This window comes from [Flexibacter] sp. ATCC 35208 (assembly GCF_001975825.1).
In the GTDB taxonomy this organism is placed as follows: Bacteria; Bacteroidota; Bacteroidia; order Chitinophagales; family Chitinophagaceae; genus Chitinophaga.
The window spans coordinates 1-44,908 of sequence record NZ_MTKN01000068.1; the positions used below are offsets into that span (position 1 = coordinate 1).

The 44,908-nt window shown below is 42.2% G+C and carries 49 protein-coding genes, 1 tRNA gene and 1 pseudogene; 21 read left to right on the top strand and 30 right to left on the bottom strand.

Translation table 11 applies throughout. The annotated features are described in order from the left end of the window. Positions 1 to 262 precede the first annotated feature (262 nt). Positions 263 to 1,225, bottom strand: a complete 963-nt coding sequence (locus tag BW716_RS29215; RefSeq protein ID WP_083729610.1) for an aldo/keto reductase — start codon at positions 1,223 to 1,225, stop codon at positions 263 to 265. A 198-nt stretch (positions 1,226 to 1,423) separates the two neighbouring features. Between BW716_RS29215 and BW716_RS29220 the strand changes: the two genes are divergently transcribed. From BW716_RS29220 to BW716_RS29230, 3 genes are all read left to right on the top strand, one after another. After that, positions 1,424 to 1,747, top strand: coding sequence for a hypothetical protein (locus BW716_RS29220; protein WP_143709101.1), 324 nt, complete (start codon positions 1,424 to 1,426; stop codon positions 1,745 to 1,747). Between the two features lie 192 nt (positions 1,748 to 1,939). Then, positions 1,940 to 2,755 carry a hypothetical protein gene (locus BW716_RS29225; protein ID WP_083729612.1) on the top strand — a complete coding sequence of 272 codons (816 nt, stop codon included), beginning with the start codon at positions 1,940 to 1,942 and terminating at the stop codon, positions 2,753 to 2,755. Between the two features lie 132 nt (positions 2,756 to 2,887). Beyond that, the gene (locus BW716_RS29230; RefSeq protein WP_083729613.1) at positions 2,888 to 4,822 is read left to right on the top strand and encodes a TonB-dependent siderophore receptor; all 1,935 of its coding nucleotides are present in this window, start codon (positions 2,888 to 2,890) and stop codon (positions 4,820 to 4,822) included. Positions 4,823 to 5,077: 255 nt separating this feature from the next. Here the strand turns inward: BW716_RS29230 and BW716_RS37120 are convergent, their stop codons facing one another. The 4 genes from BW716_RS37120 to BW716_RS29235 are packed head-to-tail and all read right to left on the bottom strand — an operon-like array spanning position 5,078 to position 6,089. Continuing rightward, complete coding sequence (locus tag BW716_RS37120) at positions 5,078 to 5,239, bottom strand: hypothetical protein (protein WP_179091323.1); 162 nt, start codon at positions 5,237 to 5,239, stop codon at positions 5,078 to 5,080. Between the two features lie 35 nt (positions 5,240 to 5,274). Continuing rightward, entirely contained in the window at positions 5,275 to 5,436 is a 162-nt protein-coding gene (locus BW716_RS37125; protein ID WP_179091324.1) for a hypothetical protein, read from the bottom strand. Between the two features lie 35 nt (positions 5,437 to 5,471). Then, positions 5,472 to 5,633: a hypothetical protein gene (locus BW716_RS37130; protein ID WP_179091323.1), complete on the bottom strand. Its 162-nt coding sequence runs from the start codon at positions 5,631 to 5,633 to the stop codon at positions 5,472 to 5,474. 3 nt (positions 5,634 to 5,636) lie between these two features. After that, positions 5,637 to 6,089 (bottom strand): PIN domain-containing protein, encoded by a 453-nt coding sequence (locus tag BW716_RS29235; RefSeq protein ID WP_083729614.1) that lies wholly within the window; start codon positions 6,087 to 6,089, stop codon positions 5,637 to 5,639. Positions 6,090 to 6,894: 805 nt separating this feature from the next. Between BW716_RS29235 and fabV the strand changes: the two genes are divergently transcribed. Further along, a complete protein-coding gene (gene fabV, locus BW716_RS29245; RefSeq protein WP_083729616.1) occupies positions 6,895 to 8,076 on the top strand; it encodes an enoyl-ACP reductase FabV in 1,182 nt (393 codons plus the stop codon). Positions 8,077 to 8,288: 212 nt separating this feature from the next. Here the strand turns inward: fabV and BW716_RS29250 are convergent, their stop codons facing one another. From BW716_RS29250 to BW716_RS29265, 4 genes are all read right to left on the bottom strand, one after another. Next, complete coding sequence (locus BW716_RS29250) at positions 8,289 to 9,176, bottom strand: NADP-dependent oxidoreductase (protein ID WP_083729617.1); 888 nt, start codon at positions 9,174 to 9,176, stop codon at positions 8,289 to 8,291. Then, positions 9,173 to 10,237, bottom strand: coding sequence for an alkene reductase (locus tag BW716_RS29255; RefSeq protein WP_083729618.1), 1,065 nt, complete (start codon positions 10,235 to 10,237; stop codon positions 9,173 to 9,175). The genes BW716_RS29250 and BW716_RS29255 overlap by 4 nt, the downstream gene beginning before the upstream one ends. A gap of 79 nt (positions 10,238 to 10,316) precedes the next feature. Next, on the bottom strand, positions 10,317 to 11,297 hold the full coding sequence (locus tag BW716_RS29260) for an AraC family transcriptional regulator (protein WP_083729619.1): 981 nt from the start codon (positions 11,295 to 11,297) through the stop codon (positions 10,317 to 10,319). A gap of 4 nt (positions 11,298 to 11,301) precedes the next feature. Continuing rightward, the gene (locus BW716_RS29265; RefSeq protein ID WP_083729620.1) at positions 11,302 to 11,772 is read right to left on the bottom strand and encodes a GNAT family N-acetyltransferase; all 471 of its coding nucleotides are present in this window, start codon (positions 11,770 to 11,772) and stop codon (positions 11,302 to 11,304) included. A gap of 63 nt (positions 11,773 to 11,835) precedes the next feature. Here BW716_RS29265 and BW716_RS29270 point away from each other — a divergent pair, with 63 nt between their 5' ends. The 4 genes from BW716_RS29270 to BW716_RS29280 all read left to right on the top strand — a co-directional run bounded on the left by BW716_RS29270 (position 11,836) and on the right by BW716_RS29280 (position 14,439). Continuing rightward, positions 11,836 to 12,351, top strand: coding sequence for a hypothetical protein (locus BW716_RS29270; protein WP_083729621.1), 516 nt, complete (start codon positions 11,836 to 11,838; stop codon positions 12,349 to 12,351). Between the two features lie 74 nt (positions 12,352 to 12,425). Then, positions 12,426 to 12,629: a hypothetical protein gene (locus BW716_RS36435; protein ID WP_143709102.1), complete on the top strand. Its 204-nt coding sequence runs from the start codon at positions 12,426 to 12,428 to the stop codon at positions 12,627 to 12,629. Between the two features lie 28 nt (positions 12,630 to 12,657). Further along, entirely contained in the window at positions 12,658 to 12,981 is a 324-nt protein-coding gene (locus BW716_RS29275; RefSeq protein WP_083729622.1) for a hypothetical protein, read from the top strand. A 249-nt stretch (positions 12,982 to 13,230) separates the two neighbouring features. Next, positions 13,231 to 14,439 carry an IS256 family transposase gene (locus BW716_RS29280; RefSeq protein ID WP_083729623.1) on the top strand — a complete coding sequence of 403 codons (1,209 nt, stop codon included), beginning with the start codon at positions 13,231 to 13,233 and terminating at the stop codon, positions 14,437 to 14,439. A 44-nt stretch (positions 14,440 to 14,483) separates the two neighbouring features. Here the strand turns inward: BW716_RS29280 and BW716_RS29285 are convergent, their stop codons facing one another. After that, complete coding sequence (locus BW716_RS29285) at positions 14,484 to 15,164, bottom strand: hypothetical protein (protein ID WP_083729624.1); 681 nt, start codon at positions 15,162 to 15,164, stop codon at positions 14,484 to 14,486. 567 nt (positions 15,165 to 15,731) lie between these two features. Between BW716_RS29285 and BW716_RS29290 the strand changes: the two genes are divergently transcribed. Continuing rightward, the gene (locus BW716_RS29290; protein ID WP_083729625.1) at positions 15,732 to 16,352 is read left to right on the top strand and encodes an NAD(P)H-dependent oxidoreductase; all 621 of its coding nucleotides are present in this window, start codon (positions 15,732 to 15,734) and stop codon (positions 16,350 to 16,352) included. Positions 16,353 to 16,492: 140 nt separating this feature from the next. Here the strand turns inward: BW716_RS29290 and BW716_RS29295 are convergent, their stop codons facing one another. After that, positions 16,493 to 16,957, bottom strand: a complete 465-nt coding sequence (locus BW716_RS29295) for an Lrp/AsnC family transcriptional regulator (protein WP_083729650.1) — start codon at positions 16,955 to 16,957, stop codon at positions 16,493 to 16,495. Positions 16,958 to 17,114: 157 nt separating this feature from the next. On the opposite strand from BW716_RS29295, the gene BW716_RS29300 reads away from it, so the two are divergent. After that, on the top strand, positions 17,115 to 18,164 hold the full coding sequence (locus BW716_RS29300; RefSeq protein ID WP_083729626.1) for a PLP-dependent cysteine synthase family protein: 1,050 nt from the start codon (positions 17,115 to 17,117) through the stop codon (positions 18,162 to 18,164). Between the two features lie 119 nt (positions 18,165 to 18,283). Here the strand turns inward: BW716_RS29300 and BW716_RS29305 are convergent, their stop codons facing one another. Continuing rightward, positions 18,284 to 19,144 carry a bestrophin family protein gene (locus BW716_RS29305; RefSeq protein ID WP_083729627.1) on the bottom strand — a complete coding sequence of 287 codons (861 nt, stop codon included), beginning with the start codon at positions 19,142 to 19,144 and terminating at the stop codon, positions 18,284 to 18,286. A gap of 266 nt (positions 19,145 to 19,410) precedes the next feature. Next, complete coding sequence (locus BW716_RS29310; RefSeq protein ID WP_083729628.1) at positions 19,411 to 20,259, bottom strand: universal stress protein; 849 nt, start codon at positions 20,257 to 20,259, stop codon at positions 19,411 to 19,413. Positions 20,260 to 20,940: 681 nt separating this feature from the next. Between BW716_RS29310 and BW716_RS29315 the strand changes: the two genes are divergently transcribed. Next, complete coding sequence (locus BW716_RS29315) at positions 20,941 to 21,480, top strand: hypothetical protein (RefSeq protein WP_083729629.1); 540 nt, start codon at positions 20,941 to 20,943, stop codon at positions 21,478 to 21,480. A 6-nt stretch (positions 21,481 to 21,486) separates the two neighbouring features. Here BW716_RS29315 and BW716_RS29320 read toward each other — a convergent pair whose 3' ends face one another. After that, positions 21,487 to 22,377, bottom strand: coding sequence for a LysR substrate-binding domain-containing protein (locus BW716_RS29320; RefSeq protein ID WP_083729630.1), 891 nt, complete (start codon positions 22,375 to 22,377; stop codon positions 21,487 to 21,489). A gap of 90 nt (positions 22,378 to 22,467) precedes the next feature. Between BW716_RS29320 and BW716_RS29325 the strand changes: the two genes are divergently transcribed. Continuing rightward, entirely contained in the window at positions 22,468 to 23,025 is a 558-nt protein-coding gene (locus tag BW716_RS29325; RefSeq protein WP_083729651.1) for a hypothetical protein, read from the top strand. Between the two features lie 166 nt (positions 23,026 to 23,191). On the opposite strand, the gene BW716_RS29330 is transcribed toward BW716_RS29325, so the two are convergent. The 7 genes from BW716_RS29330 to BW716_RS29360 all read right to left on the bottom strand — a co-directional run bounded on the left by BW716_RS29330 (position 23,192) and on the right by BW716_RS29360 (position 28,506). Then, positions 23,192 to 24,385 (bottom strand): DUF3570 domain-containing protein, encoded by a 1,194-nt coding sequence (locus tag BW716_RS29330; RefSeq protein ID WP_083729631.1) that lies wholly within the window; start codon positions 24,383 to 24,385, stop codon positions 23,192 to 23,194. 9 nt (positions 24,386 to 24,394) lie between these two features. Further along, positions 24,395 to 24,619 (bottom strand): DUF4266 domain-containing protein, encoded by a 225-nt coding sequence (locus BW716_RS29335; RefSeq protein ID WP_083729632.1) that lies wholly within the window; start codon positions 24,617 to 24,619, stop codon positions 24,395 to 24,397. Beyond that, positions 24,616 to 25,572: an FAD:protein FMN transferase gene (locus tag BW716_RS29340; protein WP_083729633.1), complete on the bottom strand. Its 957-nt coding sequence runs from the start codon at positions 25,570 to 25,572 to the stop codon at positions 24,616 to 24,618. The genes BW716_RS29335 and BW716_RS29340 overlap by 4 nt, the downstream gene beginning before the upstream one ends. After that, positions 25,556 to 25,999 carry a thioredoxin family protein gene (locus BW716_RS29345; RefSeq protein WP_083729634.1) on the bottom strand — a complete coding sequence of 148 codons (444 nt, stop codon included), beginning with the start codon at positions 25,997 to 25,999 and terminating at the stop codon, positions 25,556 to 25,558. Before BW716_RS29345 ends, BW716_RS29340 begins: the two co-directional genes overlap by 17 nt. A gap of 256 nt (positions 26,000 to 26,255) precedes the next feature. Then, complete coding sequence (locus BW716_RS29350; RefSeq protein WP_235643973.1) at positions 26,256 to 27,110, bottom strand: AraC family transcriptional regulator; 855 nt, start codon at positions 27,108 to 27,110, stop codon at positions 26,256 to 26,258. Positions 27,111 to 27,274: 164 nt separating this feature from the next. Next, complete coding sequence (locus BW716_RS29355; RefSeq protein ID WP_083729635.1) at positions 27,275 to 27,685, bottom strand: ester cyclase; 411 nt, start codon at positions 27,683 to 27,685, stop codon at positions 27,275 to 27,277. 146 nt (positions 27,686 to 27,831) lie between these two features. Beyond that, positions 27,832 to 28,506, bottom strand: a complete 675-nt coding sequence (locus tag BW716_RS29360) for a porin family protein (protein WP_083729636.1) — start codon at positions 28,504 to 28,506, stop codon at positions 27,832 to 27,834. Between the two features lie 180 nt (positions 28,507 to 28,686). Between BW716_RS29360 and BW716_RS37135 the strand changes: the two genes are divergently transcribed. Then, on the top strand, positions 28,687 to 28,863 hold the full coding sequence (locus tag BW716_RS37135) for a hypothetical protein (RefSeq protein WP_179091325.1): 177 nt from the start codon (positions 28,687 to 28,689) through the stop codon (positions 28,861 to 28,863). 132 nt (positions 28,864 to 28,995) lie between these two features. Here BW716_RS37135 and BW716_RS29365 read toward each other — a convergent pair whose 3' ends face one another. After that, positions 28,996 to 31,293, bottom strand: a complete 2,298-nt coding sequence (locus BW716_RS29365) for an outer membrane beta-barrel family protein (protein ID WP_083729637.1) — start codon at positions 31,291 to 31,293, stop codon at positions 28,996 to 28,998. Positions 31,294 to 31,428: 135 nt separating this feature from the next. Further along, complete coding sequence (locus BW716_RS29370; RefSeq protein WP_083729638.1) at positions 31,429 to 31,878, bottom strand: cupin domain-containing protein; 450 nt, start codon at positions 31,876 to 31,878, stop codon at positions 31,429 to 31,431. Positions 31,879 to 32,011: 133 nt separating this feature from the next. Here BW716_RS29370 and BW716_RS36440 point away from each other — a divergent pair, with 133 nt between their 5' ends. Next, positions 32,012 to 32,284, top strand: a complete 273-nt coding sequence (locus BW716_RS36440) for an NAD(P)/FAD-dependent oxidoreductase (protein ID WP_255373913.1) — start codon at positions 32,012 to 32,014, stop codon at positions 32,282 to 32,284. A 1-nt stretch (position 32,285) separates the two neighbouring features. On the opposite strand, the pseudogene BW716_RS38775 reads toward BW716_RS36440, so the two are convergent. From BW716_RS38775 to BW716_RS29390, 3 genes and pseudogenes are all read right to left on the bottom strand, one after another. Continuing rightward, a pseudogene (locus BW716_RS38775) lies at positions 32,286 to 32,716 on the bottom strand (sigma 54-interacting transcriptional regulator); the annotation flags it as partial. Between the two features lie 32 nt (positions 32,717 to 32,748). After that, positions 32,749 to 33,501 (bottom strand): hypothetical protein, encoded by a 753-nt coding sequence (locus tag BW716_RS29385; protein ID WP_083729640.1) that lies wholly within the window; start codon positions 33,499 to 33,501, stop codon positions 32,749 to 32,751. 240 nt (positions 33,502 to 33,741) lie between these two features. Next, positions 33,742 to 35,190 (bottom strand): hypothetical protein, encoded by a 1,449-nt coding sequence (locus tag BW716_RS29390; protein ID WP_083729641.1) that lies wholly within the window; start codon positions 35,188 to 35,190, stop codon positions 33,742 to 33,744. 234 nt (positions 35,191 to 35,424) lie between these two features. Here BW716_RS29390 and BW716_RS29395 point away from each other — a divergent pair, with 234 nt between their 5' ends. The 3 genes from BW716_RS29395 to BW716_RS29405 all read left to right on the top strand — a co-directional run bounded on the left by BW716_RS29395 (position 35,425) and on the right by BW716_RS29405 (position 38,809). Further along, positions 35,425 to 37,812: an ABC transporter permease gene (locus BW716_RS29395; RefSeq protein WP_083729642.1), complete on the top strand. Its 2,388-nt coding sequence runs from the start codon at positions 35,425 to 35,427 to the stop codon at positions 37,810 to 37,812. Between the two features lie 179 nt (positions 37,813 to 37,991). Next, positions 37,992 to 38,171: a hypothetical protein gene (locus tag BW716_RS29400; RefSeq protein ID WP_143709105.1), complete on the top strand. Its 180-nt coding sequence runs from the start codon at positions 37,992 to 37,994 to the stop codon at positions 38,169 to 38,171. Beyond that, on the top strand, positions 38,165 to 38,809 hold the full coding sequence (locus tag BW716_RS29405) for a 4'-phosphopantetheinyl transferase superfamily protein (RefSeq protein ID WP_083729644.1): 645 nt from the start codon (positions 38,165 to 38,167) through the stop codon (positions 38,807 to 38,809). The genes BW716_RS29400 and BW716_RS29405 overlap by 7 nt, the downstream gene beginning before the upstream one ends. A gap of 159 nt (positions 38,810 to 38,968) precedes the next feature. On the opposite strand, the gene BW716_RS29410 is transcribed toward BW716_RS29405, so the two are convergent. Then, positions 38,969 to 39,850, bottom strand: a complete 882-nt coding sequence (locus BW716_RS29410) for a nucleoside phosphorylase (protein ID WP_083729645.1) — start codon at positions 39,848 to 39,850, stop codon at positions 38,969 to 38,971. A 90-nt stretch (positions 39,851 to 39,940) separates the two neighbouring features. Here BW716_RS29410 and BW716_RS29415 point away from each other — a divergent pair. Continuing rightward, positions 39,941 to 40,011, top strand: a tRNA-Cys gene (locus BW716_RS29415). Positions 40,012 to 40,181: 170 nt separating this feature from the next. Here the strand turns inward: BW716_RS29415 and BW716_RS29420 are convergent. Continuing rightward, positions 40,182 to 40,670, bottom strand: coding sequence for a hypothetical protein (locus BW716_RS29420; RefSeq protein ID WP_083729646.1), 489 nt, complete (start codon positions 40,668 to 40,670; stop codon positions 40,182 to 40,184). 10 nt (positions 40,671 to 40,680) lie between these two features. After that, the gene (locus BW716_RS29425; protein ID WP_083729647.1) at positions 40,681 to 41,232 is read right to left on the bottom strand and encodes an RNA polymerase sigma factor; all 552 of its coding nucleotides are present in this window, start codon (positions 41,230 to 41,232) and stop codon (positions 40,681 to 40,683) included. Between the two features lie 223 nt (positions 41,233 to 41,455). On the opposite strand from BW716_RS29425, the gene BW716_RS29430 reads away from it, so the two are divergent. The 3 genes from BW716_RS29430 (at position 41,456) to BW716_RS39225 (ending at position 44,593) form a co-directional block, all read left to right on the top strand. Further along, positions 41,456 to 41,776: a DUF6249 domain-containing protein gene (locus BW716_RS29430; protein WP_083729648.1), complete on the top strand. Its 321-nt coding sequence runs from the start codon at positions 41,456 to 41,458 to the stop codon at positions 41,774 to 41,776. Positions 41,777 to 41,989: 213 nt separating this feature from the next. Next, positions 41,990 to 44,380 (top strand): outer membrane beta-barrel family protein, encoded by a 2,391-nt coding sequence (locus BW716_RS29435; protein WP_179091326.1) that lies wholly within the window; start codon positions 41,990 to 41,992, stop codon positions 44,378 to 44,380. 12 nt (positions 44,381 to 44,392) lie between these two features. Continuing rightward, on the top strand, positions 44,393 to 44,593 hold the full coding sequence (locus tag BW716_RS39225) for an NAD-dependent epimerase/dehydratase family protein (protein WP_143709106.1): 201 nt from the start codon (positions 44,393 to 44,395) through the stop codon (positions 44,591 to 44,593). Positions 44,594 to 44,696: 103 nt separating this feature from the next. Here BW716_RS39225 and BW716_RS37875 read toward each other — a convergent pair. Further along, a partial coding sequence (locus BW716_RS37875; protein WP_220388861.1) for a hypothetical protein occupies positions 44,697 to 44,908 on the bottom strand: 212 nt, incomplete at its 5' end.

Below are 44,908 nucleotides of genomic sequence, written 5' to 3' on the forward strand. Positions count from 1 at the left end.
TACTTCATTTACAATACGTACAAGATGTTGTTTGTCAATGAGTTCATCCAGATTAGGCGGCAATAACAAATTTTGCTGTGGAGCGTATTGTTTGAATACTTGTTTAGTCTTAGCTTTGGCCATGGTAATTTTTGAGTCGTATCTAAAATTACTAATCGGCCCTTTATCTACAAAGAGAAGGGCCGACCTTTTTGGTCAGCCCCTACGTTAAGCGATGTACCGGAATGTTATTTTCACTGATGGGCTACAAAAGTCCGGAGTATTAGCGCTGTAAATACGTACCACCCAATATTGCGCCCGGTGCAAAAGTGCTATTCAGTGTCTCCATTTCCTCCGGCGTAAATACGATTTCCATAGCAGCAAGGTTTTCCGGCAGACGGGATCTTCTGCTCATACTCACCAGTGGCATGATATGATCACCCTGAGCATTCACCCAGGCTATTGCCAGTTGTGTAGGCGTGTACCCTTTTTCTTTTGCTAGTTTTTTTAAGGCTTCTACCTTGTTTAGGTTTTTTACCAGGTTTTCTCCCTGAAAGCGTGGAAAGTGAGTCTGATAACTACCTGCTGGCAATGGGGCCTTCATATCTCCGGTCAGCAGCCCTTCTGCTGTGTTTGCAAAAGCAACCACGCCGATACCTAATTCTTTTGCTGCGGGCAACAGGTTACTTTCTATCTGACGGTCTGCCAGTGAATATCCGATTTCAAGTGCAGTGACAGGATGTATACTATGCGCTTTGCGTAATTGTGCAGTGGTAATTTCTGACACACCAAGATAACGCACCTTTCCTTCTTTGATCAGTTCGGCCACTGTACCAATCACGTCTTCCATAGGTACACTATTGTCAAGTCTGCATGGCTGGTACAGATCAATGGTATCTATACCTAACCGCACCAGGGAATAATTGATGAAATTCCGGATGGCGATAGGGCGTAAGTCCAGCCCTAGCATATGGCCGTTGTCAAAGATAGCGCCGAACTTCACACTGATAAAGGCATCGTCTCTTCTGCCTTTGATCGCTTTGCCCACCAACAGTTCATTGTGGCCTGCACCGTAAAAGTCACCGGTGTTCAGGAAATTAATACCACTGTCCAGTGCCTGTTGGATGGTAGCTACACTTTCCTGTTCGTCATTGGTGGGGCCGCCCCATACAGATGACATACGCATACAGCCTAAGCCGATTTTAGAAACAAGTGGGCCGTTGTTACCCAATGGTATTGTTTTCATGAAGATTGTTTAATTAATAACAAGGGTCAGGTATGAATTGTTATAACCGGATCTGACCACAATCAGTAAAATAATACAATTCACGCATTCTTCCCCCGCATATAATTTGATAATTTTGCAGCAACTATCATCCTCCATTTGAGAAAAGCGGCCGTCATATTAAGTCCTCTCCTGTTTATTATCGTCTTCCTGGGAAGTATGAAGAACTCGATATTATATGCGGTGTATGACTATGATACAAAGCTATTTGTCGAAGCTTTTTGCGAAAATAAAAATAAGCCGGAGTTACATTGTAATGGTAAATGTCAGCTTGCAAAGATGCAGAAAGAACAGAGAGAAAATGAAACAGAACGCTTATTAAAAGAACTGCAATCAGAGGCATTAGCCTGCCCGATCCCATCCGGTGTTGACTTTGTAAGACAGGAAGTTGTTGAACCCACAGTAAAGGCTTATCCTGTCTTTACACATCCTATATATTCCTGTCTCTTTAGCGATCCGCGTAAGAAACCCCCGCAAGCATAAGCTATTTTACTTTCACGACCGTATTTTCCTGCAATGAAATTCATTGACAGGAACTTCATCGTCATGAATTCTTCACTATGAATTTCTTTTCCAAAAACTGAGTGCCTTGTGCATTCTGCATGAATGTGCGGGCTTTTGCAAAAAAGACCGTAGATAAGGGCCTATCTATGTATACTATCAAAAACGACAATCATGAACTTACTTAAATCTGCATTCATAGTATTCGCATTTTCCACCTTTGTATCCTGTACTAAAAAAGACGACCCTGTCGTTTCAAACGACCTCGATGGCTTAACACTTGCAACTACGTTAACGAATAATACCCACAAGATAGCACTGTATACTGCAAGTGGAAAATTCCAAACCGGTTACAATGCTATTTATGTTCAGGTAAAAACCACAGCAGGCACCGTTGTAAACAATGCAACCATATCATGGACACCTACCATGCACATGATGGGCATGACCCATTCCTGTCCGGCTTCTGCCATCTCCAAGAACAAAGGCTATCTCGTATTCCAAATGGCTGGTACTGACGATGAATACTGGACACTTACAATAAATTACACCATCGATAATATTGCCTATACCGTCACAGATACCATCGCAGTCTCTGAGTCCTCCAAACGCGTAGTAGAAACCTTCACCGGTAGTGACAATAATACCTACATATTAGCATTGGTCAATCCAACTACCCCCGCTGTGGCTGTCAATGACATCTCTATGGTTTTGTACAAAATGGAATCTATGACCAGTTTCGTCATAGTAGATGGCTACACCATTAAAATAGATCCAAGAATGACCAGCATGGGCAACCACACTTCTCCCAATAATGTGAACCTGACCCAGGGAACAGATAAGATGTATTATGGCAAACTTAGTCTGACGATGACAGGCTACTGGAAAATCAATTTACAACTGCAGGACGCCAGCGAAACGATCGTAAAAGGTGAAGCTGTAACCGATACCAACGAAGGCAGCAGTATCTATTTTGAATTGGAATTCTAAACCATCATAAGAGGTTGTCAAAATGGACCTGATGGCAGGGGGAATTTCATTTACGAAATTCTCCCTGCCATCAGCTAACCGGATTAAGTCAGGTTATAGTTGATACAGCCTCTTATCATACAAACTGATTGTATGCGTAAATTATTTATACTTTGTGTTGCATTATTATACACTAGCACCGCGTATTCACAAACCGACAGCATAAAAACCGATCTGCTCAAAGAAGTCGTGATTATTCACAAACGTTCCTTATCCGATAAAACAGATAAACCACTTTCCTCCTTAGATAAATACCTTGAAAACTCCGACATCGTTAACATGGTCAGACGTGGCGCATACGCATGGGAACCTTACCTGAATGGTATGAGTTCCGAACGTAGCGTAGTCACCATCGATGGCATGCGGATCTACGCAGCCTGTACAGACAAGATGGACCCGGTTACTTCCTATGTAGAAACAACCAACCTCTCTGCAATAAACGTACATAGTGCCGGCGGCCCTGCCATTTCAGGGACTATGGACCTCGTAAGAAAAAAGGGAACCTTTGGGGAAAAAGAACTTTCCGGTATGGCATTTGCCGGTTTTGAAACCAACGGTAGTCAGCGGGTGATTGGAGGCGCGGAGTCCTTCACACAACCTAAGTTATTCACTAATGTTGATTTCACTTACCGTCATGCCGACAATTACAAAGCCGGTGGCGGAGAAGAGGTGTTATACGCTCAATATACCAAATACAATGTATCCGCCATTGCAGGATACAAGCTCAACGAACATGCTCAACTGGAAGCTTCCCTTATCTACGACCGTGCAGTAAACGTAGGTTATCCTGCACTTACCATGGATGTAAGTCTGGCCAGAGGGATCATTGCATCCGTCGCTTATATTCGTCATGGATGGCAAACTAAAATATACTACAACACCATCAACCATATCATGGATGATAGCAAACGTCCCGTCGTTGCTATCCGCATGGATATGCCCGGTTGGAGTAAGACTGCAGGCTTCTACTCCACATTACAGGGAATAACAAAAAATCATCACTGGAAAGCAAACATAAACGGTCATTTCAATAAATCGCTGGCCGATATGACCATGTATTCCAACACAGCAGGCGAGAAAGATATGTACATGCTTACCTGGCCCGGCGTACTTACTTATTATGGAGAGATCTCAGGCGAAGATAATTACACGCTCTCTTCAAAATGGCATGCAACATTGAATGGGGGAGTGGGTATTCAGAACAATGTAGTCGATAACCAACAGGGTTATGAAAGCCTGACAATCTTTTATCCAAACATGGATCGCAGCCGTACGCGTCTTCTCAAAAGACTTTCCACTGGTTTAAATTACGATCACAAGAAATGGCAATACACCATTGCGGCTACCTATGGAGAACGCGCGCCCAGTGTGTCTGAAGGCTATGGATATTATTTATACAATAGTTTTGATCAGTATGATTACATCGGTAACCCCGGGATGAAGAATGAGAAATCTATTAGCTTGAACACCGCTTTGTTATTCCGCACCTCCCGCTTTTCTGTAAAAGTATCCGGCTCTTATTTTCACCTGATGGATTATATTATAGGGAGGCCTGATTCAGGCTTAAGTGCAATGACCATTGGCGCTGCTGGTGTGAATGTATACGAACAATTGACCTATGCCAATATTTTCAATTGCGCCCTCGATGCGGAATATAAATTTGGTGCACACCTTACCTGGACCAATAAAGTAAGTTATCGCAGGGGAGCAGGTGAGCATATTGAGCACCTCCCATTAATACAGCCATTCACCTATAGCTCCGGACTCACCTTCCACCACAGATCCTTCTCAGCAGGTATCATTGCCAATGGTGCTGCTGCGCTCGATACATACAATCCTGAATTCGGAGAACAGGCTTTGCCCGGGTATACTATTTTTAACCTGTCCGCTTCTTACAAATTTAAATCCCTGCTATTAAAAGCAGGCGCCGAGAATATACTTGATAAAAATTACACCACCTTCGCGGATTGGAATCGTATTCCACGAATGGGGCGTAATATTTTTGTAAATGTAATTTGGAGTTTTTAGAGCTTAATGGCCTTTTACTAAGTACTTTTGAATATACTGCATTGGCAGCATGGATGATTGGTGGTCTGATGGTTTGCAGAGCGGCATAGAAGTATGGTGGATAGTGGTTTTATGAGAATGGGAGGGGTGAAATTTGTTGAGGATTCCGGTTATTTAGGAAATGAGGAGTGTGTTTTACAACAGAAATTGTAAGATAGATTTCTATAAAAGGGAATAGTGAGCAAACCAATTAGTGTGCTCACTATTTTGATAGATTCATTTTGTATCGCTTATATACAGACTATTTAAAAATCTTAAAGGCGCCGTTTCAAGCCTTGCAAAAATCTTATCCCAGTCATAATCGCATTCGGCGGCAATTTCTTCCCGAATTCTTCTTACTTCTGCTACACAATCGTAGCCGGGTATTATTTTACTCATAAACTATGGATTTATCTATTTATTCAATTTAATTTTCATTTTGTATCGCTTATATACAGACTATTTAAAAATCTTAAAGGCGCTGTTTCAAGCCTTGCAAAAATCTTATCCCAGTCATAATCACATTCGGCGGCAATTTCTTCCCGAATTCTTCTTACTTCTGCTACACAATCGTAGCCGGATATTATTTTACTCATAAACTATGGATTTATCTATTTATTCAATTTAATTTTCATTTTGTATCGCTTATATACAGACTATTTAAAAATCTTAAAGGCGCTGTTTCAAGCCTTGCAAAAATCTTATCCCAGTCATAATCACATTCGGCGGCAATTTCTTCCCGAATTCTTCTTACTTCTGCTACACAGTCATAGCCCGGAATTATTTTACTCATAAACTATGGATTTAAAATTTCACGGGGTGTCCTTATAATAATAGGTCTATACCCCATGTCTTTGTTAATGGCGTTATAATGTTTGATTTTCCCCAAATTTACCATGTGCTTAAAATTCCAACTGGCAAGAATATCTGCTCCCTGTAAAGTTGCCGTAGCTATATGTATAGCATCAAAATGGCTATTATAATTCAGAGCCCCTTCTGCTATATACCTTACGGCAAGTATCCTCGCCTTAAGGGACGTTGCTGCTGTGGTTCTGAAAATAAGCGGAACTTTAAATAGCGTATCTCTTACCTCTTCTCTTGCTTTTGATAGTTCATCAAATACAACCTGGGAAACCATCATTTTCTTTTCCCCCTTCCTAAATGCTTCCAGCAATTTATTACTGTACTCCGAAAATTGTTTCACATAACACCCCCCAAACACAGAGGTGTCTACGTAGATAGTCTGCATACAAATTTATTGTTTTTTGGTATATGGTTAACACTTAAAAAATGCCTGAAAACCCCCGACGATAATGGTAGTCACAAAAATGTGGGTAACAGTTACAAAGTTGTAATTTTAATTCTCCTAAATGATTTTCGTATAATTAATTTACTAAAAAAAGTTCGGGAAAAATTATTTCCCTATCAAAAAGTTTGAAACAAAAATATTTCAATAGCTTCATGGCCTGGTATCGTAATGTGAAAGAGTAGCACGACATCACCCAATCACACCCCACCAGCCGCTACAGTTTTAATCCTAATATTATCATTATTCCTTAGCCTGAAATAAGATAGCCGTTGCCGCGTGACGCGCATTATTCAGTCCTCCCAATAAAGCAACCTATCAATAAAGCTGTCTTCCCAATAAAGCTGTCTTCCCAATAAAGCAGTCCTCCCAATAAAGCAACCTATCAGTAAAGCAGTCTTCACAATAAAGCAGTCCTCCCAATAAAGCAACCTATCAGTAAAGCAGTCCTCCCAATAAAGCAACCTATCAGTAAAGCAGTCTTCACAATAAAGCAGTCCTCCCAATAAAGCAACCTATCAGTAAAGCAGTCTTCACAATAAAGCAAAGCTCCCAATAAAGCAACCTATCAATAAAACAGTCTTCCCAATAAAACAAAACTCCCGATAATACCCCCCAAATTCTACCCCCCACCTCCAATCCCCCGAAGAAATTCCCCCCTTTCCCCTTCCAAATCCCCCTCACCCCTTGTAACTTCTCCCCGAAGAGCCTACATTTGCACCAGGAACTGAACCTGATATCAAATTTTATGATCATTGAACCTAAAATGCGTGGCTTTATTTGCCTGACAGCCCACCCTGCTGGTTGTGCTGAAAATGTAAGGAGACAAATAAGCTATGTTAAATCTGAAAAACTCCCCGAGGGCCCCAAAAAGGTACTGGTAATAGGCGCCTCTACCGGTTTCGGGCTTTCGTCCAGAATTACTGCTGCTTTCGGCTGCGGGGCCTCCACAATCGGTGTTTTCTTTGAAAAAGAACCCCAGGAAGGTAAAACTGCAACTGCCGGATATTATAATTCAGTGGCTTTTCATGAGGAAGCCAACCGTGCTGGCATATATGCCCAAAGTATCAATGGTGATGCTTTCTCAAATGAAATTAAGCAACAGACCATTGACTTGATTAAAAAAGATCTGGGAACAGTCGACCTGATTATTTATAGCCTGGCTTCCCCCGTGCGCAAGCATCCGGAAACAGAAGTATTACATCGTTCCGTATTAAAACCTATAAATCAGAGTTACCAGAACAAAACCGTTGATTTCCACACCGGTATTGTAACTAACGTGTCTATTGAACCTGCAACTGGCGACGATATTACCAATACCATCGCCGTAATGGGTGGTGAAGACTGGCAGATGTGGTTAGAAGCTTTGCAGGCTGCAGGTGCGTTGGCGCCTGATGTTAAGACCGTTGCCTACTCCTATATCGGCCCTGAACTCACTAACCCGGTGTACCGTCACGGTACCATCGGAAGAGCAAAGGACCACCTGGAAGCAACAGCCGTAAAAATTACAGAACTGTTGAAACCCCTCAATGGTAGCGCAGTTGTATCTGTAAACAAAGCCCTGGTGACCCAGTCCAGTTCTGCAATTCCTGTAGTACCACTGTATATTTCCCTCCTGTATAAACTCATGAAGGAAAAAGGTATTCACGAAGGTACCATCGAACAAATGGCCCGTCTGTTCAAAGATCACCTGTACGCAGGGAACCCGGTTGCCCTCGACAATCAGGGTCGTATCCGTATCGATGACTGGGAACTCCGTCCTGATGTACAGGCCGAAGTAGCTGAGCTGTGGAAAGAAGTATCTACGGAGACCATCTCCCAGATCGGTGACCTGGCTGGTTACAAAGAAGACTTCCTGAACCTGTTTGGATTCAATGTGCCTGGGGTAGATTATACCGCTGAGGTAGATGAGATGGCATTGATCAAATAAGGGCACTATAAAATAATGAAGGCTTGGTAATCAATGGTTACCAAGCCTTTTGTATATGAATATTTTTTAGCCTCCCATAAATCAGGTTATTTTATTTATAGGTCTCCATGAGTGAAATTTGTTCATTATGGAAATCTTATTACAGCTGGGTGGGGTGATACCAGGAGGGAGGGGCGTATTGGCAGATATTGCATCCTGTACCAGGTATAAGCTTAGCTGACAACCAAAACCGCTTTCCCCGGTATGCCTCCTTTTTTCACTTCATCATAAGCCTTTTTGTAATCATGCCAGTCATAGGTTTTGCTGATGTGCACCTGTAAACCACTATCTGCCAACAATGCTGGATTAGGTTTCAAAAGCAACAATTTATACCGTCCTCCTGAAAAAAGAGATCCGATCATTTCCTTTGGACCGGGAGATGTATTGACATAAACACCTTTTTTCTTCAGTATCTTTTTCGCTGCCTTGTAATTGATCTTCCCGGAAAAATCGATGACTGCGTCAAACGTTTTGGCGCCTATATTTTGATGCTGGTAGTTAATAACGACATCACTTCCCAACCTGGTTACCAGCTCAACACCAGAAGGCCCCACCACCGAAGTCACGATGGCTCCTGCCTTCTTAGCTAATTGAATCGCTAATGGCCCAATACCGCCTCCGGCGCCGTTAATGAGCACCTCCATACCTGGCTGTAATTTTAGTAATTGATGAAAGATTTGCAAAGCGGCACCACCTGCTACCGGAAGAGCCGCTGCTTCTTCAAAAGAGAGCCCTGATGGCTTAGGTGCAATGTCCTTCGCCTTTACAGCTACGTATTGCGCCAATGCACCTCCTTTAAATATACTGGCGATGCCGAATACTTCATCTCCTTTTTTATAGGTGCCATTACCCTGTTCCACTATCCCTGAAAAGTCGATTCCTACTGATTTTGGAAACTTACTTCCGCTCATTAGTTTCATCTCACCCTGCCATATTTTCCAGTCAAGCGGGTTGATAGAGACCGCTTTTACCTTCACGATGATCTCTCCCTCAGGCATCGGTACCTCTGTCATTTGGAGTACTTCTGTTCCTCCAAAGTGATTGTATGTTATCTTTTTCATAAGCTCAAATAATCCGTGTAACCCACAGGACCGGGGGTATAAAGTGTATTATAATCGGGTTGATGTAAAGGTGCGTTTGCAGCAATTCGTTTTTCTAAATCAGGATTAGCCAGAAAGGCGCGTCCAAAGGCGACGAGGTCGGCAAAGCCTGCATGCAAGGCCTGCTCCGCAGTTTCAGGGGTAAGACCGTTACAAAGAATAATAGTACCTTTAAAACCTCCCCTGATAGCATCAAAAGTTTTTTGCGGAATAATAGCTGACATGCCTATATGCAGATAAGCAATATTAGCATTGTTCATCTCTTTTGCCAGCAGTGCATAGGTATCATGTACTTCCTGCTCATCATAAGCAGGCAGATCGCCCAGCGTAGAGTAGGGGGAGAAGCGCACACCAACCTTGTCCGCACCAATAGCTGCAGCTATTTCCTGCACAATCCGGATGGCGAGGCGGGTTCTGTTGGTAATATTTCCTCCCCATTCGTCCGTGCGGTTATTGACATGTGGATTCAGGAACTGTTCTACCAGATATCCATTGGCTCCATGTAGTTCAACCCCATCAAAACCGGCTTCCATCGCATTGCGCGCGGCATGCACAAACTCTTCAATGACTGTTGCTATAGCATCGCTGGTGAGCATTTCAGGTTCAGGGTAAGTTTGTTTCCCTAAAGTATCCGTCCAGATATCGCCCGCTGCTTTAATGGTTGAAGGCCCTACCAAACGGGCGCCAGCAGGCAGATTGGCCGGGTGACCAATACGACCGGTATGCATGAGTTGTACAAATATTTTACTACCTGCTGTATGTACGGCAGTTGTAATCGCCTTCCAGGCTTCCGTTTGTTCATTTGAAAAAATTCCCGGAATCCTTGAATAGCCCAGTGCATCCGGTGAGGGCGCCGTTCCTTCGGTAATGATCAAACCGGCACCGCTTCTTTGTGTATAATAATCCGCCATCAATTGGTTGGGCAAATTATCGATAGCCCGGCTACGTGTCATGGGAGCCATGACCAGGTGATTCTTCAATTGTAAAGCGCCTTTATGATAAGGCATCAGCAATTTGTTCATGTTGTTATCGTGTTTTTGATAACACAAAGTTGCGTCCTCCTGAAAGGTTATAATAGTTGCTTTTGACAGAAAAATAGTCCTATCCGCCGGTCGCATATTTTTTAGGCTTTAAGCCATGGTGCTTTTCAAAAATGCGTCCAAAGTGACTAAGATTGGCAAAACCAAGCTGGTAGCCGGCTTCTGAAACGGACATCCCGCTATGTTTGAGTAGGAATGCGGCTTCTTCCATACGCGCCTGCTGGTAATAGTTATATATCGTATCTCCAAATACCTGTTTGAAGATGTCTTTCATCTTTGTTTCTCCAAACCCTGCCATTTTTGCCAGTTCCGGTAGACTGGGTGGAACGGAAAGGTCCGCAAGAATAGCTGTCCTGATCAATAGGAGCTTTTCTACGTCGTCTTTGTGAACAAGGTGATAGTTAACTACCTCCCGCTTTTGCAGCTTCTCAAATACAAGATATAGTAGCTCCTGTACTTTCAACCGGTAATAAAAATTCCCCAGTTCATTATCTTCCCTGGCTTCCGTCACCTGTCTGACGAGCTTATTAATTTCAACAGTCATGCTTTCATAATACAAAAAGCCAGGGGCAGCATTCACTATCGTTTCCACCACATTGTTTGGGTTATTAATACCGAGCAATTCCTTCAAAGCATCTTTCATAATCCCTACAACGATAAAGTGAATATCTGTATTAGCAGGAAAACGGATTTGAGAATGCAGGTCTGTCGAAGCAATTTGTATAGCATAAGCACTGCTTCGTGAAAGCGGATTCGGAGTACCGTCCGTATTCACACTGGCAGTGGCTTCATTACTATGAAATATAATGCTAACCAGGTCGTTCGGCTCGTCGCTGGCTACTCTGCTCAGAATAATATCCTGGTTGAGTTTATATCTGTGAACGATGAGTTTGAGTCCGGTGGATAAGGAAATTCTTCTGATACTACCAGTACCCATAACAGGAGGGAGGATCAACCGGTCGCCTTCTAAAGGAACGTTGAACTTTTTAGCGAAGTGAGTAAGGAAGTCGAACTGTGGGTTGGGTACAAATTCAAAAAACATAGGACTATATCAATTTGTAAATAAACTCTTCAATTTCCGCCTGCCGTGCATTTGCAAATCCTTTATCGGTGCCGGTTTTAACAAACCCACATTTTTCCAATACGCGCTGTGAACCAATATTGTCAAATGCCGTGCGTCCGTATATCGGTCTGGTATTTATAATGGTTAAAAGCTGCGTTAGTGCTTTTGTCGCTATTCCTTGTGCCCAGTACTTTTTATCCAGCCAATAAGTAATTTCCGCATTTCCTGCCACTTCAAACTGTGCGATACTGCCTGCAATGACACCATCTACGATGATGGTATACATATTGATTGTCGGGTCATTCACGCATTTCCCGTATTTCTGCAGGTAGGCGGTTTTATCTGTCGGATCTTTTGAAGTAAACGCGGCTAAGTAGTTAGCTTCCTGATCCAACTGAAAGAGAAAGAAATGTTCTAAATCGGTAATTACTGTTTTTTGTAAGGTGATTACCATAGCACGGATTTATACGAAGATATTGCAATTTTTGGCAGCGTCTTTGTTATTATAAGTATCACCATGAAAAACCTAATCATCTATATCATATTTTTATTACCCTTGTTCTCCTGCAATAAGAACGGTGCTATCTCATTTCGGGACACGATCACTCAAAAGGAACATGATATATCTGACATGCTGATCAGTAAGAATGGTCTTGAATCCCGTAAACTGGAATACCTGATAGCGGAGGATTTCGATCACGCATTGGCGATTACAGATAGTCAGCAGGTAGTTTTTGATAAGACTATTCAGGAACTACAAATGGTAAATACGGATCAGTTTTCCGGTGGTGATCATCTGAAACAGGCAGCTGTTCAGTATCATATGGCATTGAAGGAATTATATCTTTATCCAAAGAAAGAAATAACCTGGCAGAAGAAGCTGTCTACTGCTACTAAGCAGGATAAAGATTCGCTGCAGCATGAATTGCTGGAAATATATAAGGATAAGCAGAAGTATTATCAAAATGTATATAAAGCGAATGAAGCGTATGTGCTGGCTGTGCAAAGGTTTAATAAGGGACATGGGTTGTGAGGTCGTAACATATTGGCTGCTCCCCGGCTTGTGTTAAACAAAGATGGCATGACAATTATAACTGGAATGAAGGAATGAGTGCATGGATCCCAGGTTTTGGAGATATTTCCGACGAGGATGGATTAAATTTAAGAGAAAATGGTGGTGCCCGTGATTTTAAGCTTCGTGCACTTTGGCATACAACCATTTCAGGAATAATAACAATTCTTCCACTATCTTTATATTATAATAATTTTCATTTCACCCATAGGATGTTGGAAGGTAGATTGTTAATTTAAAGATCCTTATTCATCTAATAAAAAAAGCATGAAAAAACGTATAGGCCCTGTTATTGGCATTCTTATCATACTAATATTATTTATTGCTTATTGGTTTTACAATAATTCATATGTCCTGCTGAAACCAGTACTGACCAAGCCTACTGGAGAACCTATAATTGTTGGATATACTGATGAAATGATCAAAAACTTTCCAGACGTATTAAAACATTATAATGTAGAGTATAAGATAAATGACTCAGGGCATTTCCTTATCAAAGCCAAATACATGAGGGACAGAGACTATATCCTATCTATTACCGAATGTGCTTTGGATAGCAACATGATGCACGAAATTAGAAAACTGAATTAACTTGATTTTGTCAAATTCGAATAAATAATAATTTCTTAAGTTTTTTTATTGTCTGGTGGCTGTTTAGCAAGAATAGGGTAGGATTTAATCCTTTTTGTAAATAGAATAATACGCAACTGTATACGAATTAATACCACCCAGCAGGTGGAATGAAGTGAGGCGGAGCGTAGCGGAGCCGAACGAAACGACACCTGCTGGGTACGGCGGCTGGATTTGCCCCGGATAATTTTTAACTTTGAATACAGTACTTTGGACAATCAACAATCACAATTCCCCAAGGACTTCTTTAAACAGTTCAAGAGTAAAGAAGAGTTCCACACCTTCTTTAATGGCCTTTTCAAGCAAGGGATAGAGGAAATGTTAAAAGCAGAATTGGATGACCACCTTGGTTACGAGAAGCATAGCCCTGAAGGTCGCAACTCCGGTAATAGTCGTAATGGCTCCTACAAAAAGAAAGTAAAAACCGAATCTCTCGGTGACCTGGTCCTTAATGTTCCCCCAGACCGCAATAGTGACTTTGAGCCTGCACTGATTCCCAAAGGACAGCGTATGAGTGATAAGCTGGAGGAAGCCATTATTGGTATGTATGGTCGGAGTATGACCACTTCCGACATTAGTGAGCATGTCAAAGAAGTATACGGTGTAGAGGTGAGCGAGGGTACTATTTCCAATGTTACCCGTCGTATTACCGAACACGTTAAGAGCTGGCAGAGCCGTCCCCTGGACCCGGTTTATTTTACGGTCTGGATGGATGGAATTATTCTCAAAGTAAAGCAGAACGGTAAATACATCAACAAATGTATTTACCTCGTGATTGGCCTCAAAAAGGATGGCTTAAAGGAAGTACTGGGTATGTGGATGGCAGAAACGGAGTCCGCATCCTTCTGGATGAGTGTTTTAACTGATTTAGAGGCCCGTGGAGTAGAAGATATACTAATCGCCTGTACTGATAACCTCAAGGGCTTTACCGATGCTATTAAGGGCGTATTCCCTCAAACGGTTACTCAGTTATGCATTGTTCACCAGATCCGCAATAGCTGTAAGTTTGTAGTCTGGAAAGACAGAAAGGAGTTTTGTGCCGACCTTAAAGAGGTATATGGTGCTACTAACAGGGACACCGCGGAACAAGCCCTAGTCACATTTGCGAGTAAATGGGGCGCTAAATATCGCCACGCCATTCAGTCCTGGGAGAACAACTGGGATAATCTCACCAGTTATTTTGACTTCACATTGGAGATCCGCAAGATCATGTATACCACCAACACTATTGAAAACCTTAACAGGGGGATCGGGAAGTACACGAAGACCAAAGTTCAGTTTACTGACGATACTGCTGCTCAAAAGGCGGTATACCTGGCTATAATGAACATTGAAAAGAAATGGTGTATGACACTCCATAACTGGGGATTCATACTCCATCAATTTTTAACGATCTTTGAAAACAGATGTCGGCTCTAAACAGTTGCCTTATCGTTACACAATATATTTTATAGTCTTGTTTATTATATTCCTTCTTTGGGAATCATGATTTCAATTGTTTTAGAATCATCATCTGTATGTATATGATACCTTGCTGGCTCAGGTTCCGGGCTTTGTACGCCTACATAATTAAGCGATGTTTTATAACCGTTAGATTGGAGGAAATCAATGATTTGGGTTCCATATTTTTGGCTCTCATTACCCATAATTACGGTAACAGAAATTAGATATTCTTTATTTAGAGATTTTAGTACCCTTTGATCATCATCATTAAGTTCTCTGGGTAAAGGTTTATTAACATATACAGTATGAGCAGTAATTCCCCCCGTTTGATTTTGTGAAATTGTAACGTCTCCCGTTACGGTACCGATATTAATCGGGGTTTCTTTTTTATGACTTTCATTCATTGTTTTTGGTTGTTTGCTTATATTAGGCTTTTCTTGCTCTATTTTTGGTGTGACTTTCGTAACGGTATCTGGAAGTGGTTGTTTGCCTTGTGTTTTAGAAAATGGATAGATATTGAAATAGGCAAGAATTGTTACAATGGAAGCTAAAACGGTAACTATAACAACAAACCAAGTCCAGAATGTCTTTGGGGGAACTGGAGGTGCAGAATTAGAGGTATGTGCCGTAACGCCCCCCGATTGATCGGTGCTTACTACAACATCTCCTTTCACACTTCCGATTTTTATACCTTTCGCCATTGTTGAATTTTGCTCCAAAAATAATGAAATTCTTTCATCAGTTAGTCAGGACATAGATTATAGATTGCTGTCTTTGACAAGCAATTAACTGTTAGCATTCGTATTTTCTTTTACTTGGACCACGCTATCCCCAAAGCTGGCGATTTACCCATAACATCGTATTGAAGCCCGAAAACTCTAATTTGCCTGGTCCTAAAACGGGGAAGCCTTCAAAAGCCCGTTCGGTTTCTACTGTTTGGGCTTTTCTTTTGGGATGATGCAAATGTATGCAAAACCCGCTTCCGTGCATAGTTTCGACTATAATATGTAAAAAAACTATAATTTGATTAAATGGATTTAATTAAAGTAACATATTGACATGAACCATGGCAAACGGCCTCATATCTCTATGAGGCCGTTTGCCAAATTAATATCGCCAAAGCCTAAAGTCGATCATTCGTTCCAAAGGTTGTAAGAACAAATCCAATACCATTCACTTCGGGATCCCCTCTCAAAACAATGGTATAACGCACCAGGATCTCCCAATACCTTACATTCCTTTTGTGTACATTCGCCCCAAAAAAGCAAATGAAAATATTGATCATAAACGGCTCTCTCCGTGGCCAAAACGGCAACTCCGCAGCCATCGCGAAGCATGCAGAAAATATGCTGGGTCAACAATCAGTCACACTAACACTATCGGATAAACTCCCCACCATCCGCGAAGTATATAACCTATTGGAAAGCTGCGACGGCTTTCTCGTTATCTCCGGCGTTTACTGGAACAACTGGAGCTCACCGCTACAGCGTTTTATAGAAGTAACGACTGCTTTTGAAAATACCCCTGCCTTTTTTGGCAAGCCAATGGCCTGTGCTGTCACCATGGATTCAGTTGGAGGGATAGAAGTAGCTGCAAGATTACAAGCCGTATTTGGAGGCCTTGGATGCTGGACCCCTCCCTGTTCTACTGTCGTATTGTCCCGTATAGGGCAGGAAGCAATCGCTGCGACTTCCGGTATGGAAGATGATCCAAATGAAGATGTATGGAGAATAGACGATCTATCAGTCGTGCTACACAACCTGGTGGCTGCTGCCGGTATGCCACGTAATAGCTGGAAGGCCTGGCCACATAGAGAATTGCATATTCCTGATGGTCCATGGCCAGCGGAAGGGGTGTTGGATATGGGTACGCCGAGGTTTTTTAAATGAAGGGAATGAGTTCCTGCAAAAGGGTAATTACTTCAGGGAAAAGGTGATTACTCCCTTCAAAATCGTATTTACTTCAGAAAAAAGTAATTGCTCCTCCATAAAACGGGATAACCCCTCCCGGAAGGGAATATGAAGTCCCCCTACAACGGATATGCAGTTTCACTCTTCGTCTCCGACAATACAAAAAAGCTCTGCACCGTACTGATATTAGGCAAAGCTGCCAGATTCCTGTAAAAAGTATGATACGCATCCATATCACTCGTTGCCACCCGCAGAATAAAGTCAAAAGTCCCAGTCATCTGAAAACATTCCATCACTTCAGGGAATTTCGCCACCTCCTTCTCAAAAGTGCTCAACGTAGCAGCTGCATGGTCATGTAATAATACATGACTGAAAGCAATCAGCTTCCTGTTTATTTTCTTCCTGTCCAGCAGCGCTACTATTTTCGTAATATAACCGCTTTCTTTCAGCTGCCGGATCCGTTCATGAATCGTAGCCACTGATTTATGTAACTGAGAAGCAATTTCCTTGTTTGTCAGTTCTGCATTCTGCTGCAGTAATCTCAAAATCTGAATATCGATATCGTCTAACTGGCTTTTGTCCATATTAAATTTAATAAAATCCGGACCAGAAGGTGGTGGAAGTAAGAATAACCGGAAAATAATACAATTTTTTTGGATAAAACCAGAAAATTTATGGAATAATTGCCTACCGATTGACATGGTTATAGTTATTTCAGAGCTTTGCTAAAAATTATTCACCATGATGGTGTCTGAAGTGTCAATGGTTGATCAACGATTTAGCGAGCTGTGGAACCTGGTTGGTAACACGCCTATGCTAAAACTGGAATATCTGTATAAAGGCCGTTCTGGCTATATATTCGTAAAGTGTGAACACTATAATCTGACAGGTAGTATCAAGGACCGTATGGCCCTTTATATTATGAAACAGGCCTATATGCAGGGGTTGATCAAACCAGATGATACCATTGTAGAGGCAACCAGTGGCAATACAGGTATTTCATTTTCTGCTATTGGCCGTGCACTGGGGCATAAGGTGATCATTATGATGCCGGATTGGCTCAGCAAAGAACGGCAGGACATTATCAAAAGTTTCGGGGCGACAGTGCGGCTGGTCAGTAAAGAGGAAGGTGGTTTTCTGGGAAGTATTAAGCTGTCAGAAGAATTACAGGAGAGCAGTGATCAATATTTCCTTCCCCGTCAGTTTGAGAATGAATATAATACAGCTGCACATGCATTGAGTACCGGTCCTGAAATATGGGAACAGTTGATGCATGCCGGATTACAGCCCGATGCATTCGTGGCGGGCGTAGGTACCGGGGGCACTGTAATGGGAGTGGGCAGATACCTGAAAAGTAAGAATCCGGGTATCAGGGTGCATCCTTTAGAGCCAGCGGAATCGCCTACTTTAAGTACAGGGCATAAAGTGGGGAGTCATCGTATTCAGGGCATCTCGGATGAGTTTATTCCTGCTATTGTACGGTTGGATGAGTTGGACGAGGTTGTACAGGCCAATGATGGAGATGCGATCATTGTGGCACAAAAGCTGGCGGCGGAACTGGGACTGGCAGTGGGTATTTCTTCCGGGGCAAATGTGATCGGGGCGATTCGTCTGAAAGAGCAGATGGGAGAGGATGCTGTCGTAGTGACACTGTTATGCGATAGTAATAAGAAATACCTGAGTACGGATCTGGTGAAACCTCAGCCTTCGCAGCCATATTATGTTGCTGAGGTAGTTAGTTTTACGGGGTTCCGTACCATTCCCCGACTGAGCGGATCAATAATTCATTAAACATATACCGAACCAATCATTAATTAGCATAACGGTCTGCACTTTTCTAAGTAACAGGCCGGTTTTGTATTTTGAAGGGGTAGCAGTATTGACAGACAAATCGACCATCACTGAGGTTTTTACATCAGGTAATAACTCTCTTCCTGCACCTCCTGTACGGGCACCTCTTCGCCAATCATCTCCAGCAAATTCATTTCAATCGTCTGACTAATCGCCGTCATAGGCGTATCTGTAGGCTTATTTTCAAAAGGATCCTGCATGATAATAGCCGTTCTCTCAATCGCAATAAACAACACCGGCACTACAAATACAATAATGATTTCCATCCATTGCGTCCTGTCTTCCAGTCCAAATGGCAGAATTGTCATTAGTACATAGATCAGAAAGTGAATCAACAGACTATAAGATTTTGGGAAAACAGTTTTTTTAATGCGTTCGCATTTACCCATGGCATCGCACAACCTGGCAATCGTGGCATCTATTTGTACCTGCCTGTTAGGGTTCAGTTGCTGTGCAGCAGCCAGCACTTCCGCGTGTTTATTGAGCAAAAAGTTTGGCCAGTTACGGCTATCGGTATTGTATGCAGAAAGATACGCCTTTACCTTTTCAGAAAAGGGTAATCCTCTTAATGATTCTGAGAGTGCATAGCACCAGATTATCTGGCGGTGTGCAAATTCATTTACCTCTTCGGGAAGAAATGTTTTTACCTGCCGGATAAGGGTCCGGCTGTCATTGACGATGGCACCCCAGATGAGTCTTGCTTCCCACCAGCGTTCATAAGATTGGGAGGTTCTGAAAGCGAGCAGGAGGGAAACGATGGTGGCGACAAGAGAGGATACTGCAAGAGGAATGGAAATGCGTTGAAGGATACCATAATGGTCCAGAGAGCCGGCGAAGATCGCGTAGAGGGCGATGGCGAGAATATCCCATTTGATGAGGTCGAGGAAGTACGAGATGGAGATCCGTTTGTTCAGTAGCATGAAGGTTGAAACAATCAGAGTGGGAAATTGTTTAGCTGGAAAAATTATCTCTAAATTTTACTATTATTATTAAATGATTGATCTCTATGCCTAAAAGGGGGTATATATGAAAAATTATATCCTTCCAATTTTCCGGCCTCAAAGAAAATATCTCCGAAATTGTCCTGGATTATAACGGCAATTCTACACTTTGATAACGACTACCTGAATTCCTTAACGCTTATTACAAAATTTAAAAAAAAGGGGGAAATAACTTCCCCCCAACCTCATAAATGACCTGTAGGATGAGTAATAAATACCGGTCCTTTTAAATTACGTATAATATTATCAGCACTGCTGCTGTTAAAAAACCTTGACACCCTGCTGCGACCATATGCTCCAAATGTACTGATCAGCTCCGTTTTTGTATCCAGATATGCCTGTATCGCTATATCTGCCTGACCTGTCAGAATTTTGTAAGTCACATGCGCATCATACGCTTTCAGGTACTCCTGCAATTGCGTTTTTAGCGGTATGGTTTTCTCTCCTTTTTCACAGACATATACAATCTCACAATGCCTGTTTACCAACTCAGGAAACAGCGCCGCAAATGCCTTGATCGCATACATGGAAGAGTAAGTCCCATTATAACAAAAAGCAACGCCATTAGCGGCATTGGGCACCTCCGGCAACACCATTACCGGGCATTGCGCATGGAGAAGCATGTTTTTAACAAAACCTGTTGGATTTGTATCAAACAGGAACGGGAACGAAAGCGCTTTCCCGATAATAAGCAGATCTGCAAAACGGCTTTCTGTCACAACTTCCTCTTCTGCAATACCTTTTATTTTTTTGATAGTACAGGATAGTTCCCTTGCTTTACAATCCTGTTTCAGGGTAAGGTAATTGTCTTCAATGATCTCTTTTCTTTCAATCTCACTCTTCTTCATTGTTTCATAATATTTACCTGAAAATCCTTCAATACTACTGGCCGATAACAGCTGGCCGGCACTTTTGGTGTCTTCCAGTAGCAGCAGTGTCAGGGTATGTTCGTGTAAAGAAGTCACTGTGGCGATAACGTCCAGTTGTTTTGCTGTATAGTTGACAGCATCGATGACGGCAAGTATTTTTTTCATGGCATGAAAGTTTTAAAGGCATTGATAAGAAAGATAGCAATTACGGTTACTACCTTTCTTTCATCGTTTATGATAAAAGCACTTTATTAATTAAACATGGAATTCATTTTATGATTTACCTGAAGTTAGCACAATAATGCTATTGGAATCAATGATAACTATCATTTTCAAAGGTGATGTAAAGTGATGGAAATCATTATTTACCATATCATTGATCATCGTTTTCACTATTAAACAAGGTGTACGATTCATATCGTTGACCAACCCATTACAATCCCCAATATTATTTTAAACAGGGAGGTAAGTATGTCTAAGGAATTATCCAGGGCAGCTCTTGTCCTGCCTGCCGGCTTCAATGAAAATTTTGAACCCTGGAAAGATTTCTTTGATTTTAATACATTATTGCTACTGTTACGGCTGTAAATATTACAGAAGAGAAAAATCAGTTTAAACTGACAGTTGCTGTACCGGGAATGGACAGAGAAGACTTTCCCCGATGTGATATCGGTGATGCTTTAATACCATCCCGTTACCATAAGTACATTAAAAGTACATTTCTATATCAAATCGATATTGAGGTGTACTTTTAATGGCGTATTAATACTCAATTGGTAACGGAGTTACACTATAGTTCCGACCTAAGTTGTAATATTAATGCTGGAACCTCAAAAATTGTTTGTTATGGCGCTTGTTAAAGACAACATACTTCTTCAGGTAGTTCGGGGTACGCTCGGCGATCAAATCACGATTTACGAACGTAACGGGCAGATTATTATGGCGAAAAAACGCGGCCCGTCAAAGAAAAAGCCTACAAAGAAACAGCTGGAAGCCAGGTATAAAATGCAGGTAGCTGCGGCGTATGCGCGGGTGATCATCCAGGACCCGGAAATAAAGGCGTATTATAAGTCGCTGGCAGGCCCAGGACAGAATGCTTATAACATGGCCGTAAAGGATGCTTATAAGTCTCCTGAGGTGCAGAATATCCGGTTTGAAGAATCAACTGTGGTCGTGACGGCAAAAGACGAATTTAGGGTAGCAGAAGTGGATGTACGGGTAGTTGATCCTGCGGGTGACATTCTGGAAAGAGGGAAGGCGGTTTTAGGCAGGAATAGCGTAGAGTGGTATTATAAAGCAGCCAGTTTGCCGGTGGGCGGTAAGGTGATCGTTGTAGCGGTCGATTTGCCCGGGAATGAGACCGTCAGGGAGGTGAAACTGGAATAAAAGCTCTTATTTTGGATTGAATTCCTTCGCACAATCTTTCAGGATCTTATTAAAAGCCGTCAATGCATGTTTTCTGTAATACTTCGCAGAAAACAAAATAGTCGCATGCCTTTTAAAATCAGCATGACTGATTGGTATCGCCCTTAATGAAGGAAACCCAAATAATGAGCTATTCATTAAAACCGTACACCAGTTTTTAGTGTCGGCCAACTGCAGGAGTGTATTGATATCATTCACTTCCATATCTATATTCAATTGAACCCCTGCTTCTGCCACTATCTTGTCTAATAATTGACGAATACTGAAACCTGCTGATGGCAAAGCCAGTGTCAGTCCCTTGATCTCAGTCAGTTTGATTTTTTTATAATCAGCCATTGGATGGCTTTCATGCGTAATCAATGATAGATGTGCTGTAAATAATCGATGTATTTCCAGTTGCCCGTCATCATTGGTTTCCATAAATGACAACATACAATCCACTGTACCTTTGTCCAGTTTCTGTAACAACTCGTTAGTGGATCCGAATATGATATTCACTACAACCTGAGGGTACATGCTCCTGAAAATGGGCAATGCTTTTACCAGCAATGCAGACAATCCATAAGTGCTGCCAATATTCAGTACCCCGGTTTTCAGGTCTATCAGGTCATTCAAAACCTGCTGTCCTTCCGTTGCCTGCAGCACGGTCTTATAAGCATGAGGCAAAAAGAGATTTCCTGCTTCGGTTAACCGTATCCGTTTTCCCAGTCTGTCGAATAACAAAACTCCCAGCGTATTTTCCAGCTGCTTGATCTGCTGCGAAAGGGTACTTTGTGTAATGTACAGTTCATTGGCCGCATCTGTAAAGTTTTGTAATTCGGCTGCCCGGATAAAGTATTTTAATTGCCTCAGTTCCATAATCGAAAGTTACGATTTACAAAATAGAAAAAATGAGTTTATCGGGATCATTTATTCTACGCAGCTTTGTATCAACAAAAACGAATGATCATGGAAATCACACAAACACCCGAAAATGCATTGTCTGCCTCTGTAGTAAGCGCCATTATCAATGCCCCCATTGAGAAAGTCAATATTGCTGACTGGTTATTAAATTTACCTGATGCGGAATATCAACGTTGTTCAATCAATCACATCGCAGAAGGCGTTTCCGCTACTTTTGACGGAACTCCGATGTCTATTAATGTGGAAACTATTGGGAATGCGCTTGTGGTACAGCATTATGTGGCTACAGTAGCCCAACCGGATTACTGCCGTATGTTGTCTGTTTCTGATACGATCACTGCCAGTGGAAGATCTAAGGTGCAGGTATTGTGGGAGCTTAGAGCAGAACGCATTGACGACCTTACCTGTCGATATACAAATACAATTCATGCTACGGCTACGCCTGAATTTATGACTTTTATAAAGGAACATGGAATTAGTCTTGCCGCAGCGGCACAGGCAAGGCAGGAGGCATCTGATGCACATAATAGGGAAGAAACACCCAATTTTGCAAAGAGTATTGAGAATAAAGCATTGTATGGACAGTATAATTTGCCTTTCTAATCTGGTTATTGAGTGAGCAACTAATGGCCGGCTATCTGTTGTGCCTTTGGCACGCCGTAACTGAGAAGGTTTGCGATGGAAAACCGGCCTCGTTATAAGAGGTAATTACTTTGCAGGAAATATCTAACAATAAATGTTTGCGGGTGAACAACTCCACCCGCAAACATTATTTAAACTTCAGATTCAACGAAACAATATTCGCCTGCAACCCATTAGTTTGCGTATAATGCCCATACCTCAATTCCAGCATATTAAAATGCTGCCAGCCAAACACTCCATGTGGTGGTATCATACGTATTCCTGCACCAAAGAAATGACTGTCAAAACCAGACAAATCATAATTGCTGGTATAATACTCATCCGCACTGGTATGCGCCTGATAGGCTGCAAAGTATTTCGTACCCACCTGATGATTATACCTGTAAAAAGGCGTAAGCGAATAAAATGGCGACAACTTCACAGAAGTCTCAAGACTCGCAGTATGCGCGGTGATGTTCCAGTTATCATGGTAATACCGATAATACCCCCGCAGCACTACTTTATCCCCCAGGAAATAGTTTGCCCGTATCCCTAAAGGTATTTTCAGCCTGCTATCTGGTAATTTCTCCACATGCACACTATTATCATTGAAATACACCCTATGAAAAGGTAAGCCAAGATAACCGGATTGATAAATTACATCCATCAAAAACATCAGCTGGAACCGGGAGTTAACAATCTGTGACCATGACACGCTGCCACTATAGGTTTTCCTCCCTGCCGTAGCGTAGTCATCATGTTCTCCATAACTGCCATCTGTTCTCAATTCAATAGGATATATCAGTTTCAGGTTGTCCTGGTAGGTTTGCAGTTTAAGCGAGAATTCTCCCATTTTATTATGTGTCTTCTGTGCGAACAACAGGTTTGCACCGATAGACTGATAGTCAAATTCATGAGAGAAAGATACTCCTGCACCTAAGGTCGTCCCATTTTTATTCTCCATTTCCCAGGATACAGATGGGTAAAACCGCGTATCAGCAGATGAGGCAGAAGAAATCGTTTTAGGATCTATTTTGTCAGACGAAGCAGAGGTGTAGTGATCAATTCCCAGTTCTACATTCCAGGTATGCTTACGATCACGTTTGTCATATTTTGAAAGTGTGACCTGTATGGAATTGGACAGATCTGTTAGGTTTTGAGTGCCAATACCACCTGTCACCGCTGCATGATCACCATCCTGATGATAGTAGCTGGATATGATATTTACTTCTTCCAGTTGTAATGTCCGGTTTTTGTAGGTGCCGGAATCGGCAGGCGTTTGTGCATGCGCATACAATATACCTGCGAACATTGCCAGTATAGCGAGGTTCAGTTTTTTCATATAGCTTGTTTAGTTACAACCACATCCACCGCCGCTTTTAGCTCCATTAGCCCCGGAGGCACCTTCCCGGTAAGATTCGAAACTCAATTCTGTTTTTTCCACTTTGCGGTTACCCAGCGTCATCTCACCATCATTCAGGCGATTCTTCTGGTATTCTTTGACGGTTGTACAAGAAGCCAGTAGGGTAGCGGTGATGCTACCCAGTACTATTAGCGTACAGGTTGTTTTGATCATTGCAGTTGGATATTATCTGAAGTAAATATTTTATTCTGGTTGTCGATAATGATACAGGCAATCTGTTTAATCTGGTTAATCATATTCAGACCGGCCCTGATGCCCATGATCATTACGGGTGTGGCCATGGCATCGGCTATTTCAGCATTGGTGCTGATAATGGATACACTTTTGATGCCTGTGACAGGTAGTCCTGTTTTCGGATCAATGGTATGTGAATACTTTTTCCCTTTTATGATTACATATTTTTCATAATTGCCGGAGGTAGCAATTGCCTGATCAGAGATGTTGAGATAAGAGAAGGGATGGAGTGTGCTATCGGGATCTGCAATACCTACGGTCCAGGGGGTACCATCCGGTTGTGTGCCCCAGGCAGTCAGATCCCCTGCTGCATTGACGATACCGCTGTATACACCTCTCTGGCGCAACAATTGCTTCGCGCATTCTGCGGCATACCCTTTTCCTATACCCCCAAAACCAATACGCATGCCCTTCTTTAGTAGCATGACTTCATTTGTTTCAGGGTTGACCCATATATTCCGGTAATCGATCAGCTTAACCATTTCCCGGGCAGTATCCGGATCGGGTAATGTAGTCATTTGCTGATCGAAATTCCACAGACTTTTATCTACAGATCCGTAACTCAGGTCAAAGGCACCTTGTGTAATACGGGAGATTTTTGCTGCCCGCAAAATTAATTCGCAGACTTCCCTATCTACTGTTACAGGCTGGATACCGGCATACCGGTTGATCATGGATGTCTGACTTTCTTCATTAAAGGTGGTGAGCAGGCGTTCAATACGACGTATTTCTTCAATGGCAGCATGGATGTGTGCCGAGGCTTTTTGCTCATTTTCGCATACAACCGTCAGCTCGAAACGATTGCCCATGAGTTTCAGTACCTTTCTGTATACCTTTTCTGTCAGGCATACAACATCATTTTCCTGTAGCATGGAAGGTGTTTTTAAGCTGATCGACAAAACCTTCTGGTGTAGTATTGGGAATCCCTTCCCAGGTCTTTAATACCTTGCCATTTTCATCGAGTAACAGTGTGTAAGGAAAATGGCCTTCTGGATTATATTTGTCCGCCAGGCTATCATTTCGCTTTTGTTGTTCCTTACTTAACTGATTCTTTTTTGAACGGGGGAAATCTGCATTAAGTAATACTAATTGCTGATCGGCAAAGGTTAGAAAGGCAGTATTATTAAAAAATTCATTTTTAAGGCGGATACATGGACCACACCAGTCAGATCCCGAAAAGTTTAATAGAATCAGGTGGTGATTGTTCACGGCTGTCTGTCTGGCCTTTTCAAAATCTGTTTCCCACACGGGGGTGGTAAATGTCCATAGGCATGACAATGCAATTAGCAGTACTTTCATATTATTAGTGCCATTTTGCTTCCTTATCTGATGGCAATACGAAGTAAACAGATATGGTGTGAAAAGGTTGTTAAAGTCTTGATTTTAAGGTAATTTTAAGAAATTTATTTTTAGAATATGAGGGATTGTTTTGTAAGCTGTGAATAGCTGACAATCAGGGGGGATTTTGCAAAGGTGAGGGGGAATTCTGTAGAGATTCTGGAAATTCTTTTATATATAGGAAAATAGGAACCCGGTTGGGATGATATTATAATCATTACTGCCTGAACGACTCCCGAAATGCCAGCGGTGACATCCCCGTTTTTACTTTGAAAATTCTACTGAAAGACTGCGGGTGCTCAAACCCCAGTTCATAAGCAATCTCACTAACTGACAATGTTGTTGTTGATATCCGTTCTCTTGCCACTGCAATCAATTTATCCTGAATATGCTGCTGGGTATTCCGCCCTGTTGCTATTGTCAACAATGTACTGAGATAATTACGGGAAAGATGCAATTGGTCGGCGATCTGCTGTACCGTTGGCACACCGGAACTGAGAAGTTTTGTACTGGAAAACGCTTCTTTCAGCAGATCGTCTAATCGTTCAAGCACCTGGTGATTCGCTATCTTACGTGTCAGGAACTGTCTGTGATAAAAGCGGTCGGCGTAGTTGAGTAAAGCCTCTACATGGTTGATAATAATATGCTGACTAAACTGATCCATATTCGCCTGATATTCCTGCCGGATATTTTGAAGAATGCTTACGATGGTCGCTTCTTCCTTGTCAGATAAGAACAATGCTTCGTTTACTGAATAGTCAAAGTAATCATATCTTTTGATACCTTTTGCCAGTGAGGTATGCCAGAGAAAGTCAGGATGGATCAGGAGCATCCATCCCTTTACTTCATTGCTGTCACCTGCCGCATCCTGCCCCATGCCAAATACCTGTCCGGGAGCCATGAAATAGAGAACGCCTTCGTCAAAATCATAGCGGTGTTGTCCGTATTTCAGATTCAGATTGAAATTCCGTTTGAGCGCGATCACATAAAAGTCAAATACCATGGATTTGGAGACTTCCAGAAACTCTGCATTGACAGCTGTCAATGCCAGCACACTGATCGATGGGTGCATGGGCGGCGGAAATTTTCTGAGTCGATGCAGTTCGCTGATGGAATGGATGCGAACAGGTGATGTGTTTTTCATCATTTAAAGCTACGTAGTTTAACGGCTTTTAAATTTGTTACAGGCAGGAAGGTTCATGTCCTTTCTGTATACCCAGAGGATGCCCATCCCTATCAATGGCCTTTCAACTTCCCTAACGCCATCCCCATATTACTCTGTACCCAATGCTCTGCATACTTTCCATCTTCTATCCTGATAATTTCAATTGCTTCAAAGCTAATCGGCTCACCTGTTGCTGCGATCCCGAATAAATCCCCGCTATGGGTACCGCTAATCAGCTTATGGGTAACCACCAGATCATTCTCTGCAATCTGCCTTAATTTAGTCACTTTTATATTTGATAACCCCGCATGCAGTGCATTCAAAAAGTGATGAAAACTATCTTTTCCATTTGGCATACCCGATTGAGCTGCATGGTTAATCACCTGGTCAGATACGAGTTCATCCATCGCAACAGTGTTATTTTGCTCAATACAAACAGTGTCAAAATGGGAGATGAGTGCCTTGTTTTTTTCTACATTCATGATTGTGATATTTGATTACAAAGGTCCGGTTCAGCCAGTAGAGGGACATAACCGGATGTAAGGAGTTTGTAACCGGATGTATGAATGTAATAAAAACAACAAAGGCGGTCTCACCTGAGACCGCCTTTGTTTACAATAGCTATTTATCAGAAACCGCCGAAGCTAATTCCCACTGTATATGCCTTTACAGCATAAGTATTATTGGATTTGAATATATTGTTCAGTGCATAAGTGCCAAACAAGGCATAGTTGCCCCAACCAATCCTCGCTGTACCTGCAAACCGGATGGTATTAAACCAGTACTTGCTGCTTTCCACTTCTGTAACGTTGTGGCCTGTCTGGTTATTGACTAAACGTGTATGTGCATTCAGCAGATAACCGGTTTTTACACCTACAGCCACTTTGAAACCTTTGTTGAGATTGTCCTGGCGTTGATGAAAACGCAGTTCCAACGGAATTTCAAGGTAAGTAGTCGCCATCTTGGAATGCTTGTAATTATCTGATGCCGTTCTGGATGGTGATGTCGTATTGGTGATATCGATCTTTTCTTTACTAAAGTAATAATGATCAGAACCTATTCCCAAACCGGCACCGAGACTGAATTTACTTTCGCTCAAAGGAATATCATACATGAGCGCGACATTGAGGGTTCTGTTAAAGCCCATATGAAGGGAAGAGGCACCGGTACCGTTCATATTCACATAACCAGCCTGGATAACCAGGTAATCTGCTGATTTCGCAACAGCACTCTTCAGTGAGCTTTGGGCGAAGGTTGTGTATGAAATACTGAGTAACCCAAATGCTAAGATGATTTTCTTCATGTTTAAGTATTAGTCGATTGTATTTGCCTCAAGCAGGTGTTTGAGACGCCGAAGATAGAATTTATTGAAGAGTTAACCAATAGGTGCCCTCAACCCGGGAAGAAATCTCTGGTTAGCGGCGACAAATGTTCATGCTGCACCAGTGTATTGGTCGGGGTAACCCCCAATTTTGCAGATAAAATGCGTGGTCCGACAGAATGGATTTTCAGGATTTGTAGTATGGATGGGTCCAGTAAGCCCCAATTGGGTAAGGCCATCCGCATTTCTGCAAAAACCGGCGCATGGCTTGCAGGACATGGCATACATGATGATGGTTTTGCCGAAAGATCTGCCGGACAGTACATTTTAGGAAATTGATATAGAAATGTTAAAATTTATCAACTTGCAAAAATTAAGAGCTTTGAGCGTCCTTTCGGTAAGTGTTATGTGTTGGCAAAGGATAATTAAAGGTATTATGGCAGCTATCCTTTGCTATAAAGAAAATTATCCTTACATGGTAGGAGGGTTATTTAAATAATCCTCCCCGTGCTCCTTCTCTTTCTTGAATTGCAGCTTTCCAAACTTGTAGGTCATACTGATCCCGAATGAACGATAAGGCACCATACGCAGGTAAGTACCAGTGTAGTTCGATGTACTGAGCGTTGTGAGCTGACGGATGTACTGATTAAAAGGATTTGTGGCTGTCAGACCAATGCTGGCGTTCTTGTGCCAGAAAAGCTTTCTGAAAGCCACTGTATAATTGATTACCTGCGGTACACGTCCCTGAATGCTGTTCCAGGCAGAACGATATTCGCCAAAGGCTTCGGCTACGAGGTCTTTTGGGAAGGAATAGGCCGCGTTTACATTCAGGCGCCAGCTGAGGCCATCGGTTTTATTGCCATTATCCAGGTGATTCACCACGTGCTTGTTGATCACCATCAGGTTCTCCCGGATATTCAGGTGCTTTGTAAGGGGCAGAGAGCTGGTGAGGATCAGGCCTGTATTGTATTCTTCACCTATGTTTTGGCGGGTGGTGACGGTAACATCTTTATAAATTGAATCACCAATCGCGTAGGTAGCATAGTAGGCGGTATAGGTCTTGAGGTCATTGGTATTGATCCTTTCCATAATTCCTACATAAATGTTGCCCCCTGATTTGAAATTGCGGCTATAACCCAGTTCTGTATTATTGCCTATTTCTGGTTTCAGGTAAGGATTCCCCATGGTAATATTGTAAGGATCGCTCAAATTGACAAAGGGGTTTAGTTCCTTGTCAGGGCGTTCTATACGGCGGGTGAAGGCCAGTTTGATGCTTTGATCTTCGCCTATTTTACGTGAGATATTTACAGCAGGCAGGAATTCACCATAAGAAGGGATATTGCCCATGACGATAGTGGTGTATTCATACCGGCCACCGGCTACCACATCATAGTTATGGAAGAGAGAGAACTTAGCAGAAATATATGCGGCGTAGATGTTCATTTTGTAGTCGAATACATATGACTGCGTTGTATCCGGGATAGAAGTGGCTGTGTTGTTGAAATGATGGAGGATCACTTTGGCGCCACTTTCGAAGGATAAGTGCTGATTAACCTGGTGCGAATAATCTACGGAGAAGTTATGTTGTAAGTCAAGACCGGGGGTCCAGCTATGTGTTTCACCCTGTACAAAACTGGTATATGGACTACCGCTACTGCCACTGTAGAGGAAGTAGAGTTCTCTGCCTTCTTTTTTAAATTGTTTGCGATAGCCGAGGTTCCAGTCCAGAGAGCCGGTGTGGTTACGGGTATCGGAGGTGAAGTAGATATCACCGGGTTGCTGGTAAGTGCTGGCAATGGAGCGGTTACCGAAGTAACTATAGGAAAGACCACCGGTCAGGTTGCCATGGTCAAAGCCAAAGCCTGTCTGGTAGGCTTTTCTGCTAAAGTCGGTATTTGTTTCCTGCGTCATCTTCGTTTTAGTATCGAAGGTGTAGCGGGTGCGGGTAGAAGGGGTGTGGGACGTGAGTTGTTCGTTGCCGCTGAAGAATACATTCATCCCGAATTTATTCTTCCTGAAGTTCAGGTTTACAGCGCCGTTTTCCAGCCGGGTGCCTGCGCTGAGGGAGACGTTGCCATTCATACCCTGCATAGGGTTGTCTTTCAGGATGATGTTGATGATGCCGCCTGTGCCCTGTGCATCGTACTTTGCACCGGGGCTGGTGATGGCTTCAATGCTTTTGATCTGACTGGCGGGAATGGCGGCCAGAGCGTCGGCCAGACTGTTGCCAAACATGGAAGAGGGTTTCCCATTGATGAGGAAACGGATGTTTGAATTACCCTGTAGTTCTACATTGCCATCGATATCGACAGTGACCTGTGGTACCTTTTTGAGTACATCGGTGGCCACGCCGCCCTGTGAGGTGATGTCTGTAGCTACGTTGTAAACGATGCGGTCGGTTTTGTTTTCGATAGTAGGGGCGCGGGAAGTGACCACTACCTCATTGAGGGATTTGCCGCCAGCGACCATGTATATAGTGCCCAGATCCAGGGGAGCATTGATGCCTTTTAGTTCCTGACGGGTATAGCCGATGAAATCAATGGTCAGGTTATATTTCCCTTTTTTCAGGTTGTTGACTTCAAAGGCTCCCTGGTCGTTGGCGACGGTGCCATTGATGGTTTTACCAGTGGTTGGGTCATTTATAATAATGGTAGCGTAGGCTACTGGTTGGTGATTGTCTTTGTTCTGGACAAGGCCTTTTATTTTATTTTGTCCTGATGAATAAGTCCATTCTAATAGTAAGATTGCTAAGACCAGCGATAACTTCATATGCACATTTTGAATTTGCTGGGGCAAACTTAGAGGGGTATTCTGTAGAGATACTGTATTGTTTGAAAATTGTTAAATTGACAGGTTTTATTTTGGTTTCAGTCCCAAAGGTGTTACTATAGTAAGGATGGCGACCTATTTTTCCCAATAATCCGGCGGCAGCAGCACTTGCCCATATTTATTCGAAATGGCTTCCAGTTTGCTGATATCTCCGTGGGTGGCCTCCGCTTCTTCAAAAAACTCATCCAATCCGCCGGGAACGACTGTGCACCAGAGGCGGGCTAATTTATCCGATTTGTTTTTAAAGTTATGTACTGCTCCGCCTTTGGGAATGACGATTGTGGTTCCTGTAGCAGCGGTCACAGTGCCATTTGCAGTGGTAAATTCGACTTCTCCTTCCAGTACATGGAATGATTCATGGAAGTCTTTATGCGCATGTGGGTTAGGGCCTCCACCGGGAGGAACGACCATTTCTATGACTGCATATTCATGGTTGGTATCCTTGCTGGAGATAACGATACGGTAGCTACCGCCCATGATGGAGAGCGTTTTGCCGGATTGGGGGGAGATGAGTGTAGGTTCCATATTATATAAAGAAGGTATGAACAATTTTATGTAAGCTATGTTATTTTATCCGAGTTTCCTCAGGATTCATTACACAATATAATAACCAAAACATGTCCACACTACATGCAATCGCATCCGTAGCGATGGTTATCTGCGACAACGTCATGGTGATAACTGGCTGGCGGTGGGTGATGCCGCGTTTGCGTATGACCCGGTTTCTTCGCATGGCATTATTTCAGCGATGGAAAGCGGATATTATGCCGGACATGCAATTGCAGATCATTTGAATGTTAATCCTGATGCATTGAATGCGTACGATTATGTGATCAGTCAGGCTTTTTCAGTGTATATGGACATGCATGCTGCCCACTATGCGATGGAAGGCCGTTGGCGTGATCGTACATTTTGGGCAAGGAGAGGGTAGCTTATTGCATGTATTCTTTTTTTATGCCCAGTTTTTTCATTTTTGATTTTAATGTAGATGGTGGCAGATTGAGTATTTCGGCAGCAGCACCCGGGCCCCATATTCTGCCATTGCATTTTTTAATATGGTGATGATATAATCCCTTTCATTTTCGGCGATGGTTTTTATCACTGATTCTTCCGTGTGTTTTTTTTTCTGTTGTTCAAGGAAGAGGGTACCGGTGTCAGCTCTTTCAAAAATGCCGGTTCTCTTTTCATGGGCGCCGGTAAATGCACCTTTTTCGTGACCGAATAATTCTGATTCGATCAGGGATGCCGGTAATGCAGCGCAGTTGAGTTTTATAAATGGCTTTCCTTTCCGGAGAGATAGGTTATGGATGCTACTGGCAATCTTTTCTTTGCCAGTGCCGGTTTCGCCTAATATTAATACGGAAGGCCGTATCTTATTTTGATACGGCCTCTCCATTAGAATTTAATATTCAGTTTCTGTGAAACGAGCTTGTCATCTTTATAATATTCGAAAAACCATTCCCCGTTTTTTCTAAATACAATTCCTTTTGCTACACCATCATCGGCAATAAAATTATCCGGTTGTGAGGTTTTGAGTAAGGTCATAATTTTTTTAGGAGAGGTATCGATTAATTGGTAACCGTTGGCGTTAGCCTGCGCGTATAATACGTCTTTATTTTCAGCGAGGGTAGCAGGTGTGGCGGCAGTGAGCACGGGAGCAGTGGTAGCAGTAGTAGCTGTTGGTGCAGGTACTGTACTGGCCGCTATTGGTGCTGCGGTGCTATCATATTTATATTTTGCATTATTCAGCGATACAAAGGCATTTCTTACTGCTTCCATATAGGCGGCCAGCCATTCTTTCTCCCTACTTTTGCCTTCTTCACTTTTATAAACAATATTGCCCTGACAATCTTTTAATATCAGGGTGATGCCGGTGGCTAAGAATTTCTTCTTTTCTATAAGGTCTGCTTTCAGTGCATTACATTTATTGTTGGCAATATCTGCAGGCAATGCATCATCGGCCATGTAAGTCTCGAATCCTATGCCTTCCAGCAATGATTTGGTAAGTATGTTTATTCCATACTGATTTTCCGTTTTAAAGATATCAAAGCGCTCAGGCACCAATACGTATTTGTAATTATTGATGGTGGTTTGAGAACGGGCTGTAATGGCAAAGGTCATTGCCAGCAACAAGGTCATTAGTTTCATATATATTGATTCTTAGGACGAATATAAACAAAAGGTGCGTGACATAAACAGGTTCCTGAAGAGGTTGCCGTTTTCCTGATCCTCATGGGTGAATACTTTTCACAGTTTTTATATGAGAATTTCCCGGCTGGTATCTTATTTGAATGAACGAAATACGATGGAATTGTAAAAGGATGGTGTGTTGATTGACCCGGGGGGAGCCTTGATGGCAGAATTTTTATTGTAGGAGTCAGGTAATGCTTAATGAAGCATTACCTTATTTTCAAATTGGATGAATGCGCTGTCCAGTTGTCCGAGTTTCCGCTCCTTTATATCCGGTTGTAAGAAGCTGTAAACAATGCTGTTTCTTACTATTGCTTTGATATCATTATAATGTAGCGAAGGGTACCTGCTGGCCAGCAAAATATATTGCTCCGTTAAGTCAGTACGTAGTACACCTGCATCGTCCGTGCTGATGACGATGGGTACTTTGTGTGAATGATAAAACAGTATAGGATGTTGGTCATTTTTTACATGCAGGATAAATTCATTGCTGCTCAGGTTGATTTCTACCGCTACTTTCCGCTCACGCATTACGTCCAGCAGTGGAATAGACGCAGCTTCATGAGCGATGTCTACACCATGTCCAATGCGTTGCGCACCTGCTATTAGCACAGCCTGGGAGATGTGATAACGGAGTAGTTCCGGACGCACCATTCCCGCAGCGAGTTCACCGGCATGCAATGAATACCTGATGTGAGGAAAGTGTCGGTGCAGGTGAGCAAACATGAGCATATGCAGACTATAATCCCGCATGGATATCACACCATCCTCCGGAGAAACCAGGTTCACGCCTACAATCAGAGAGTCCATGCTGGCGGCCTGAAAGGCGATCAGCAGTTTTCGGTATACGGTTAATGGTTGTTCGTTCCGGTTGCCATGTAGTTGATAACGTAGCATAAATACGCTATCGTCAATGGCGGCCTGCTGGTGGAGCAGGTCCTGGTGGTAACAGAATTTTTTGGCAGTATTGGTGATACCTGCTTTTAGCAGTGCGGCATATACCTGATTGAGTATATTAAATACGTTGGTACTATCTGATAATGAGGCGCCGGTCAATGACTTTTCCCATGCCTGTCCTGCGGGTAGGCGGATAGCGGTGTCCGGGGCACCCAGCATAGTTTCGATATAGGTTACATTTTCGGCGAGGGCGCGTTGTTTAAACTCCTGCATGCCTGTTTTCATATCATATCTTGCCACTGCACCAAATCTGGAAAAAGTAGAGAAGAAGTGCTGATCACTGGGACCGGCAGCGGCATCATAGTCTTTGATGGATGCTTTGCGCAGAAATGCCTGTTTGAGGGAGTCAAACCGGGATTCAGTACTTAGGGTGGCAAAGTGTATCCAGGGGGCTTTGTGCAGGGCGCCTGCGGTGTCTACTTCTATGGTATAGGGTTGCATCCAGCCGTTACTTTCCGTTAATACGTTCCAGTAAGTTTCCCCGAATATGGCCCCGGAGAAATGATGGTGCAGATCTGCTCCTTTGGGCATGCCTGTTAGAAATGCAGCCAGTGAGGATGGATCATGACGGATCTGCTCAAAATAGTCATTGACATCTTCGGTGTTCCGGTGTTGTTGTGAGCCATCCGTGAAGGCCGTGATAGCAAGGATGCAGGAGAGTAAAAAGTGGTGTTTGCGCATGATGATCATATCAGTAATTTAGTTAAAAACCATTACCGCTTTACAAATAAGCAACTTTATTCTTATTTGAGAGGGTTAAATTTTAAAATTAATGTCCAAATCCGAACATTTCAGTTAACCGAAACCGGACACATTATATTATATCTTACTTTTAATAAACTGACCTTCAGATTAGATACAGAATGGCATCTTATTTAGTTAATAGGGGTGTAAACCAGTAATTGGCGAAATTAAAAAACAGGTATGCTTACAAGTTATCTCAGGATTGCCTGGCGCAATCTTCGGAAAAATACGCTTTTCGCTGTTATCAACATCGTAGGATTGGCAGTGGGCTTACTATGTGCCTTGTTGATCATTTTCCATGTAAAGGAGGAGCTGCGTTATGATAAAGGATATTCTAAAGCAGACCGGCTTTTCAGGTTAACGATGGAGGGATTGGGAGAAGATACCCGGCAGTGGGCGGCTACTGCGCCTACCATCGGTTTGCAGATGGCGGAGGATATTCCGGAGATAGAAACGGTTACCCGTTTTTACCGTCCTTACCCCACCCAGATCCTCAGTTATGCAAACAATAAGCGGTTTGAGGAAAAAGGCGGTTTCTTTGCAGACGCCAGTGTTACAAGTACTTTTGACCTTCACTTCGTGGAAGGGGATGCAGCTACTGCGCTTACAGCAACAGATGCTATCGTGATCACCGAAGAAATGGCGCACAGGTATTTTGGTCAGGAAGATCCACTAGGCAAAGTGATCATGGATGAGGTGGGGCAATTGCCGCTAAAGGTAACGGGGGTGGTAAGCAAACCTGCTTTTCCTACCCATTTAAGGTTTGACTATTTGTTGTCAATGAACACCATTCACCATTACATAGACCAGCATTCGCTGGAAAGACGTACCTGGAATGCTTTTTATACCTATGTATTGCTGAACGATCGTAAATCGCTAAGTAGTGTAAATGCAAAACTACCCCATTTTATGGTGCAGTATTATATAGGTGGTGGCGAAACGGAACAGGAGGTGCGGGCCGGCCGAAAGCTCCATCTCTTCCCTATTACCGATATACATCTGTACTCTAATATGGAGAAAGAGCTTAGTCCTAACGGCAGTATTACCTATGTTTATATTTTTTCTATAGCTGCGTTGTTTATATTGTTGATAGCGGCGGTGAACTTTATAAATATCTCCACGGCGCAGGCATTTCACCGGATGAAGGAAATTGGGTTGCGGAAGGTGATTGGGGCTTCACGGGCACAGTTGCTGCGGCAGTTTATTGGCGAATCATTTATTGTGACGCTGGCAGCTGCTTTATTGGCGGTGTTATTATTTGCTATTGTCCTGCCTTTCTATAACAACTTAAGTGGAAAGCAACTGCGTATTGAGCAGCTATTTACGCTCTTTAATATGGGGATTATATTGCTGTTGGTAGTGGTGATAGGTTTATTGGCCAGTGCATATCCTGCGTGGTTTGTAACGGGTTTTAAACCAGTGCCGGCCCTGAAGGGAAAACGTGATGTCGCCTCGCCTGTGTATTCAGTGAGGAAGGGGTTGATCATTTTTCAATTTGCGATTTCTGTGTTCATGATTTTTAGTGCAGTGGTGATGTACAGACAGATGCAGCTTTTTCACAATAAACAACTGGGTTTTGATAAGGAACAGCAAATAGCCATGACTATGTATGGTAATATGTGGGAACAGGCAGGGGCATTGGTGCAGGATGTACAGCATTACTCCGGTATCGCCAATTATGCAATGGTTTCTACGCTGCCGGGAGAGCGGTTTTCGATACAGACTTTTTATCCTTTAAGTGCGCCTAAGGAGGCAGAGCAACCTTCAATCCGTGTGATGTGGGCAAATGAAACTTTGCTGGCGACACTGAATATACCATTATTAGCCGGCAGGGATTTTTCAGATAGTAAAAACCATGAGTTTATTCTTAATGAAGCTGCTGTGAAGAACCTGGGATTTAAAGATCCTATAGGCAAAGCTTATGTGCTGGATGGAGATACTGGTAATGTAGTGGGGATTATAAAAGATTTCAACTTTGCTTCGCTACATGCAGCAATAGAACCGTTGGTGATAGCGTATAAGCCTTTCATTAATAATTATCTGATCGTAAAGACAAGGCCTGGGCAAACAGCGCAGACGTTACGTTTTTTGGAGTCGAGAATAAGGACGTTGTCGCCTGCGGCGGTATTTACTTATACATTTGTAGATGATAAGCTGAATCAGTTGTATTTTTCGGAGGAGCGGATGATGCAGTTATTCAAGGTATTTTCTTTCTTTGCGATCTTTGTATCCTGTTTGGGATTGTTTGGTGTATCTGCTTATGCGTCACAATTGCGGATTAAAGAAGTAGGAGTACGAAAGGTGTTGGGTGCGTCTGTTTATAATGTGACCATGCTGCTATCTGGCAACTTTATGAGGTTGGTGCTGATTGCGACATTGCTTTCGTTGCCGTTGGCATGGTGGACGATGAACAGGTGGCTGAATGGGTTTGCTTATAGGGTAGAAATTGATGTATGGGTGTTTGTGTTGTCAGGGATATTGGCGATGGTGGTGGCGATGGTGACGGTGGGAGGGCAGGCGATGAAAGCGGCATTGATGGATCCGGTGCGGAGTTTGAAGATGGAGTGATGGCTGAATAGCAGAAGGATCTGATTTTGCAAATAAATAAATATATTTATAGAAGAAAGCCCATAAAACCATTGTAAATTCAGCATCAAACGATTGAGCGTTTAGTTAAGGTATTATACCAGGCAGTCGGGATTTCTGAAAGTATACAATTTCTTTGAATCAAAAGGTTGAAGTGCGAAGTGGAATATAGTGAGCACATTGCTCATGAAGTGTTGGCAGTAATTTGGGAAAAGGTTTCATTGTTGATTGACTGGGTGTATAAGCAACCAGGAGAAGCAATTAAAGAAGCTGATGTATCGACAGCTTTTGGGTTGCAGGTAAAAAAAATTGTAGATATTGATTTCGATTTCTTATGGTAGTTTTATATGCTTTCATAGAAGAGGAAAGGCACTCCTATTTATTAAATAAGTATGCCGGAAGGTTCAATGAAGAGTTGAATACAAGGATACAGAAATACAGGAGATGGCAGGATGCCCAGCTTTCTTTGCTGGGACGGGTACTTTTGACTTACGGATTGAAACATTATTTCGATCTGCATGAATTTGAAATTGGTCGTACTTCGGATCATAAGCCGTTTTTGGTAAATGAGGATACCTGTTTTAATATATCTCATGCTGGTAACCTGGTAATTTGTTGTATTGATAAATTTCCTATGGGTATTGATGTAGAATATTCAGATCCTGCCACAAATTACATGGACTTCAGGTCACAGATGACGCAAGGTGAATTTGACAGAATACATCATTCGGAAGATAAGATCAGTAGTTTTTTTACATATTGGGTAGAAAAAGAAGCGGTGATCAAAGCGCATGGAAAGGGATTGTTCATTCCATTACCATCCTTTGAAGTGTTGCAGGATCAAACCATTGTTGAGAAGGAGAAATTCTATCTGAAAAAAATTACCATACATGACGAATATCAATGTTGCATCGCTTCAGGCAGAGATATCAGGCAACAGGAAATTTATATAGAAAAAATTAATTTGGCTCAATTATAAATGAGCATATTCATTTGCTCTAAAGGAGCCAGGTACACATGTACAAATCTGCGTAGTTAACTACATAAATGCAAAATTTATGAAGTTGGAGTGATGATATGAATTGTACTTAGGGTTTGAATTGTACCCAGGGATTGTTTGGCCCTGGGTACGGTTCTTTTATAACTTTTCGATGATACCCAAAGATTTTTGGATCAACGTTTCCACAGCAGCACCGCCATCTTTAGAAAACTCCTTCTTCACTCTGTTTGCCACGATTGCACTGATAGACAGGCAATCATGTCCTAAGATTCTACCCATTCCATAGATGCCGGATGTTTCCATTTCGAAGTTAGAAATGAAATATTCTCCTTCTTTAAAGGCTGTCAGCTGGTCCAGCAGGTCAGGATGGGAGAGTTTACCTCTTAATGCACGACCCTGTGGCGCATAAAATCCCGGGCAGGTAATAGTGATCCCGGCATGGTACCCATCTTTAAATTGAGATGCAAGGGCCTCAGAAGCGCTAAAAAGCGTTGGATTGGCGCTTCCGGGCAGTATGGCCACTTGTTTGCCAAAAGCGGCTAAAAGGCCCTTTTCTGCGTCAGTATTCTCAAACAGGTACCAGGGCAGGAGGTTATCCAAACCCAGCCCATGAGAAGATACCACAAAGCTATCCACGGGCACACTTGCCTGCAGGGATCCGGAGGTACCCAACCGGATCACTTTCAGGGCGGTCAGCTCACTTTTTACCGTTCTGGAGGCAAAATCTATATTTACGAGGGCATCCAGTTCGTTCAGTACGATATCGATATTATCGGTACCGATACCTGTAGATACCACAGAAATTCTTTTTTTACCGATGTAACCGGTATGGGTAACAAACTCCCGGTGCTGACGGCTCACCTCTATTTTGTCAAAGTGTTTGCTTACTACTTCAACCCTGTCCGGGTCGCCGACGGTGATGATGGTATCGGCTAATTCCTCTGGTCTCACATCAAGATGATACACGGCTCCACGGCTATTGAGGATCAGTTCTGATTCGGCAATTCTATTATTTTCCATGAAAAAAATATATTAAGTTTGAAAAATATTTGGCAAATATCAGGAATTTACTACTTTTGCAATCCCAATATTCGATGGGCACAAAAAAAAGGTATCGTGGCCGAGCGGCTAGGCTGAGCTCTGCAAAAGCTCCTACAGCGGTTCGAATCCGCTCGATACCTCTGGTTAAAGGATCGCACTATTGCGATCCTTTTTTATTTGTATTTATGATTTCAGCAGTATATGCATCCCCTGGACAATCACCTGAATGACTCCTACTCTGATTGCTAATTCATTATATAAGCACCTGACAGACAGGTTTATGCCAGCAGCATTCTATCCTGCACATTCATCATCCGCCAGCTTGTCGGTGGCTGGGGTGAAATAATCTGTTCCTGGAACGGCCTATCAGGAAGTCGATGACCAGGAACATAAAGATGGCGAAAAGTATGGGTAAAAGAATAAAGTATCCACTTTGTATGTTATTGAACAAAGTGACATAAGTTTCGCTGATGTGGCTGGTTTTTTTAAGAGAGTAGTGATTGGTTCTATCATGAATGATAGCGAAAAAGATTACACCAGTGAGGCATGCGGCGATGGCCCACCAGATTTTTTTGCTGATAATGGGTTGTATTTTCTTTTGAAGAAGATTATCCATTGTTTTTTCTGTAAAACGCAGGGTAACTTTCTCCGTTGGAAGGTTATGAAGCAGGTGGAGGAGAGGATCCGTATCTGCGGCCAGCTCCTGAATACCCTTCGTTACCTTTATTGTAAAATCAGAACCTGGTTGATCAGGCCCGATGGATTGTATGAGTCGTTTTAACTGTTCTTCTTTGTTCATAAAGCGTAGATTAAATTAAACCGGATAATTTTTGTTCTAGTTTTTTCCTGGCACGGAATAACTGTACTTTGATATTGGCTGTTGACTGCCCGGTAATTTCGTTAATCTCTTTGATGGAGTTTTCGTTCATATAATAGAGTGTGATCAGTATAGCTTCATTGGCTGGAAGTTCATTAATTGCCCTGTTAATGTATTTTGATTTTTCCTCCTGTTGCATTTTTTCCAGTTTATGCGGCTGATCGTCAAATCGGTTGTAATATTCATCAGGAGGCTGTTTGCTAACCGGTATTGTTTTTCTTTGTTTGATGTGGGCTAAACAGGTTCTATATACAATTGTATAAAGCCAGGTGGAGAATTTGGCACCTCCCTTGAACGATCTGATGGCTTCATAAGCTTTTATGAAGCTTTCCTGGGCGGCATCTTCTGCCTCGGCAGGATCCTGGATCATTTTTAGAGAAATGGTATAAGCCATATTTTTGTACTTATCTACGAGAAAAGCATATGCCTTAGAATCGCCATCTTGTATTCTCCGGATATATTCCTGCTCTTCTATATGAGTCATGCAGATATAGCGGTTTTCTTATAAGAGAGTAGTTTCCCATCAGTGGTTACAAAAATTGTCCTTAAAATATTTTTCAAGTTTATTTTTGGTGTAAATAATAGAATATCAATTGATTGTGATGGTTGTATGGTTGGTGAGATGAAGAATTTTTTAAAAAACCTTTAAATCTTGTAACCCATGTTCACTGAATCGACTCTTACTTGCGAAGTAAAACTAGTAAAAGATGGACGAAATTACAAGAGATTGCCTCGTTTCTATAGCAGCCTTTGCCGCAATATTCGGAATAGCTTACATATACCTTGTTTCCCGCCACCGGGAACGTATTACTATGTTGGAAAGGGGAGTAGATCCTAAATCTTTTCAAAAGGAGGAACAACCCCTGAAATACGGCATGATGTCAATTGGGATAGCAATAGGTACAGTGGCCGGTGGAATTTTAAAGATGAATGGTGTGGAGAGAAACACCAGTTATATTTCAATGATATTTTTATTTAGTGGGATCAGTTTAGTGATTTACCATCTACTTACCAGAACAAGGAAGTAATCTTAATATTTTTCACATTCAACCTTTTTGCGAAAACCCCGACTCTTTCCAGGTTTTTAGCCTGTCCATAATCATTTTATTGTAGACCTGTTTTTTTAAAAAACAGTTATGCGGGTCATTGCCTGCCCCAGACCCTTATTTTTTGCCCATATGAAACAAAAATTAGTTAATCAGATTGTTTTATTAATTTTTTTATTACTACCATGTACAACAATGCTTGCGCAGAATACGCCAGGGCAGGGTGGTGTAAAGGGAATAGTCGTGGATGCAAATAATCACGCCGGTGCTGCATTTGTTGCTGTAAGAGTAAAGCAGGCAGATGGCACAGTGGTAAAAGTAGGTGTATCTGGGCCTGATGGAAAATTCCTGATTAAGGGTATAAATAGAACAGGTAATTATGCGGTTACATTCTCTGCCATGAACTACCAGGCGAAGTCTGTTGACTTCCAGTTTAAAGATAGCAGTGTAGCAGAGGTAGTGATGGATACTGTTTATTTGGAACCGCAGCATGTGCAGTTGAAAGAAGTGGGTATCGTAGCAGACAAGCCGATTGTGAAACAAAAATCGGGCATGATCTCCTACGATATGCAGGCGGATCCTGACAGTAAATCCAGCAACGTGCTAATGATGGTAAGGAAGATCCCTTATCTCTCGCTGGATGCGAATGAAAATATCACGTTGAAAGGTAATTCTGATTTCAAGGTATTGATCAATGGAAAGTCTTCAGGTATGTTTGAGCATGATCTGAAGAATATATTGAAGACGATGCCTGCTTCCTCCATTGCACGTATCGATGTATATACAATCCCTCCGGCACGTTTTGATGCGGAAGGTGCCGGTGGTATAATTAATATTGTCACTATACCTAAAGTGAAAGATGAATACAAGGGAACTATCAGTATTTCAGATAAAGGACCTGTAGGAGGGCCTGGTGCTGGAGGATCGTTTACCCTGAAGAAGGATAAATTTGGCTTTTCAACTTTTATGGGTGGCAACTTTTTTAATAACCCTATAACAGATAATGTAACAGAGAGGACCACACTGGTAGAAACGCCTACGATTCTGACACAAAGCAGCAAAGAAAAGGGGAATGGCCGGACTGGTTACGTAGGAGTTGACTTGAGCTGCGAAATTGATAGTGTGAAACTGGTGACTGGTAAATTTAATATCAATGGTAATCACCAGGAGAATAATAAGTATTTTGAATCAAGACAAACGACTGGAGGTGCTCCTTCACAGGAATATAACCTGGCCAATTCTGTAAATAATTCCAGTAATGGGATGGACGCTGGTATTGACTATCAGATCAGTGGTAGAAAAAACGAAGGCAGCAGGTTGACCTTTTCTTACAAGTACAGTAGCGCCAGCGGTTATCCGGAAAATAGCGGAGATATAAGTGACACGCTTAACTTCAATATGGCCGATTATATGCAGAATAATGATCAGCAAACAAGGGAGCATACAGCACAGGTCGATTATGTATATCCAAAGAACAACCTAACAATAGAAGCGGGTGTGAAAGGGATCTTCAGGGATAACAAAAGCGAATATAAATACTATGCGTATGATGAATCCAGCAAGGGATTTGAGTTGCAGGCAGATCTGTCAGACCTGTTCAACTACAATCAGACGGTACTCGCAGCTTACAATTCTTACATTTATAATGTGAAGAGCTGGAACTTCCAGGGAGGATTTAGAGTGGAGAAAACGAACATAGATGCGAATTTCCTTGGGGGTACAAAAAAGGTAAAGCAGGATTATGTCAGCTTCTTTCCGAATGTAAGTATTAATAAAGGATTTAAAAATAACCATAGTCTGAATGTGGGCTTTACCCAGCGAATGAAACGTCCGGGTATGAACCGACTAAATCCATTTGTGGATCGTCAGGACCCTGGTTTTGTTTTCACCGGCAATCCCGGGTTAAAACCAGTTATAGTCAATTCCGTGTCTGTGGGTTACAACATCCCCGGGAAGATTAACTTTACAGGCGGGGCAGATTACACCTGGCTGCGGAAAGTTGATCTCCCAATCACTACCTACGATTCATTGACAAATATTACCACCAGTACTTTTGCAAATACCGGTAATATAAAAGGGTTGAGTGCATTTGTATATGCGGCTTACAATGTTACCGGGCATTTTAGTACGAGTGTAAATGGGGATGTTATTTATTTTTGGATTGATGGGCTGGAGAATGGTACTATCATAAAGAATGAACTGCTAACTTATGCAGTTAACCTTACGCTGTCTTATAGTTTCAAGCATAGATGGCGTGCAAGGGCTGATGGGAATCTGCTCAGTAAAAATCCTACAGGATTCCAGGGTACATCAAATGGATTGCTGGCTACCTCATTTGGATTGAGCAAGGATTTATTGCATGGTAAGCTAACTATTGATGCTGGCATCAATAATCCATTTAATAAATATAGACACAGCCGTACATATACTACCGGCACTAATTTTTATCAGACATCCAACAACAGGGTTTATTACCGGCTTGTAATGTTGACCGTAAATTACAATTTTGGTAAGATGACGGGTAATATTAAAAAGAGTAAAACGACCATTCGAAACAACGACCTGTCAAATGGTAAGGGGATGTAAAATATATGACTGATGAAAATTCTGGTAACCGGGCGATACGGCTTTGTAGGTAAGCATTTAATTAAGTTGCTATTAAAAGATCCCGATAATGTAGTTATCTGTATTGATGACCTAAGTGGTAGCGGTGATTTGATAGTAGAGGAGTATATAAGTGTTAAGTTCCGTTTTATCCAGGTGAGTACCTCTTGGATAAAACGGTTATTAGTAATATAGGTAAGGTTGAAATAGAATGTACAATAGAATCTCCAATAAACTTCCTGCTGAATATTAGATTTCCATACGTTAAACAGAAAGTTGTCTGATTTAACCAGATTAGTTATAGAAGTTGTTTACACTTTTTGAAGGATAAAAAGGAAGTCCCAGGAATTAAGGATTTTTGTTTTGGCAAATAAAAACGAATAATTCTGGGACTCATAGACGAAGATAAGGTACGAGATTGGATTTTACCACATTTAAGCAAAGGCAAAAGAGGCTTTAAGGCCAGGATAGATTTAGTAAAAGTGGTTCTGATGATTTTAAAGCGAATGA

What these genes read in the sequence shown, in the direction of transcription:
- BW716_RS29215 (WP_083729610.1), bottom strand. Translation starts at nt 1,225, where the DNA reads ATGAAAACAATACCATTGGGTAACAACGGCCCACTTGTTTCTAAAATC.
- BW716_RS29220 (WP_143709101.1), top strand. Translation starts at nt 1,424, where the DNA reads ATGAAGAACTCGATATTATATGCGGTGTATGACTATGATACAAAGCTA.
- BW716_RS29225 (WP_083729612.1), top strand. Translation starts at nt 1,940, where the DNA reads ATGAACTTACTTAAATCTGCATTCATAGTATTCGCATTTTCCACCTTT.
- BW716_RS29230 (WP_083729613.1), top strand. Translation starts at nt 2,888, where the DNA reads ATGCGTAAATTATTTATACTTTGTGTTGCATTATTATACACTAGCACC.
- BW716_RS37120 (WP_179091323.1), bottom strand. Translation starts at nt 5,239, where the DNA reads ATGAGTAAAATAATACCCGGCTACGATTGTGTAGCAGAAGTAAGAAGA.
- BW716_RS37125 (WP_179091324.1), bottom strand. Translation starts at nt 5,436, where the DNA reads ATGAGTAAAATAATATCCGGCTACGATTGTGTAGCAGAAGTAAGAAGA.
- BW716_RS37130 (WP_179091323.1), bottom strand. Translation starts at nt 5,633, where the DNA reads ATGAGTAAAATAATTCCGGGCTATGACTGTGTAGCAGAAGTAAGAAGA.
- BW716_RS29235 (WP_083729614.1), bottom strand. Translation starts at nt 6,089, where the DNA reads ATGCAGACTATCTACGTAGACACCTCTGTGTTTGGGGGGTGTTATGTG.
- fabV (WP_083729616.1), top strand. Translation starts at nt 6,895, where the DNA reads ATGATCATTGAACCTAAAATGCGTGGCTTTATTTGCCTGACAGCCCAC.
- BW716_RS29250 (WP_083729617.1), bottom strand. Translation starts at nt 9,176, where the DNA reads ATGAAAAAGATAACATACAATCACTTTGGAGGAACAGAAGTACTCCAA.
- BW716_RS29255 (WP_083729618.1), bottom strand. Translation starts at nt 10,237, where the DNA reads ATGAACAAATTGCTGATGCCTTATCATAAAGGCGCTTTACAATTGAAG.
- BW716_RS29260 (WP_083729619.1), bottom strand. Translation starts at nt 11,297, where the DNA reads ATGTTTTTTGAATTTGTACCCAACCCACAGTTCGACTTCCTTACTCAC.
- BW716_RS29265 (WP_083729620.1), bottom strand. Translation starts at nt 11,772, where the DNA reads ATGGTAATCACCTTACAAAAAACAGTAATTACCGATTTAGAACATTTC.
- BW716_RS29270 (WP_083729621.1), top strand. Translation starts at nt 11,836, where the DNA reads ATGAAAAACCTAATCATCTATATCATATTTTTATTACCCTTGTTCTCC.
- BW716_RS36435 (WP_143709102.1), top strand. Translation starts at nt 12,426, where the DNA reads ATGAGTGCATGGATCCCAGGTTTTGGAGATATTTCCGACGAGGATGGA.
- BW716_RS29275 (WP_083729622.1), top strand. Translation starts at nt 12,658, where the DNA reads ATGAAAAAACGTATAGGCCCTGTTATTGGCATTCTTATCATACTAATA.
- BW716_RS29285 (WP_083729624.1), bottom strand. Translation starts at nt 15,164, where the DNA reads ATGGCGAAAGGTATAAAAATCGGAAGTGTGAAAGGAGATGTTGTAGTA.
- BW716_RS29290 (WP_083729625.1), top strand. Translation starts at nt 15,732, where the DNA reads ATGAAAATATTGATCATAAACGGCTCTCTCCGTGGCCAAAACGGCAAC.
- BW716_RS29295 (WP_083729650.1), bottom strand. Translation starts at nt 16,957, where the DNA reads ATGGACAAAAGCCAGTTAGACGATATCGATATTCAGATTTTGAGATTA.
- BW716_RS29300 (WP_083729626.1), top strand. Translation starts at nt 17,115, where the DNA reads ATGATGGTGTCTGAAGTGTCAATGGTTGATCAACGATTTAGCGAGCTG.
- BW716_RS29305 (WP_083729627.1), bottom strand. Translation starts at nt 19,144, where the DNA reads ATGCTACTGAACAAACGGATCTCCATCTCGTACTTCCTCGACCTCATC.
- BW716_RS29310 (WP_083729628.1), bottom strand. Translation starts at nt 20,259, where the DNA reads ATGAAAAAAATACTTGCCGTCATCGATGCTGTCAACTATACAGCAAAA.
- BW716_RS29315 (WP_083729629.1), top strand. Translation starts at nt 20,941, where the DNA reads ATGGCGCTTGTTAAAGACAACATACTTCTTCAGGTAGTTCGGGGTACG.
- BW716_RS29320 (WP_083729630.1), bottom strand. Translation starts at nt 22,377, where the DNA reads ATGGAACTGAGGCAATTAAAATACTTTATCCGGGCAGCCGAATTACAA.
- BW716_RS29325 (WP_083729651.1), top strand. Translation starts at nt 22,468, where the DNA reads ATGGAAATCACACAAACACCCGAAAATGCATTGTCTGCCTCTGTAGTA.
- BW716_RS29330 (WP_083729631.1), bottom strand. Translation starts at nt 24,385, where the DNA reads ATGAAAAAACTGAACCTCGCTATACTGGCAATGTTCGCAGGTATATTG.
- BW716_RS29335 (WP_083729632.1), bottom strand. Translation starts at nt 24,619, where the DNA reads ATGATCAAAACAACCTGTACGCTAATAGTACTGGGTAGCATCACCGCT.
- BW716_RS29340 (WP_083729633.1), bottom strand. Translation starts at nt 25,572, where the DNA reads ATGCTACAGGAAAATGATGTTGTATGCCTGACAGAAAAGGTATACAGA.
- BW716_RS29345 (WP_083729634.1), bottom strand. Translation starts at nt 25,999, where the DNA reads ATGAAAGTACTGCTAATTGCATTGTCATGCCTATGGACATTTACCACC.
- BW716_RS29350 (WP_235643973.1), bottom strand. Translation starts at nt 27,110, where the DNA reads ATGCACCCATCGATCAGTGTGCTGGCATTGACAGCTGTCAATGCAGAG.
- BW716_RS29355 (WP_083729635.1), bottom strand. Translation starts at nt 27,685, where the DNA reads ATGAATGTAGAAAAAAACAAGGCACTCATCTCCCATTTTGACACTGTT.
- BW716_RS29360 (WP_083729636.1), bottom strand. Translation starts at nt 28,506, where the DNA reads ATGAAGAAAATCATCTTAGCATTTGGGTTACTCAGTATTTCATACACA.
- BW716_RS37135 (WP_179091325.1), top strand. Translation starts at nt 28,687, where the DNA reads ATGCGTGGTCCGACAGAATGGATTTTCAGGATTTGTAGTATGGATGGG.
- BW716_RS29365 (WP_083729637.1), bottom strand. Translation starts at nt 31,293, where the DNA reads ATGAAGTTATCGCTGGTCTTAGCAATCTTACTATTAGAATGGACTTAT.
- BW716_RS29370 (WP_083729638.1), bottom strand. Translation starts at nt 31,878, where the DNA reads ATGGAACCTACACTCATCTCCCCCCAATCCGGCAAAACGCTCTCCATC.
- BW716_RS29385 (WP_083729640.1), bottom strand. Translation starts at nt 33,501, where the DNA reads ATGAAACTAATGACCTTGTTGCTGGCAATGACCTTTGCCATTACAGCC.
- BW716_RS29390 (WP_083729641.1), bottom strand. Translation starts at nt 35,190, where the DNA reads ATGATCATCATGCGCAAACACCACTTTTTACTCTCCTGCATCCTTGCT.
- BW716_RS29395 (WP_083729642.1), top strand. Translation starts at nt 35,425, where the DNA reads ATGCTTACAAGTTATCTCAGGATTGCCTGGCGCAATCTTCGGAAAAAT.
- BW716_RS29405 (WP_083729644.1), top strand. Translation starts at nt 38,165, where the DNA reads ATGGTAGTTTTATATGCTTTCATAGAAGAGGAAAGGCACTCCTATTTA.
- BW716_RS29410 (WP_083729645.1), bottom strand. Translation starts at nt 39,850, where the DNA reads ATGGAAAATAATAGAATTGCCGAATCAGAACTGATCCTCAATAGCCGT.
- BW716_RS29420 (WP_083729646.1), bottom strand. Translation starts at nt 40,670, where the DNA reads ATGAACAAAGAAGAACAGTTAAAACGACTCATACAATCCATCGGGCCT.
- BW716_RS29425 (WP_083729647.1), bottom strand. Translation starts at nt 41,232, where the DNA reads ATGACTCATATAGAAGAGCAGGAATATATCCGGAGAATACAAGATGGC.
- BW716_RS29430 (WP_083729648.1), top strand. Translation starts at nt 41,456, where the DNA reads ATGGACGAAATTACAAGAGATTGCCTCGTTTCTATAGCAGCCTTTGCC.
- BW716_RS29435 (WP_179091326.1), top strand. Translation starts at nt 41,990, where the DNA reads ATGCTTGCGCAGAATACGCCAGGGCAGGGTGGTGTAAAGGGAATAGTC.
- BW716_RS39225 (WP_143709106.1), top strand. Translation starts at nt 44,393, where the DNA reads ATGAAAATTCTGGTAACCGGGCGATACGGCTTTGTAGGTAAGCATTTA.